Source organism: Mesorhizobium sp. M1A.F.Ca.IN.020.03.2.1 (assembly GCF_004023205.1).
GTDB lineage: Bacteria > Pseudomonadota > Alphaproteobacteria > Rhizobiales > Rhizobiaceae > Mesorhizobium.
On the sequence record NZ_RZSV01000015.1, the window covers coordinates 1 to 47650 of the forward strand.

The 47650-nt window shown below is 61.8% G+C and carries 49 protein-coding genes and 1 pseudogene; 19 read left to right on the top strand and 31 right to left on the bottom strand.

Features of this window, described 5'->3' with window-relative positions:
- Positions 1 to 1069: 1069 nt before the first annotated feature.
- On the bottom strand, positions 1070 to 1276 hold the full coding sequence (locus tag EOA79_RS04490; RefSeq protein WP_127335845.1) for a hypothetical protein: 207 nt from the start codon (positions 1274 to 1276) through the stop codon (positions 1070 to 1072).
- A gap of 1153 nt (positions 1277 to 2429) precedes the next feature.
- Between EOA79_RS04490 and EOA79_RS04500 the strand changes: the two genes are divergently transcribed.
- On the top strand, positions 2430 to 2660 hold the full coding sequence (locus tag EOA79_RS04500) for a hypothetical protein (RefSeq protein WP_128292882.1): 231 nt from the start codon (positions 2430 to 2432) through the stop codon (positions 2658 to 2660).
- An 80-nt stretch (positions 2661 to 2740) separates the two neighbouring features.
- Here the strand turns inward: EOA79_RS04500 and EOA79_RS04505 are convergent, their stop codons facing one another.
- A complete protein-coding gene (locus EOA79_RS04505; protein ID WP_128292884.1) occupies positions 2741 to 3643 on the bottom strand; it encodes an RNA ligase family protein in 903 nt (300 codons plus the stop codon).
- A gap of 445 nt (positions 3644 to 4088) precedes the next feature.
- On the opposite strand from EOA79_RS04505, the gene EOA79_RS04515 reads away from it, so the two are divergent.
- Together EOA79_RS04515 and EOA79_RS04520 are read left to right on the top strand one after the other, a co-directional pair.
- Positions 4089 to 4556 (top strand): hypothetical protein, encoded by a 468-nt coding sequence (locus EOA79_RS04515; protein WP_128292887.1) that lies wholly within the window; start codon positions 4089 to 4091, stop codon positions 4554 to 4556.
- Between the two features lie 21 nt (positions 4557 to 4577).
- Entirely contained in the window at positions 4578 to 4832 is a 255-nt protein-coding gene (locus EOA79_RS04520) for a hypothetical protein (RefSeq protein ID WP_128292889.1), read from the top strand.
- 90 nt (positions 4833 to 4922) lie between these two features.
- On the opposite strand, the gene EOA79_RS04525 is transcribed toward EOA79_RS04520, so the two are convergent.
- The 10 genes from EOA79_RS04525 to EOA79_RS04575 form a co-directional block, all read right to left on the bottom strand.
- The gene (locus EOA79_RS04525; protein ID WP_128292890.1) at positions 4923 to 5321 is read right to left on the bottom strand and encodes a hypothetical protein; all 399 of its coding nucleotides are present in this window, start codon (positions 5319 to 5321) and stop codon (positions 4923 to 4925) included.
- Entirely contained in the window at positions 5308 to 5913 is a 606-nt protein-coding gene (locus EOA79_RS04530; protein ID WP_164893819.1) for a Panacea domain-containing protein, read from the bottom strand. Before EOA79_RS04530 ends, EOA79_RS04525 begins: the two co-directional genes overlap by 14 nt.
- A gap of 462 nt (positions 5914 to 6375) precedes the next feature.
- Positions 6376 to 7038: a hypothetical protein gene (locus EOA79_RS04540; protein WP_128292895.1), complete on the bottom strand. Its 663-nt coding sequence runs from the start codon at positions 7036 to 7038 to the stop codon at positions 6376 to 6378.
- Positions 7038 to 7361 (bottom strand): hypothetical protein, encoded by a 324-nt coding sequence (locus tag EOA79_RS04545; RefSeq protein ID WP_128292896.1) that lies wholly within the window; start codon positions 7359 to 7361, stop codon positions 7038 to 7040. Before EOA79_RS04545 ends, EOA79_RS04540 begins: the two co-directional genes overlap by 1 nt.
- Positions 7362 to 7536: 175 nt before the next feature.
- Entirely contained in the window at positions 7537 to 9726 is a 2190-nt protein-coding gene (locus EOA79_RS04550) for a hypothetical protein (protein ID WP_128292898.1), read from the bottom strand.
- Positions 9726 to 11144, bottom strand: a complete 1419-nt coding sequence (locus EOA79_RS04555; RefSeq protein WP_128292900.1) for a hypothetical protein — start codon at positions 11142 to 11144, stop codon at positions 9726 to 9728. The genes EOA79_RS04550 and EOA79_RS04555 overlap by 1 nt, the downstream gene beginning before the upstream one ends.
- Positions 11145 to 11398: 254 nt before the next feature.
- Entirely contained in the window at positions 11399 to 11629 is a 231-nt protein-coding gene (locus EOA79_RS04560) for a helix-turn-helix domain-containing protein (protein WP_128292901.1), read from the bottom strand.
- A gap of 480 nt (positions 11630 to 12109) precedes the next feature.
- Positions 12110 to 12790, bottom strand: a complete 681-nt coding sequence (locus EOA79_RS04565) for a hypothetical protein (RefSeq protein ID WP_128292903.1) — start codon at positions 12788 to 12790, stop codon at positions 12110 to 12112.
- Positions 12791 to 12802: 12 nt separating this feature from the next.
- A complete protein-coding gene (locus tag EOA79_RS04570) occupies positions 12803 to 13591 on the bottom strand; it encodes a hypothetical protein (RefSeq protein WP_128292904.1) in 789 nt (262 codons plus the stop codon).
- A gap of 10 nt (positions 13592 to 13601) precedes the next feature.
- Positions 13602 to 13754, bottom strand: a complete 153-nt coding sequence (locus EOA79_RS04575; RefSeq protein WP_164893820.1) for a DUF1778 domain-containing protein — start codon at positions 13752 to 13754, stop codon at positions 13602 to 13604.
- 528 nt (positions 13755 to 14282) lie between these two features.
- Between EOA79_RS04575 and EOA79_RS04580 the strand changes: the two genes are divergently transcribed.
- The gene (locus EOA79_RS04580; protein WP_206639229.1) at positions 14283 to 14564 is read left to right on the top strand and encodes a hypothetical protein; all 282 of its coding nucleotides are present in this window, start codon (positions 14283 to 14285) and stop codon (positions 14562 to 14564) included.
- Between the two features lie 104 nt (positions 14565 to 14668).
- On the opposite strand, the gene EOA79_RS04585 is transcribed toward EOA79_RS04580, so the two are convergent.
- From EOA79_RS04585 to EOA79_RS04610, 6 genes are all read right to left on the bottom strand, one after another.
- Positions 14669 to 15118 (bottom strand): hypothetical protein, encoded by a 450-nt coding sequence (locus tag EOA79_RS04585; protein WP_128292907.1) that lies wholly within the window; start codon positions 15116 to 15118, stop codon positions 14669 to 14671.
- Positions 15115 to 15663 carry an HNH endonuclease signature motif containing protein gene (locus EOA79_RS04590; RefSeq protein ID WP_128292909.1) on the bottom strand — a complete coding sequence of 183 codons (549 nt, stop codon included), beginning with the start codon at positions 15661 to 15663 and terminating at the stop codon, positions 15115 to 15117. Before EOA79_RS04590 ends, EOA79_RS04585 begins: the two co-directional genes overlap by 4 nt.
- Complete coding sequence (locus tag EOA79_RS04595; RefSeq protein WP_128292910.1) at positions 15663 to 15878, bottom strand: hypothetical protein; 216 nt, start codon at positions 15876 to 15878, stop codon at positions 15663 to 15665. Before EOA79_RS04595 ends, EOA79_RS04590 begins: the two co-directional genes overlap by 1 nt.
- A gap of 15 nt (positions 15879 to 15893) precedes the next feature.
- Entirely contained in the window at positions 15894 to 16106 is a 213-nt protein-coding gene (locus EOA79_RS04600; protein WP_128292912.1) for a helix-turn-helix domain-containing protein, read from the bottom strand.
- Between the two features lie 168 nt (positions 16107 to 16274).
- Entirely contained in the window at positions 16275 to 16919 is a 645-nt protein-coding gene (locus EOA79_RS04605; protein ID WP_128292914.1) for a hypothetical protein, read from the bottom strand.
- A gap of 91 nt (positions 16920 to 17010) precedes the next feature.
- On the bottom strand, positions 17011 to 18519 hold the full coding sequence (locus EOA79_RS04610; RefSeq protein WP_245489838.1) for a site-specific integrase: 1509 nt from the start codon (positions 18517 to 18519) through the stop codon (positions 17011 to 17013).
- A gap of 163 nt (positions 18520 to 18682) precedes the next feature.
- Between EOA79_RS04610 and EOA79_RS04615 the strand changes: the two genes are divergently transcribed.
- The 12 genes and pseudogenes from EOA79_RS04615 (at position 18683) to EOA79_RS04675 (ending at position 29403) form a co-directional block, all read left to right on the top strand.
- Positions 18683 to 19033 (top strand): hypothetical protein, encoded by a 351-nt coding sequence (locus EOA79_RS04615; protein ID WP_245322336.1) that lies wholly within the window; start codon positions 18683 to 18685, stop codon positions 19031 to 19033.
- A gap of 62 nt (positions 19034 to 19095) precedes the next feature.
- Complete coding sequence (locus tag EOA79_RS04620) at positions 19096 to 19812, top strand: DUF2161 family putative PD-(D/E)XK-type phosphodiesterase (RefSeq protein WP_067324197.1); 717 nt, start codon at positions 19096 to 19098, stop codon at positions 19810 to 19812.
- 130 nt (positions 19813 to 19942) lie between these two features.
- Positions 19943 to 20674 carry a FadR/GntR family transcriptional regulator gene (locus EOA79_RS04625; RefSeq protein ID WP_095824419.1) on the top strand — a complete coding sequence of 244 codons (732 nt, stop codon included), beginning with the start codon at positions 19943 to 19945 and terminating at the stop codon, positions 20672 to 20674.
- Positions 20671 to 21873, top strand: a complete 1203-nt coding sequence (locus EOA79_RS04630) for a PLP-dependent transferase (RefSeq protein ID WP_095824343.1) — start codon at positions 20671 to 20673, stop codon at positions 21871 to 21873. The genes EOA79_RS04625 and EOA79_RS04630 overlap by 4 nt, the downstream gene beginning before the upstream one ends.
- 25 nt (positions 21874 to 21898) lie before the next feature.
- Positions 21899 to 23176, top strand: a complete 1278-nt coding sequence (locus EOA79_RS04635) for a sugar ABC transporter substrate-binding protein (protein ID WP_095824418.1) — start codon at positions 21899 to 21901, stop codon at positions 23174 to 23176.
- A gap of 275 nt (positions 23177 to 23451) precedes the next feature.
- Positions 23452 to 24375, top strand: coding sequence for a sugar ABC transporter permease (locus tag EOA79_RS04640; protein WP_095777012.1), 924 nt, complete (start codon positions 23452 to 23454; stop codon positions 24373 to 24375).
- A complete protein-coding gene (locus EOA79_RS04645; protein WP_067324203.1) occupies positions 24375 to 25223 on the top strand; it encodes a carbohydrate ABC transporter permease in 849 nt (282 codons plus the stop codon). The genes EOA79_RS04640 and EOA79_RS04645 overlap by 1 nt, the downstream gene beginning before the upstream one ends.
- A gap of 3 nt (positions 25224 to 25226) precedes the next feature.
- A complete protein-coding gene (gene ugpC, locus EOA79_RS04650; RefSeq protein WP_067324205.1) occupies positions 25227 to 26294 on the top strand; it encodes a sn-glycerol-3-phosphate ABC transporter ATP-binding protein UgpC in 1068 nt (355 codons plus the stop codon).
- Between the two features lie 131 nt (positions 26295 to 26425).
- A pseudogene (locus EOA79_RS04660) lies at positions 26426 to 26598 on the top strand (sugar phosphate isomerase/epimerase); the annotation flags it as partial.
- Positions 26599 to 26684: 86 nt separating this feature from the next.
- On the top strand, positions 26685 to 27170 hold the full coding sequence (locus EOA79_RS04665; protein ID WP_095824342.1) for a hypothetical protein: 486 nt from the start codon (positions 26685 to 26687) through the stop codon (positions 27168 to 27170).
- A 199-nt stretch (positions 27171 to 27369) separates the two neighbouring features.
- Complete coding sequence (locus EOA79_RS04670; RefSeq protein ID WP_127335304.1) at positions 27370 to 28809, top strand: aldehyde dehydrogenase family protein; 1440 nt, start codon at positions 27370 to 27372, stop codon at positions 28807 to 28809.
- Positions 28810 to 28821: 12 nt separating this feature from the next.
- Positions 28822 to 29403, top strand: coding sequence for a DUF1349 domain-containing protein (locus tag EOA79_RS04675; protein WP_095824341.1), 582 nt, complete (start codon positions 28822 to 28824; stop codon positions 29401 to 29403).
- Between the two features lie 86 nt (positions 29404 to 29489).
- Here EOA79_RS04675 and EOA79_RS04680 read toward each other — a convergent pair whose 3' ends face one another.
- The 4 genes from EOA79_RS04680 to EOA79_RS04695 form a co-directional block, all read right to left on the bottom strand.
- A complete protein-coding gene (locus tag EOA79_RS04680) occupies positions 29490 to 31055 on the bottom strand; it encodes a glycosyltransferase (RefSeq protein ID WP_128292915.1) in 1566 nt (521 codons plus the stop codon).
- The gene (locus EOA79_RS04685; RefSeq protein ID WP_095824339.1) at positions 31052 to 33223 is read right to left on the bottom strand and encodes a glycosyltransferase; all 2172 of its coding nucleotides are present in this window, start codon (positions 33221 to 33223) and stop codon (positions 31052 to 31054) included. Before EOA79_RS04685 ends, EOA79_RS04680 begins: the two co-directional genes overlap by 4 nt.
- Positions 33220 to 33870: a bifunctional DNA primase/polymerase gene (locus EOA79_RS04690; protein WP_095824338.1), complete on the bottom strand. Its 651-nt coding sequence runs from the start codon at positions 33868 to 33870 to the stop codon at positions 33220 to 33222. The genes EOA79_RS04685 and EOA79_RS04690 overlap by 4 nt, the downstream gene beginning before the upstream one ends.
- A gap of 102 nt (positions 33871 to 33972) precedes the next feature.
- A complete protein-coding gene (locus EOA79_RS04695; protein ID WP_095824337.1) occupies positions 33973 to 34902 on the bottom strand; it encodes a TIR domain-containing protein in 930 nt (309 codons plus the stop codon).
- A gap of 483 nt (positions 34903 to 35385) precedes the next feature.
- Between EOA79_RS04695 and EOA79_RS04700 the strand changes: the two genes are divergently transcribed.
- Positions 35386 to 36669 (top strand): O-antigen ligase, encoded by a 1284-nt coding sequence (locus EOA79_RS04700; RefSeq protein ID WP_095777019.1) that lies wholly within the window; start codon positions 35386 to 35388, stop codon positions 36667 to 36669.
- A gap of 112 nt (positions 36670 to 36781) precedes the next feature.
- Here the strand turns inward: EOA79_RS04700 and EOA79_RS04705 are convergent, their stop codons facing one another.
- The 3 genes from EOA79_RS04705 to EOA79_RS04715 all read right to left on the bottom strand — a co-directional run bounded on the left by EOA79_RS04705 (position 36782) and on the right by EOA79_RS04715 (position 40023).
- Positions 36782 to 37876, bottom strand: a complete 1095-nt coding sequence (locus tag EOA79_RS04705) for an acyltransferase (RefSeq protein WP_128292917.1) — start codon at positions 37874 to 37876, stop codon at positions 36782 to 36784.
- 106 nt (positions 37877 to 37982) lie between these two features.
- Positions 37983 to 39170 (bottom strand): polysaccharide biosynthesis/export family protein, encoded by a 1188-nt coding sequence (locus tag EOA79_RS04710; RefSeq protein ID WP_095777021.1) that lies wholly within the window; start codon positions 39168 to 39170, stop codon positions 37983 to 37985.
- Between the two features lie 175 nt (positions 39171 to 39345).
- A complete protein-coding gene (locus EOA79_RS04715; RefSeq protein WP_067003431.1) occupies positions 39346 to 40023 on the bottom strand; it encodes a sugar transferase in 678 nt (225 codons plus the stop codon).
- A gap of 606 nt (positions 40024 to 40629) precedes the next feature.
- Between EOA79_RS04715 and EOA79_RS04720 the strand changes: the two genes are divergently transcribed.
- Positions 40630 to 40896 carry an exopolysaccharide production repressor exox gene (locus tag EOA79_RS04720; RefSeq protein ID WP_095824417.1) on the top strand — a complete coding sequence of 89 codons (267 nt, stop codon included), beginning with the start codon at positions 40630 to 40632 and terminating at the stop codon, positions 40894 to 40896.
- Here EOA79_RS04720 and EOA79_RS04725 read toward each other — a convergent pair.
- From EOA79_RS04725 to EOA79_RS04750, 6 genes are all read right to left on the bottom strand, one after another.
- Positions 40867 to 42765 (bottom strand): ABC transporter ATP-binding protein, encoded by a 1899-nt coding sequence (locus EOA79_RS04725; protein WP_095824335.1) that lies wholly within the window; start codon positions 42763 to 42765, stop codon positions 40867 to 40869. The genes EOA79_RS04720 and EOA79_RS04725 overlap by 30 nt on opposite strands.
- A gap of 8 nt (positions 42766 to 42773) precedes the next feature.
- Complete coding sequence (locus EOA79_RS04730; protein ID WP_095824334.1) at positions 42774 to 43763, bottom strand: serine kinase; 990 nt, start codon at positions 43761 to 43763, stop codon at positions 42774 to 42776.
- Positions 43760 to 45679 carry a lasso peptide isopeptide bond-forming cyclase gene (locus EOA79_RS04735; RefSeq protein WP_128292919.1) on the bottom strand — a complete coding sequence of 640 codons (1920 nt, stop codon included), beginning with the start codon at positions 45677 to 45679 and terminating at the stop codon, positions 43760 to 43762. Before EOA79_RS04735 ends, EOA79_RS04730 begins: the two co-directional genes overlap by 4 nt.
- 3 nt (positions 45680 to 45682) lie before the next feature.
- Positions 45683 to 46099: a lasso peptide biosynthesis B2 protein gene (locus EOA79_RS04740; RefSeq protein WP_095824332.1), complete on the bottom strand. Its 417-nt coding sequence runs from the start codon at positions 46097 to 46099 to the stop codon at positions 45683 to 45685.
- Positions 46083 to 46382 (bottom strand): PqqD family protein, encoded by a 300-nt coding sequence (locus EOA79_RS04745; protein WP_095824331.1) that lies wholly within the window; start codon positions 46380 to 46382, stop codon positions 46083 to 46085. Before EOA79_RS04745 ends, EOA79_RS04740 begins: the two co-directional genes overlap by 17 nt.
- Positions 46383 to 46835: 453 nt before the next feature.
- Complete coding sequence (locus tag EOA79_RS04750; protein ID WP_127215155.1) at positions 46836 to 47048, bottom strand: hypothetical protein; 213 nt, start codon at positions 47046 to 47048, stop codon at positions 46836 to 46838.
- Here EOA79_RS04750 and EOA79_RS04755 point away from each other — a divergent pair.
- On the top strand, positions 47047 to 47650 hold a 604-nt coding region (locus tag EOA79_RS04755; protein WP_164893821.1), incomplete at its 3' end, for a nucleotidyltransferase family protein. The two genes, EOA79_RS04750 and EOA79_RS04755, sit on opposite strands and share 2 nt — an antisense overlap.

Here is a 47650-nt window from a genome sequence, read left to right on the forward strand (position 1 = left end):
CCGATGACGGGCGCCGATATTGGAGCAGGGCCGGGGGCCGGCCGCACCAAGAATGGTGACATGGGCGGCGCCGCCAACATCCAGGAGGCGCCGGCGCGGGCAGCGGCCGCAGCTCGCAAAACCAGGTAGCCTTTGCATTGGAGCCCTCAAGAACGTCGTTTCGCGTGTGCAAGAGAAACCGCCTGTCGCGACCGAACAGGCGGTTCCCTGGTTCGCGATTTCGACTACCCGGTCGGGTTTAGGACCGAGACGAGCCAAAGGCGTGCGATGCTTTCCGTCAAAGGACCTTGCCGACTAGCCGGGCAGTGATCGGTGCGAGCGTGAGCCCGAGGTGACCGTGGCCGAAAGCATTAGTGCACGAAGCTCTTGCGCCGCGACCACATGTCGGACCTTCTCTGAGGCGCGTAGCCGTTCCAATTGGGGCCGACCTGAGGCTTAGCCGATAAAGCCGCCGAGCTAGACAAGCGTTCAGCCATAGCCAGCGTTGACTTTTTCTCACGCGAATGATCCGAGGCCGCAGGCGCGCTACGCTCTCCGTCGCTTAGAAAGCGCTCGTAGCAGGTCAGCTTCGTCGGTGATGCCATCATCAAAAGCTTGGAGGATTTCCCTAGCCAAATATTCCCGCTGTTCGCGATCCTTCTTGGCCAGTCGTCGCGCGTCGCACGACCGGTTAAACACCCGCTGGAGCATGTCCAGATCAGCGGGCCCGTAGACGCCACTGCAACGCGACAATGACATGACCGCCGCCCTCGGCGAGGCATCTGCCATTATCTCACAAAACGGTCCCGTTGTGGAACGGATTCAGGCCTCAGCGATTAACCAAATGAGCGGTCGGTTCCTTCAGGAATGTAGCCGTCTCAGTGGCAACCTAAAAAGCCCGTCGCTTACGCTAATTAGCCGCGGCGGGCTTTTCATTAGCTACTACTAAAAAGGCGGATGCCTACCACCGAACGGTGGCGCATAATGCATCTCTGCCCCGCCGTGGGTTAGCACGGGGTAAGAGCCCGGCCTGTGCGCCAAAGGTCTCCTCGACCCCCCGGCAGGCCGGGCGCGCCATGTCTAGGCCGGCTCATCCGGCAGCCTTTGCCAGCAGCCGGGATAGATGCAGTTCGTGAAGCTCCTGCATGCTTTCGAGCAATTCGAGGAATTCGATCGCCTTGGCGGTGGGCAGTTCGAGCCGCTCCAGTTCGGCTATGCGCCCCCGCTGCTGGGCGATGTGTCGTCTGCCCAGTCTGACATGCCCGCGCACCATTTCAATGTCATCGGCAAGTGCCATTTGTCGCTCGGAAGAATCGGAGGACGAACCGCGCCGTCGAATCTACCGCTTTGGTGTCGCCAGTCCCGCCCCTTCAGACGCTGCTAAACAAACCCGACTTGTGCCCGGGAAAATCGGACTTCAGTCGCAAATTTCATTAGTTGCGAGTCCGCTCATATGGATGCAGGATCAATGTTCCCCACCTTCAAGCGGTGGGGTGGCCCGACCCGCGATATCCTGTGTCACCTAGGTTAAGCGGGCCGGGCCGCAGAGGTTCCTGCTGGGGTGCCCGATGCGTTCTCAGCCAAACAGTATCTCGAACCCGACGACATGGCGATGCTTGAAAGAGTGCTCCAGAAGCTATTACCCGCAAGTGCCGACGCCGCCGAAAGGGAATGGCTGGGTAGCCTGTTGATCGCAGCCTTCCAGAACGGGGTGACAGGACGAGGCGGCGCTGTTTGCCACGATGGATAGGAAAGCCTAACCGTAAGCTTGCGTCTTCCTGCGGGGGCGCGTCTCAATGGCGGCGCTTGAGGAATTTCGCTTCCCGGACCAGCGAATTCCAATCTGTGCCGATCAACTTGATCAGACCCCGCGCCTCATCTTCGGATAGGCTCGTCTCTTTTGCCAACCGCGCTGCCAAAAAGATGGATGTTTTTGTCCTTCTGCGACCCATCCGGCTTGCCGTCGCCGTCCTTCATTGCCCCTCTCCGTCTCATCCCGGCAACAAGAGCCCGCCCGCCTTGAGGGATGGCGAGCGGGCTCCGGGGTGGACCCTACGGCGTTGCCTCTTCGGTCAAAAAGCGCGCCGTGAGACCTAACTTGCCGACGGGTGGAATGTTCCTTTCCGCAGTCACTCGCGCGTAAAAGGCGGGGAAAGACCCCACACATTTGTTATTTTTACCGGGCCAAATCAATGACATGTTGAGCCAGGGCCGATCGCAACGCAGTTTGCTGACTCTATGGCCCCTTGTCCTCCGACGACCGTCGACGCACCCCCGGTCCCCGCCCCGCTCGGCGGTCGTCGTCTTCTTCTTCCAGAGTGGTACAACAAATGAGAGTGACCACGTCATGCTGCGGGTGTAAGGTACAGTCGTCGCCCGCACCTCTGACGGCAAACGGGCGCTTGGAAGTCAAATCAGGTGCTTTCGCCCAATTCCGCAGGGAGGAAGCCATGAGCAAGCGCTCTGCAAATTTCATTTCCGCTTTTGAATTTGACGTCATCCGAAACGCGTTCTGGCGTTCGATCGTAGAAGATTGTCTTCCGCCACAAGAATGGGAAAGGCGCGCAGGTGACCTTGTCCGCAGCTTCATTGGCATCGAAGCTCCGGCCGAAGTCCTCGCCGCATTGCTCGATGTGACAGAAAAAGAAAAAAGCCCGCCGACCAGCGCCGACGGGCTTTGATCTAAGGCGAGCGAGCTTAGCGCGGCTCGATGGGCGGCCCAGAAATCGGGGCAATCTGGGCCGCGACCGTACCGGCGCCATTAGCTTCGGTTGCGGCTTCCTTCCTCGAAGTCCTGCAGTGTTGCATGGCGAAGCGTGTGCTCGCCGCGAAGGAACTTCACACGGCCGGTGATGCCCGGCTTAACCCATTCGACATCGTCGGCGAAGGCGCTGGGTACCCGCTGCGCTGGCTTGGACGCCCTGGCCTCTTTGACACGCTTCCACAGCCTTTCCCTGAGGCCGCTAGGCAGCGATATGAACGCCGTGCCGGCATACCGGCCACCGCGCGCCATGATCGCCGCAGCGGGTTTTCCTGGCTCGCGTCTGATGCCCAGAAGCTCGAAGTCGCCGACATCCCAACATTTCGTTTTCACCCAGGCATCGACCTTCCCGCTTCGATAGGGGCTCTCGCGTCGTTTCGAGACCATGCCTTCAAGGCCCATCCTCTCCACGGCTGCAAAGAACTCGGCGCCGTTGCCCTCAATATGATCGGAATACTGGATGATACCGTCGGCCGGCTCGATCAGGGTCCAGAGCTTGGCCTTGCGCTCGATCAGCGGCAGGGAACGGAGATCCTGGCCGTCGAGGTGCAGGATGTCGAAAGCGACGAATGCGAGCTGTTCGGCATTCCACACCATGCGGGAGTGCATCCGGTGGAAGTTTGGCCGGCCATCCGGCTCTGGCGCGATCATTTCGCCATCTAGAATGAAAGCCTTGGCGGGAAGCTTCTCGGCCGCCGCGACGATCGGCCAATATCGTTTGCTCCAGTCATGGCCGTTTCGAGAGAAAGCGCGGGCGCCGGCCCAATCGAGGATGATCTGGGTTCGGTAGCCATCATACTTGATTTCGTGCAGCCAGTCGCCGCTGATCGGAGGTGTTTCGACCTGGAAAGGCTCCAAAGGCCTGATGAAGGACAACCGGGCCCCGCCGGCAGGCTTACGCATACGATCCCCAACGCACACTTCGAATTTGAATCAAATAACGCGGAGGCGTAAGCGTTCCGTTAGTAATGCTTAAAGCGCGCTGTCCCGTGGAACCTTACCAGGCCTGCCGAGGTTTGGGTGCGAATGACGAAACTTTCGGATTTAGGCCCGCCGATCGTCGGCCGCCGGTTTCCTAAAGAGCCATCCGACGAGCGCGACCATTTCCATAAATGCGGCGCTTGCGGGCAGACAATCGACTTGCGTGACCTGCGCCAAGTCATCTGGCACGAAAGACCGGGCCACGAGCAGCTAGAGATGGACAGTTAGCGGCGGCCAGCGCTGCGCCTGATTGGGGAGCCTCGGCCAGATTAAAATCAGTTAAGAACTGCGCGCGGACTTGCAACCAACTTCATTTTCTCCCACGACAAGCGTATTGGGTGAGTGGGCAAAAGAAGGGGGACAATCCGTGAAGACCGCGCTTGCGCTTTGTACTACGCTCATCGTTTCCGGTTGCGCCGGGACGAGCGTTGTTCAGACATCAGGTAACACCGCTATCGTAACGGCCCGTGCCGCGCCTGTTTGCGGCGGGGTTGGGGCTGAGAGGGTGGCAGTTAGAGAAGCCGCCATCGAGACCATCAAGGCAGGATTCGACAAATACATCATCTACGATGCTGCGGCACAGAACACCGTCACCGCCACGCAGATGCCTGGAACCTACACGACCATGGGCACCGTCAATGGAGGGATGTTGAACGCCACAACCACCTACCAGCCTGGGCCAACGATCTATTCGGGCAACCACTCTCAGGCGTTCGCGATAAAGATGTTTAAGGCCAGCGATCCGGCCGGCGCCAATGCGGTCGATGCGAGGACGACGCTCGGTCCGGAGTGGCCGAAATTGATCAAGCAAGGTTCGTTGACGACGTGCACATAGAGCCAACGATGGAGTTCGACCGTGTCGGCAAGCAATGAATGGACCGAATATCACCTAACGCCAAAGGGTTGGGTGACGGGGACCGAAAAAACGGATTTCAATGTTAGAGAACGCGAGCGGCCCGCTGATGCGGTGCAGACAGTGAAAGTCCGCGACTATCAATCGTCCGTCTTTTCCCAGGTCGATCACACGCGAGAAATTGTCTGGGAAGCGAAGGATTCACAGAAAATAGCCAAACTGAAAAGCAAATTCGGCGAAGCACCCGACCTTGCGTAGCGACGCTTGAGGGAATCGCGAATCACGAAGACGGAGCCGAACCAACATGGGTGACCGTCCGTCCTGAGGCAAGGCGAGCGGCCAGCACCCTTAAGATAGCGCTTCGCCGGCTAAGACCAGATCTTCAAGCCCTACTGGAAGAGCGCCATGGTCGGCTACTGCCGCAATTATGCGCTTTTTCAAAGAAGGCGAAATCTGACCAAGTCGGCGGCCCGGGTCTTTGAGGGCTTCGATAACACGTGCATCAGTGTTGATCGGCTCAAGTCGCGTCGTGTCGATGTATGAAGTCTTGTGCAGAAAGTTGGCCTCGAAGTTCCTCACTTCTAGGGCTACATCGCGGGCCTTCCTACCCGCCGGAAGTCCGCTATTCACATAAAGAAAAAGCCCGGTTTTCGGGCAAATGCAGATGCAAAATTTGTCATGCGGTGGGAGGAGGTCTTTGCAGAAAACCCGCACTACCTCCCATTTGGCAATGTCATATGGGAGCAAGTCTAGTCACCTCAGAAACAGCTTGCCTGAAGCGCTTCTTATCGAGTCCCATCTCGTCGCCCCAACTCGATATGTCCATTTCCGGCGCGTTACCCGGCTTCTCGCGGGCCTCAATCCAACTTTTCTCTTTGTGCGAAAGTTCTTCGATGTCTTTGAACCGTTTCCAGCTAGGCAGGTTTTGGAAGTGCTTTATCCACTTGTCCAGGACCTGGCGGTCGGTGCGCGAGAGGCGCTTCAATTCCGATGTGTTCTTGCTGGTTATCCGAGTCAGCTTGCCCTGCTGCTCTGTCGCCAAGTGTTTGTCAAATTCGATCAACCAATCATCTTCCTCACCTGAATCGGGCTTCAAAAGCTCGTAGACGCGCGATGGGACCGGACCGTGAGGCATGGCGACGAAAAAGTCCCCGGAGATTGGTCGTCCCCAATCTTGGAAATGCTCCTTGTCAGCAAAATAGAAGGCCTTGCAGACGAAGTATGTGGTGATGCCGGGCCATAGCCTGGCGCAATAGTCTATCGCCTCAATGGTTTTGAATTTGTCGAGGCGAAAACGCGGCGGCGCCTGCGGCATCACGAGCCACGAAAGGTCTACCATCGCCCTTCGCGCCCAATCTTGTATGTAGACATTTTTGCTCCTTCTTCGGGCTGCCCCGAAGAAGCCTCCCGGCGAGCTTCGAATCAGGACAATATGCCGAAAGTGCGTTAAGCACACAATATGGGCTATTTGTGCACCGCACAAAGTACCCTTGCTGTCAGTCTGCCGCACCATTTTTAAAGAACCGTTCGTTCCTAAAGATCGGCTAGGGTCGATTTCGACAAGGCCATAAGCAAGCTTAGAGCCTGGCGCCTCTGAATGGCTTCGCACGTGAAGCGCCCGTGCCTGTACATGCCATGGGCTTCACCCTTGGGCGCGCCACCCCGCGCACCATGGAAGCGGCAGACACGCTTCCCGCGCTCCGCTGGCGCTTTGCAGCCTACGCCCGTCCTCTTGCTCGTAGCCGCGCACCTTGGGGCCGCATGCGCCTTCGCAATCCGAGCGGTGAGTTTGTCCATGGGGTTATCGGCCACTTTCGTCTTGTCCCCCGCCCCGGTGCCCCACGTTTCCTACTATGGCCTGCCCGCCCTTCTCGACGTTGACGCGCTCGACGTAAACTCGCTGTTCGCCCTTCGACCGATAGCGCTTCAGGGCTTCTATCTGAGCTGCGAAGGTTCGGGAGAGCCGATTGAACATGCGCTCGTGTGCTTCCATGGCCTGGGTGGTCTTGGCTGCTCCCAAGCATGCTGCTGCTTTCATGGCGGCGATATGGACAGCCGCCATCTGGACGCCCAGCGTTGCCTCCAGCTGATCCTTAGGATGCATCCCGTACACCATCGACAGGGCATAGTTCATCGAGACCTCATGTACGGTGTCACCCTTCTGCGCAGCCATGCTCAAGGTCTCAAGCGTGCCTCGGGTAAAGTCTCCGCACTCACTTGCGATGGCGGCCGACATCAGTTCGTAGCCTAAGCCAGGGTCGGGGTGGTCCACCGAGATTGAAACATCCAACACCTCTCCTTTTCGGGTGCTTACGACCTTCATGCCAGGTGCTGGCGTGCGAGCTTCCCGCCGCTTGATGTATGCGGCCTTCGCTGTCACCTCCTGAGCGGTCGGCTCGTAAGGCTTGGCGACTTCGGTGCTCTCTGCCGTCCGCCCCTTCTTGCGCATCGGAACGACTGCCATCAGTGCCTCACTATCCCCGCGAAATCGAGCCCCGCCGCGAGCTGGAGCCCGAATGTCAGCATCGCCTTGGTGAGCAGATCCTGGCCCATGGCGTGATACAGGCCGGCTAGATCGGCCTGACCCTGCAAGCGATATTCCTCGGCCGCCGCATGGCACCCAACGGCGAAGGCCATGAAGTTGAACAGATCGGCATCAGTGGCTGGGTCGCTTGTGAAAACCTCAGAGAGATTGGCGACGATTTCGGGATCAACTGCGAACGATGCATTCGCCACCAGTCGGTTTTGCACCTCGGCCATGTAATCAGACAGTGATGGGATGCTCATTCACCTCTGCTCCAGTTAGCAGTGTTTCGATGCCGCTGTGGACAGGACTCGCCGGCAGGATTACATCTTGGCCGATGGTCCAGATCGATCATGATCCGAAAGAGAAGCGCCCGCCTCGCAGCGGCGGAAGATGGGGCGATTATCTCGCCTATGCGCTTCTGACCGGGCTTGGGCTCTATCTCACTCGAAACCACGTTCTGGACCCGTATTTCTGCTCATGGTTTTGGGATGGTGTTCTTGAGCCGGCCAGAGCCGCGCCCTGAGCCGTTGAGGCCAGGAACCTCTGCATAGCGGAGACCGTCTCAAGGCCCTTGGGGCTGCGGCTCGCAACAGCAATCGCCATCTTGATCCTCTGAGGGTCGTTCGACAGCAGCAAGCTGGCGATGCCCTTTGCCATGCTCTCATCGACCTTGGCGCCGTAGGCTCGCGCACCGCGCACCAGCAAGCCGGTTGTCAGGCCGGTTTTCCAATCGCCTGTGACATAGCCGGCGCCGGTTCCGGCCGCCGTAGCCATGCCAAGCTCTTTCAACTGGCGAGCGGTGGTTGAATTGCCCATCGAGCCGCGAAGCTTGTCCATGATGTTTTCGACGCGAGTGAAGGCTTCGAACTGGCGGGCCTTGTTCGGGCCTAGGGCGAGTTCGATCTTCTGTCGCGATTCTGGCGAGCCATAGATGCGATCGATCACGTTGGAGCGGTCTGGCATGGAGTTGATGGCGTTCTTCAACTCTGAAGCAAAGCCAGTGGCGAATGCGTCGCGTTCGGCCGGCGTCATCTTGGAAAGCGCCTGCTGGGTCTCGGGGAGGGTTCGGTTCTGCGAAACGAACTTTCGGCCCGCATCCAGCGCGTCTTCTGCACCGAAGAAAGCAGCGGCGCCTTGTCGCGCCTGAGCATAGGAGGGAACAGCCCTATCGAGTTCACCGCGGAGCGTTGACGCTAGGTTTTCCAGCGTGCCTGCCTCGCCATTCCTTCCCGCTCTACGGGCCGCGCTCGCCATGTCGTCCAGCTCGCGCTTGGTGTAGTCCCAAAGCTGGAGATCCGGGTAAGCGGCCACGCCACCATTGTTGCGGAACGTCACGCGACCGTCAGGGGTGAACGTCACCTTTGGGTTGAACGCGCCGAACCCTTCGCTAATAGACCTGTTCTGGCCGCTCTTGGCGGCGGCCCTCATGGCATCTGCAACGGCAGGGCTTCCGGCCAGGCGCTCAAGCTCTGGCGTAATTATGCCGGCGGCGCCGTCCTGATAGGCTTTCCGATAGGCTGGGTTGTTGGCCTTCCTGGCTGCAGTCTTGAGCGTGTTTTGCAAGGCCAGATCATCAGCGCTGCCGCCCATGAGCCGATCGACAAAGCCGACTGCACGAGGTCCTTGGCCCGCAAAGCGGTCTGCAACAGTTCTGTCGATGACCGCCCGGGCTTCGGGGTCATTGTTGGCTGCCGAACGCATCAGGGCGCGCGCACTCTCGCCTCCACGATCGACGTTCAGGATCGGCTGACTGTTGAGCGCGGCGGAAAGCTCGTCCTGAGGTCCCATAATGGGTGCCCCGAGATTGTTGCGATCGGCAGCCATGGCGCGGCCAACGCGCTTTATCGCAGCGCTTCCGGGATTGAGCAGGGATGGGATGTTCATGCGCTCGGCAATCTGACCGACGCCGTTGAACAAGCTGCCGATGCCAGGGATGGCCAGAGCGAGCCCCCCGTTTATCGCAGCGGATTTACCGATGTCAGCAGGCGAACCGCCACGGGCCGCAGTGTCAGCTCCGCCGATTGCTGCATTGGTGAGGCCACCAGCCGCCATCCGGCCAAGGATCGAATCCCCGGTGAGGCCAAGCGCCTTAGCGCCTACCTGGGTTGCCCCGAGCCCGAGCATGGGGCCGATAGTGCCTGTAGCCGCGCCAAGAGTCGAAGCGACATCGTTCTGCTGCTGGACCTGGGCGCTCTTGTCCGCCATTTCTTGTCGAACGCTATTGAACGGCTGGCCAGACAGCAGGCTCCCGAGTCCGCCCGCCATGTCGAGCGTCACATTCTCGAATGAAGGACCGACGATCGGAATCCCGTTAAGCGCACCCATGGAGAATGCTATGGCATTATCCGCGCCGGGCGTTTGCGAGGGCACGCGCGCCGGATCAAACTCGGAGTGGACAGGAGCGCCAGGCGCCAGCGAGTTCGGCGGCTGAATAGGGGCGCCACCTTCAACACGGGCCTTCGCGCGAGCAATGTAATCCTGCACGCGAGGCTCAAGGCCGCCCGCGTTTGCCTGGGCTGCCGGCTTACTGCCTACGGCTTTGAACGCATTGAATGCCGCATTCTCGTCGGGCGCGTCGATTTCATAGGTTGCGCCGTCAGGTCCCTGGAGTTCGAAGATGGGCACTATTGCTTCCTCCGAATTTTCACGCCGTTGCCCATATCGGTCCAACCTTCTCCGGATGATGGCGCTTTCGGCGGGCCATTCAGGCTCGGAACCGGGTCTGCCGATTCCCGCAAGCTTTGGACGGCAAGCTGCCTGTTCCTCGCCTTCTGCTGGATTACGTCAGGACCATCGCCCGGCTGCGGGAAATACTGCTGGCGCGCATTCTGGAATTCGGATTCGCTGATGGCGGCGCCCGATTCACGACGGAGGACAGCGTTGATGAAATCGCGCTGAGCCTGATCGAATTTCTGATAGTCGTCGCTCACCAGATAGTTGCCAAGGCCGAACGGCGCCGCAGCCCGTGCATGCTGCCCCATTGATGCACCGGCAGCGGTGATATTGGGCTGAGAGACAGTCCTGTCCGCCTCGTCCGCGCGCATGGCAAAACCCCCGGCCTTGCGCATGTCCTCGCTGTATTTCGGGCCGGTGATCGGGATATTGCCGCCCTGCTGTGCGGGCTGCGGCCCACCGACTGGCTGTGCAGCTCCCCCGCCTGCCGGCTGCTGGAAGATGCCCTGCGGCGTCATGAAGATGATTTCGCCGTTCGGTCCGGTGACCGTCTTGCCAGCTGCGACGTTGGCGGCCTGATCCTTGGTCAGAACGCCCCTCTCGATGAGATAGTTAAGGCCCTGCGCTTCAACGCTGCGGCCTGAGAAGAACTGCGTTCCGGCACTTGCGCTCTGGTCGCTCGGATAGACTGCCGCGCCGTTGTCCACATAGCGGGGCACGCCGTTGGCATCGTTTCGAATCTCGCGCTGCTTTTCGTCGGGTAGTTTGCCGGTCAGGATGAAATTGCGACCATCCTTCGAAGTCAGGTCGAGGCCAAACTGTTGCGCCGCTACGGCACGCTGATCGAACTCCGTCAGACCGCCACCCTTGGACCGCTGTAGCAGGTAGCTCCGCAGAGCCGGCTTGTCGGAAGCAAGGACCGTCGCCGTGCCCTGATCAAGGCCTTGAGCCTGGAGCCATTGCATAGTGATGTTTTTCTGCCGGCGCTGTGGGGCGATAAGGTCGGTCAGAAAGTCGCCGATGCCAGATCCAGAGGTGGGCCCTGTGGATTGCCATGGTGAGCCTGTCACCACCGGCTCGGAGGAGGTCAGGGCAGATCGGGCTTGCGGGGGCGGCGCGAAGCGCGGAGCCGACGCCGGAATGGCGGCCGAAGACTGCAAAGCCATGTTCTGGGCATGCAACAGGGGTGCCGGCTGCTGCGGCGCCGCCTGCGGCCCAGAGAGCCGCGCTATCGATTGCTGAAGCGATGCCGGATCAGCGTGGTCGCCAACTCGCGGGGCCGCGATCGGAAGTCCAGCTGTTGCGAGCTGGTTCTGTTGCGACAGCCCGCCGGGGTTCAAGATGGCTGCGAGGATTTGCTGAAGGTCCATAGATGATGCAAGCCCAATCAAAATTCGCCAGCATCATTCTATTTCCAGCCGCTTCAGCTCACAACGCGACGGGCACCATAAAACAAAACAATATCAGACATTTGCCTACAAGACACCAGCCCTTTGATGCCGCCTCTCGTGCGCGCGTATTGGTCGCGAAATGCACTGGCCGAGATCAAGTGTCAGAAGGGGCAATTGATCTTCGGCCCGTCCCAAGGCCGCTATTGCCCGCTAAAAAGCGGGCGCTGTGAGACTCAATCCTGCGCGGGCACGCTGTCCATTTGCTGCTGCCACTTCAGGCGCTGCTCTTCGGACATCAATTCCCATGCGACAATCACTGCAATGACGTGCTTGGGAATGCCGCTTTGCCAGTGGCCTCGGAGTTGGCGGGAAATGGTCATTTCCGGACGGCCGAGCAGCTTCGCTAAGGCCCTCTGTGTCAGGCCGGCGGCCTTTGCCCGCTGCTGCCATGGGTAATTCTCCATGCCTTTGGTCGGTAACAAAGGATTCGACGTAGCGTCTACTCTCCCTTGTAACGATTAGTCGTCACGTATATTTATACGCTACAACTATTTTGGGAGAGGCCCCGCAATGGGGTTCGGCAACAAAGCATGTATTCTGGTATCGCTGGTGGGGGCTGTTTCGCTGCTCCTCCTAGCGCCGGCACACGGTGGGAAGGATGATGCCGAGTGGAACCCACCCGCGCGATTTGATCACCCGTACAAGGGAGAGCTGCTTGTCAGGCGTATCCCGCAAGAAAGTGTCGTGGAAGCCTGCCGGGTTCTGTTTTCGATCTACAGAGTGCCAGCCATGTCCCACCCGGAGCAACGCGGGTGTTCGATCCTGACCTCAAAGCATTCCTGCCTCGTCGTCACCATCGATGAGCCATATATGCGAGCTACGCCGGAATCCGTTCTTCGGCACGAAATCGGCCACTGCAACGGATGGCCGGCTGACCATCCCGATTAGGACTGAGCGAACGAGCGGCCCTGAAACCCGCGCGCTGCGTTCGTCGTCCACGAGGCAGAGATGGCGCGTCCTGTCTCAGCAGACATCCCTCTATCAAACCCCACCTTGAATTCCGCCGTTCCGACAGTGAGCGTCGCTCTTTGCGTGACGCCCACCAATGCAGCCGTATTGGTGTTGCTGTGCCCTTCGTTCACGATCAGTATCCCGTGAGCCGGGATATCAATGGTGTTGCTGGCAGATGTGCCGCCGCTGCCACCGAAAACCTGGGACGCTTGATCAAATGCCGAGGTTGAAATCCCTGGCACGCTAAGAAGGATAACGCCGGAAGCGTTGGCGTTTTGCCCGCTCCATGTCACGACGACATCGCCGGATGGACCATTCGGCACCGCCGCAGCGAATATGCCGGTTCCGATGCACGGGCCACCGGCCAGGAACTCGCCATTGTCGTTCCCAGCTGCTGATACACCGCCTATAGAAACAGTCGAGACGTTCATGCCCGATGCGCCGCTGCCCCTCAAGCAAGTGCACGCAATGAGCACGCGACCAGTGAACTCTGGGCCAAAACTCAATCCCGAAAAAGTATGTGGACTGCTCCCGCCGGCATCCGCAATTGAAGCCACAACTTCGATATCGACGGGGGGCAGTCCCGCCATAATTCCAGCCAAACCTGGCAGCATCAGATCGCTCTCCTAGCCCTGTGAATATGAACGCGCCTGAAACCCACGCGCGGCGCTCCCGCTCCATGAGGCGGAAATTGCGCGGGCCGTCTCGCTGCTCATCCGATTATCAAAACCGACCTCGAATCGAGCCGTCCCGACAGTGAGCGCGGTGCGCTCCGTCACTCCGGTTAGTGTCGTGTCGTTCCCATTGCTGTGGCCGGAATTCACGATCAGCAGTCCATTGGAGGGGACGTTAATCGTGTTGTTCGCCGACGTGCCGCCGCTGCCGCCGAACACCTGTGAGGCTTGAGCAAAAGCGGTGGTCGATATACCGGACACACTAAGAAGGATCAGACCGGAAGCGTTAGCCGACTGGCCTCCCCAAGTCACAACGACATCGCCAGACGTGCCCGAGGGAACGGCTGCGGCGAAAATGCCGGTGCCAATGCAGGGACCTCCAGCAAGGAACTCGCCGTTGTCATTGCCGACCGCCGCAACACCGCCGATTGTGACGGCAGAAATGTTCATCCCCGAACTGCCGTTGCCCCTCAAGCAAGTGCAGGCAATGAGCACGCGATCTGAGAAGGCGATGCCGAAATTGGCTGCAGAAAACGTATGAGGGGATGATCCGCCGGCATCGGCCACTGACGCGACAACCTTGACAGACTGCTTGTTCGCGAAGCTCGTCGGGAAGGTAATTGGATCGCTCGCCCCAACTTCCGCCAGCCAGCGTGTGCGCGCGTCTGGGAAGGTGTACGGGAACGTCTGGCTAATCTCGGCCAGAATTTCTGGAATCGTTGGTGTGCTGCCGAGCGTCATTCCACTCTCCTCACGCACAGGCCTTCGTTGCTTCGCTGGCGATCTGCCTGATGAAATCAGACAGGTTCAGGCCACGCTTGGCCGCCGCTTCAAGCATCGCGGCCTTCTCGTCGGCGTATACGCGGACGCGAATGCGGTCAGGCATTCCGGTGGTGGAGCGCATGGGTTTCCCCTTGATGGACATGAGGGAATTTTAGTTTTCACGCGCCCCGGTCACAACTCGACGGGCACCAGAATATAAAACAACATCAGACATTTACCGACATTTAGCACTCATGCCCGCCTTCGAAGTTCGAGCATCCTCGCCGTCTCGGCGTATTGCTGAATGTGTCGGTGCGATAGGTCACCGCTTTGGAAGATAGCGAGGGCCACTCCGTCTCCCGCCATGACGATAGCCAAGCCCACGGGATCAACACGCCATGGGGCCTTTGGGCGCAACTGCTTTCCGATGCCGTCGCGCTTGCACCATCGAACGATCGTCTCCGGAACGGTACCGGCTCTGGACGCGGCAGCGCTGACCTTGATTGGCTTGGGCCAAGTCCTATGGATATCGTGCATCCTAAATCCTCTCGCCCACTGTTCCGCCACTGTTTTCAGTGGGGCCGACGCGGCATGTGACGGCGCCGGGAACTATCCCAGCGCGCACCGGTTTTCTCTTTGAAGGGACTGCGAACCCACGGAATGCGGGATAATGGTTGAACTTGTAGTTTTGGAGATGGCGACGGCGCGGCAACACGCGAAACGCGCGGAACTCTCTCTGAAGGAAGCAGAGGCAATGCTTGATGAGAATTGCGGGATCGCTGTTGCCATCGCACTTTGCGACCGCATACGACACAGCCAGGCGCGAGCGAAAGCAGCCAAGCGCAGGCTGATGAAGATCAGCGAAGCAGGAAGCTGGAGCGCCGACTTCGGCTCTGGAATTCTCTTCCCTCCTAAGCCATCCCCCGAAAGGGGGCTCTGGTTTTGGTTCTGAATCTTCTTTTGGTTCTGTTTCTGGAATCTGCTTTTGCTTCTGTATCTGTATCTGCTTCTTCTTATATCGAGACCCTATCGATAGCCTATCCATAGCCTGTCACCTCAAAACGGGCTGGAGGAGTTGGCGATTGAGGGCGCCGTGATGTAGGCGCCCCCATATTCGGTCTCCGCAAACTCCCGCTCTACCCGGTCCTGAACGGCAGGGCTCTCAAGCTTGCAGATGTGGTTGTAGATTCCGGCGGCGTGCTTGCCGTTTGTCGGCGGCGAGGTCTTGAACCACCGGCAAACGTAGATCTCATCCGTCTCGGGGTCGTGGACGACCAGGTCACCGCCCACCAGCGCCGCGAGGTTTTCGAGGTACTGATCCATGAGCCAGCCGAGATCCGCCACAGCGTAGGCGGCAGGCAGCTTGCAGCAGCCCGCGCTAGTCTGGTGCGGCCCAGTGCTGAAATAGAACCACAGCAGCCGCTCTTCGGCGGTGAGGGCTAGGAACCTCCTAGAGCGCCATACGTCCGGGCTGACCTTGTGAAACTGGCGGGCGGCTTTCCTCATTCGACCGTCCCCCCACAAGAACTTGCGGCGGCGAACTCTCCGAAGTGGTGAAGCTCGGCTTGGCGCCGGGCTGAGATTGCCTCCTCTTTATCGGCAAATCGACCAAGGGTGATGCAACGGCTATCCAGGCCGATATACGCTTCCCAGCGTTGAACGCTGGTGACGAAGGAAACCCCTACAGTGCCGCTGGAATTTGCCTTGCCCGGGCGTCGATTCCTTGAGTTCTGGAGGTGGGTCGCCTCGCGAAGGTTTTTCCACCGATTATCGGCCCGCATTCCGTTGCGATGGTCGAGCAGATGCTTCGGCCACTTCCCGGTTTGCATAAGCCAGATGACGCGGTGAGCCCGATATAGGCGATAGTCGATTTCAACCTGGGTGTATCCATCGGCAGTGCGGGTGCCGGCGAGGGCGCCGCGTTGGCAGCCCCTCGCAACCCGCCACGTAAGAGCGCCTGTCTCGGGATCGTAGAGGAGCAGTTCCCGTGCCCGTTCGGCGGTTAGAGCAGGGGCCTTTGCGCGACGCTGAGCAATAGTTGCTTTCGCCATCAGCGCACCCCCAGCCCTGCCAATCGGCAGATCTCGAATGCGGTTGCCGGAGCCAACTGAAAGCGCGCCGAAATAACGGCGATTGCGTATGTGCCGTCATCGATAGCAATTGCAGTTTCAGCCTGGGTGGGGTAGAAATGAGCCGCTACAGCTTTCGTTTCTACAGAGCCGCCGTTCCCCTGCCAGGGTGCGGCGGTTTCGCTATGGAGATGCATGTGCTCGCACCTCCGTCAGGCCGCTACCGAAGTGGACTTGCGGCGGTTGCCGTCAATCCAGGCATCGAGGTCTTCGGGCTTGTAGACGACCGTGCGGCCGAGCTTGATGTACTCGGGGCCGGCGCCGGTCAGGCGGAGTTTTTCAAGAGTGGAAACAGAGAGCCCGACGTAACGTGCCGCACCGTCGGTACGGAGGGTCTTGGGGGCTTCAACGCCTGTGATTGACATAGTGTTTGCCTCATTCAACCGCCCGGAAAATCCGTAGGCGTAGAGGCAACATGCAACGGCACTGTGCGGACAGTCATTTTGCAACTAAGGCAAACGTCTTACGCGCCTTACTTGCCTTAACTGCCAAATCGCTACTGTCTTCGAGAGAACTGTATTGGCGGAAGGGTGCTATTTCCTACGGCCGGCCGCTCTCAGTATGGTTTCTGCGCTGGGGGTTCGGCGGTTCACTCCGGGCACAGGCTTTTTTTCTTTCCAAGCTATATCCATTGCGTTGGCAACAGCCTGCACCAACTCCGCATCCTTTAACTCCGTCCGGGGAGGGATGCCGACGGGCCAAAGTGCGGTCAAGAACGGCTGCACCAGAGCTTGACCCTCGGGCTGTCTGTTTCGTCTAGCCGCCGCTGTTCCACCGCTGTTTTCAGCGGCGGGACCGACGACGCCGAGCTTGGGTTCGCTTTGGATGGATGGCAGTTCATTTATTGCATGGTCGGGTCTTGCGGCTGCGAACGATGGATACCGGTCACTTTCCATCGAGACAATCCAGGCCTGAAGGCTCGTCAGATCGATCTCTGCAGGGTAAATTTCTCTGACATAGTAATGGCTGCCTACCTTCAAAAAAGTTGGATCTTGAGACAAGTCGGCGGTGCCGCTGAAGACAATTTGCCCACGCTCTTCGTACCGCCCACGAGCTGCAATGCGGCTCGTATCGCAGGCAGCGCGTAGAAGTGGCTTCGCTTTGAAATCAGTCAGAAACAATCGCCGACAAGCGCGCTCGACCGCTTCCAAAAACGGAACCCAAACTTGTTGTTCCATCGCTGCACCTCGCGAGCACCTCGAAAGGGTCGCAGGGAAGCCGGGAGGTGCACCCCGGTTTGTCGGCTGGCCGGCCTATCCCTGCGAACTGTTAGCCGGTCTTGTCCTTCTTCAAGGGGATGACTTCGGCGGACTTCTTTTCTTCGCCCATCGCCGCAGCGATGGTGTTTCCTATGGCGTCGGACGCCTTGCGCAACGGATCGGCGTGCAGGTGTGCATACCGTTCGGTTGTGCGGGCCTGCGTATGCCCCAACAGCTTGCCGACGATTGGCAGCCCGATATTGGCGCCTACGCCGATGGAGGCATGGGTATGCCGCAAGTCATGAATGCGCACACGGAAATTCGGGTTGTCAGCATCACCAACCAGGCCAGCACGCTTCCGCACCATCTGCCACGGTCGCTTGAGGTCTGAGCGCGGCCGGCTTTCAATCTTCCCGCCTTTGAGCGTCTTGGGCTTGCCGGGGATCACGTATCGATCGACGCGCGGGAGATCAGCCAGCACCATCTGAGCCGGGGCATTCAAGATGATAGTCTTCTGGCCGGTCTTGCTGTCAGGGAGCAGCAGCAGCCCGCGCTCAAGATCCACCATGATCCATTCAAGGTGCAGGATTTCTCGCAGGCGCGCGCCGGTAAGGATGAACAGCCGCAGAGCGGCGGCCGATGCCGGATCGATCTTGACCCGCCGATTTTCAGCTTTTGGCGCATGCTTCGCCTTCTTATCGGGATCTGGTTCCCAGGCAATGCCGACCGTCTCAGCTTCGCGGATGGCATCGCCGAGCCGCAAGAGTTCATCCGAGGTCAGGAAGCGCTCACGCTTGGCCTCGCGGTATTTGGCAATGCCAGCCGCAGGGTTTTCCATTTTGGGGAGAATCTTGCCCTTCACTGCCCATCCATACATCGAGCTAACCACGTCGCGAACGCGGTTCGCCGTCGTCGGCTTGGCCTTGAGGCTGAGCACCAGTGCGGCAATGTCGCTCGGCGTCACGGCGACGGCCTTGCGGGTTCCGAGGCGCGGCACCGCGTAGGCGTTCAGCATGTGCGCGTATTGAGCATGCGTGTTCGGTTTCTTGATCGCCTCGATGTGATCAAGGAAGGCTTCAGCAAGCTTGGCAAAGGTGATAGCGCCACGTTCCTCTGCTCTATCCCGTGATGGGTCTTGGCCTTTGACAACTGAAGCCAGAAGGTCTTTCGCCACGTCGCGGGCCTGGTCTGGCGTCACCTTACCCACCTTGGCAATCGTCACGCGCTTGACCGGCGCCGATCGACCTGAGCCAGCGCGATAACGCACGATATAAGACATGCCGCCAGTTGCCCGGACGCGAAGACCAAACCCGATCAGCTCGCTATCGAAGATGTAGAAATCAGTGCCGTTCGGCCTTGTGGCGTCAACCAGACGCTTGGTAATCTTGACCGTCTTGCCGAGTTCGGACATTGCAGCACCATTTTCGAGCTGGGCACCACCGGGGCACCCCAAAAACGGAAGCGCCGCGATACAGCAAGAAATACTGTAACCGATTTGCATTGAAAACAATAGCTTTCCGGATACTGGCTGCAACGAACGGAAACAGAACGAAAGAAAGGCCGTATGAATGGCATTCAAGAGGTCGTCGGTTCGATTCCGATTGGCTCCACCAAACAGTCTTTCTGTGATGCTCGGTTTCGCGGCATTGGCGCTTGTCGCTTGTGAATCGGTATCCGAGGCCCCGCCTCCTCCTCAACCTGCCCCGGCTGCTGTCGCGGCTTCCGCTGTCCCGGACACTGCGGTGCTCGACCAAACCGTGGCGGTCACGCCTCCGGGCAAGAGTGTCCCCGCCCGATATGCGGCGTTTTCAGGCATTTGGGCGGGACGGCTGGATGGCACCTTTGAAGGCAAGCTGGCCGTGCTGACCGTTTCACCGGCCGGGCAGGTGACGGTCAGCTACGCGTGGGGCGATATGGCCGACAACAAGCCGGGGATCGCCGACGGCGCCGGCAGGATCGCCGGGAACACATTAAAGCTTGGACGCCTGCCGAACGGCGCAGACATCACGTTTACGATGCAGCCTGACGGAACGCTGGCCGGCACCTACACGCTTGCCGGCCAGACCTATAGGGGCCAGTTCGCCAAGCAATAGCGGCGGGCGGTCGCGTCGCCTTCTGCCGTGTCGGCCGGGCTCGAATCGGCTATGCCTCTCCCATGCAGGAAACGTCCCTCTATGCACCGGTGAAGCGGTTCCTCGAGAGCCTCGACTTCACCGTCAAAGGCGAGGTCGGCGGCTGCGACATCGTCGGGTTGCGCGAAGGCGAGCCGCCCGTGGTCGTCATCTGCGAGCTGAAGCTGCAGTTCAATCTCGAGCTCGTTCTGCAAGGCGTCGATCGGGCGGCGGCCTGCGACGAGGTCTGGCTCGCCGCGCGGATGTCGGCGCGCGGCAAGGGCCGCGAGCACGATCGGCGTTTTCGCGCGCTCTGCCGCCGGCTCGGCTTCGGCCTGCTCGCGGTCGACGGGAAAGGCAAGGTCGAGTTGCTGCTCAGCCCGGCCGCCGTGCCGCCGCGGCGCGACCCGAGGCGGCGCTCGCGGCTGGTCGAGGAGCATCACCGCCGCAAGGGCGATCCGTCCATCGGCGGCAGCACGCGGCAAAAGCCGATCATGACCGCATACCGCCAGGAAGCAATTGCCTGCGCCGCCGCCATGGCCGACGGCCCGAAGCGGCCGCGCGATTTGAAACTCGTTGCCCCCCGCGCGGCCAGCATCCTGCTGCACAACTATTATGGCTGGTTCGCCAGGGCCGAGCGCGGCATCTACGCTCTGACCGAACTCGGGCAGGCTGCCTTGCAGTCGCAAGGGGTCCTCGACGGTCCGCCGCAGGTCGCTCCGTTTCAAGTCGAGCAGCTTGGAGCGAAGCTCGGCGCGTGAGCGGCTGACGCCGCTCGCGCAGTGTCGGCTGCCGATCGAAATCGTCGAATCGCACCATGCGTGGTTGACTCACCTCTTCGTTCATGCAGGAATTGGTTGGACCATTGAACCACTTTCGGAATTCACCAGCGTGACCGACCCTCTCCCGCCGATCCAGACGACGGCCCGCGATGATGCGGTCCTGAAGGCGTTGGCCGGCTTCGTGCGGCAGGAGGCGTTGGGTCCCGGTGAAAAACTGCCGACCGAGCGCATCCTGGCCGAGCGCCTTAAGGTCAGCCGCAACACGGTTCGCGAGGCACTCACCCGCTGGGAGGGGCTGGGCCTCGTCGAGCGGCGCCAGGGCAGCGGCACTTACCTCAAGGCGGCGGTCTCGCCCGACATGCTGCACATGCCGCTGACCCTTGCCGGCGGCAACGACTTCGGCGGCCTGATGCGCACCCTGGAGATCCGCCGCGCGCTGGAGGCCGAGGCCGCCGCTCTTTGCGCCGTCCGCGCCGGCAAGGCTGAGGTCGCCGAGATCGAGCGCAAGCTCGACATCATGGAAGAAGCCTTCCACAGCCGCGCCGGCATGTCGTCGGAGGAAGACTGGGAGTTCCACCAGTCGGTCTACCGCGCCTCCGGCAATCCGCTGTTCGAGCAGATCATCAGCGCCATGCACGAGCTGTTCCACCGCTTCTGGGAGCATCCGCTCGGCGTGCGCGATTTCGGCCATGCCAGCTTTCCCTATCACCGCACCATCTTCGACTGCATCGCCGCGCACGACCCGGAGGGAGCCCGGGCCGAAGCGCTGAAGCTCATCGCTACTGTCGAAAACGACCTCAAGCGCGGCGCCGCCAACCTCAAGCTTTTGGACCGCAAATGAACGAGCATCCCACAGGGTTCGACCCGGCTTCTTTGGCCAGCGACTATCTCGGCGAGGCGGCGACTCTTCTCGCGCATGACGATCCGTTCCCCGGCGGCGCTGTGGTGCCGCCGATCTACCAGACATCGCTCTTCACCTTCGACAATTACGCCGACATGGCCGACACCTTTGCCGGCAGGAGAAGGCAGCCGATCTATTCGCGCGGCGACAACCCAACGGTGATGGAATTCGAGGCGCGTGTTGCGGCCTTGGAAGGCGCGGAAGCCGCGCGGGGCTTCTCCAGCGGCATGGCGGCTATCAGCGCCACCGTGCTTGCCTTCGTCGGCGCCGGCGAGCGGATCGTTGCCGTACGCAACTGCTATGGCGACGCTTACCGCCTGTTCGAGCGCCTGTTCCCGCGCTTGCAAATCAAGGTCGACTATGTCGACGGCTCGGACCCCGATGCGGTGGCGGCGGCGCTTCCGGGCGCCAAGCTGCTCTACCTCGAAAGCCCCACCTCGATGATGTTCGAGCTGCAGGACATTGAGCACCTGACCCGGCTGGCCAAGGAGCGGGGCATCGTCACCACCATCGACAATTCCTGGGCGACGCCCGTCTTCCAGAAGCCGATTTCGCATGGTGTCGATCTGGTGCTGCACTCGGCTTCGAAATATCTCGGCGGCCACAGCGACACCGTCGCTGGCGTGGTGGCGGGCTCGGCCGCGCATATCAAGCACATCAACGAGCAGACCTATTCGTCGCTTGGCGGCAAGCTGTCGCCTTTCGAGGGCTGGCTTCTGCTGCGCGGCCTGCGCACGCTGCCGCTGCGGTTGCCGCATCATATGAAGAGCGGTCTCACGCTCGCCGAGCGGCTGAAGGCGCATGGCAAGGTCGAGCGGGTCAACCATCCCGCCTACTCCAATCATCCCGGCAAGAAGACGCTTGCCGGCTATGCCGGGCTGTTCTCTTTCGAGGTCGCGGAAGATGTCGACATTCCGGCTTTCGTCGATGCGCTGAAGCTGTTCCGCATCGGCGTCAGCTGGGGCGGCCATGAAAGCCTGGTCGTGCCCGCCAAGGCCTCGCTCGAGCAGACGCCGGGTCTCAATTCGATGGCGCGCTTCGGCGTCAGCCCCCGAACCATCCGCTTCAATGTCGGATTGGAGAACGTCGAGGACCTCTGGGCCGACATCGCCCAGGCCTTCGACAAGGCAAAAAAATAAGGTGTTCAAAATGGGAGTTCCGAACATGAAAAGACTGACAATCCTGCTTGCCGCCGCTGCCGGCCTCGCGATTTCCGCCGGGGCCGCGCTGGCCGACACCACCATCAAGATGGTCGAGGTCATCACCAGCCCGCCGCGCACCGAATTCCTGAAGAAGCAGATCGCCGAATTCGAGCAGGCCAATCCCGGGATCAAGGTCGAGCTCGTCTCGCTGCCCTGGGGCCAGGCGTTCGAGAAGTTTCTCACCATGGTTCAGGCCGGCGACACGCCCGACGTGGTCGAGATGCCGGAGCGCTGGATGGGCCTCTATGCCAACAACGGCCAGCTCGAGGATCTCGGCCCCTACATGGCCAAATGGGACGACGCCAAGACGCTCGGCGACCGGGCCAAGCAGTTCGGCTCGACAGTCAACAACACCCAGTTCATGATCCCTTACGGCTACTATGTGAACGCGCTGTTCTGGAACAAGAAGCTGTTCAAGGAAGCGGGTCTTGACCGTCCGCCGGAAAACCTCGACGAGTTCGTCGAGTTCTCCAAAAAGATCTCCGCCATCCCCGGCAAATACGGCTATTGCCTGCGCGGCGGGCCCGGCGCCTTCAACGGCATGCACATGTTCATGAACATCGCCAACGGCAAGGGGGGCTACTTCACCGAGGACGGCACTTCGACCATCAACGAGGAGGGCTCGGTCAAGGGGCTGCAGATGCTGGCCGACATGTACAAGAACGGCCTGGCGCCGAAGGATTCCGTGAGCTGGGGCTTCAACGAGACGGTGACCGGCTTCTATTCCGGCACCTGCGCCATGCTCAACCAGGATCCGGACGCGCTGCTCGGCATCGCCGACAAGATGAGCGCCGACGACTTTGCGGTCGCGCCGCTGCCGGTCGGCCCGAGCGGCAAATCCTATCCGACGCTGGGCTATGCCGGCTGGGCGATGTTCGCCAATTCGCAGCACAAGGACGAAGCCTGGAAGCTGATGGCGACGCTGCTGTCGCCCAAGGACAATCTGGAATGGGCCAAGGAAGTCGGCGTCGTCCCGATCCACAACGGCGCCGATCAGGACGCCCACTTCAAGACCGAGCAGTTCAAGGGCTGGTTCACCGAGCTCAACGACAGCTCGAAATATGAAATGGTGACGCCGCCGACCCATCTGGAAAACCTCGGCAACTTCGTCGACCAGGTGGCGATCAAGAACTTCCAGGAAGTGCTGCTTGGCCAGAAGCCGGCCAAGCAGGTGGCCGACGAGTGGGCGGCGTTCCTGACCAAGGAGCAGCAGGCCTGGCTAGCCAAGAACAAGAAGTGACCTTTCTTCCTTCTCCCCGCTTGCGGGGAGAAGGTGTCACCCGATGAATGTCGCCCAAAAGTGCGAAGCGGTTTTGGGAGAACGACATTCACGGACTAGTGACGGATGAGGGCAGCGCCGAATCCTGAAAGTCGCCTCCGCTCCTCATCTGCCTGCCCTCCTCCGCAGCAGCTGCGCTGCAGCTACGGAGGGTGAACCGGCGTCTTCTCCCCGTGAACGGGGAGAAGGACGCTGTCGCCACGCTGGCCTCACCATCACCCGTAGAGCCAAATCGAATGACCTACGCAGTGTCCGAAATCCGATCGACCGGCCGGCCGCGCAAGAAGCGGCTGAGCAAGGCCGCGATCGAGCCCTGGCTCTATCTTTCGCCGGCTATCGTCCTGCTGGTCGTCGTGCTCCTGGTGCCGCTGATCATCGGCATCAGCTATTCCTTCCGCAAATTCTCCGCCTTCAAATCGGAATATGTCGGGCTCGGCCAGTACCAGGCGATGCTCTCCGACGCGGTGCTCGGCCAGGCGCTGGTCAACACGCTTTGGTGGACGGCCGCCAGCCTGTTCTTCCAGTTCTTCCTCGGGCTTGGTCTGGCGCTGCTGCTCGACAAGCCCTTTTATGGCCGCAAGGTCGTGCAGGCCGTGGTGTTCCTGCCCTGGGCGGTGCCGTCCTTTCTTTCCGGCCTTACCTGGGCCTGGCTGTTCAACCCGATCATCGGCCCGCTGCCGCACTGGCTTTTCGCGCTCGGCCTGAAGGCCGAGCCGACCAACGTGCTTTCCGATCCGGCCACAGCTATGTGGGGGCCGATCGTCGCCAACATCTGGTTCGGCATTCCCTTCTTCGCCATCACTCTGCTTGCGGCGTTGAAGTCGATCCCGTCGGAACTGCATGAGGCGGCAGCCATCGACGGCGCCTCGCCCTGGCAGCGCTTCACCAAGGTGACGCTGCCGTTCCTGGCGCCGACCATCGTCATCACCGTCATGCTGCGCACCATCTGGATCGCGACCTTCGCCGACCTGATCTTCGTCATGACCGAGGGCGGACCGGCAGGCTCGACCAGCACGGTGCCGGTCTACATCTATGTCAGCGCCTTCAAGTCGCTGGACAAAGGCTATGCGTCCGCAGTCGCGGTGCTGCTGCTGGTGCTGCTCATTGCCTATGCGGTTGGCCTGATCGCCATCCGCCGCACGCTTGTGAGGCATGTCTGATGATTGCCGGCCGCTCCACCTCCTCGCGCATCGCTGGCGGCATCGGCCTCTACGCCGCGATCGCCGCCTATGTCGTCTTCGCGCTGTTCCCGATCTTCTGGACGCTGAAGATCTCTGTGACGCCGGAGCGGCTGCTCTATTCCGAAGGCATAACCTTCTGGCCATCGGAAATGACGCTCAAGAACTTCGACACCGTGCTGGAGGCTTCCGACTTCCCGCGCTACTTCTTGAACAGCGTCATCGTCTCGGTGTCGACGGCGGCACTGGTCACGGTCATCGCCACGCTTGCCGGCTATGCGATGTCGCGCTTTACCTTCCGCGGCAAGGCCACTTTAGCGATCCTGCTCTTGCTGACCCAGACTTTCCCGTTGGTCATGGTCATCCCGCCGATCTACCGCATCATGGGCGATCTCGGCCTGACCAACAGCCTGACCGGGCTGATCATCATCTACACCGCCTTCAACACCGCCTTCGCCACCTTCCTCATGCAGTCCTTCTTCGACAGCATTCCGAAGGATCTGGAGGAGGCGGCGATGATCGACGGCTGCACGCGCGCCCAGGCCATGCGCCGGGTGATCGTGCCGCTCACCTTGCCCGGCATGGGGGCGACGCTCGGCTTCGTCTTCACCGCCGCTTGGAGCGAATTGCTGTTCGCGCTGATGCTGATCTCCAGCGACGAGCAGAAGACCTTTGCCGTCGGCCTGCTCACCTTCATCGGCAAGTTCGCCGTCGACTGGGGGCAGATGATGGCGGCCTCCATCCTGGCGCTGATCCCGGTCTGCATCTTCTTCGCCTTCCTGCAACGCTATCTCGTCACCGGCCTTACCGCCGGCGCTGTCAAAGGATAATCGATGGCTTCCGTCACGCTGCAACATGTCGAGAAGGACTATGGAGCGCTGCGCATCCTGCACGGCGTCGATCTCGAGATCGCCGACGGCGAGTTCGTCGTGCTGGTCGGCCCGTCCGGCTGTGGCAAGTCAACGCTGCTGCGCATGATCGCCGGCCTGGAGGAGGTCACCGGCGGCGAGATCCGAATCGGCGAGCGGCTGGTCAACGATGTGGCGCCGAAGGACCGCGACATCGCTATGGTGTTTCAGTCCTATGCGCTCTACCCGCATATGGACGTCTCCTCGAACATGGGCTTCAGCCTGATGCTGAAGAAGGCCGAGAAGACGACGATCGACGGCAGGGTGGGCGCCGCCGCCAAGCGCCTCGGTCTGGAGACGTTTCTCGGCCGCCTGCCGCGCCAGCTTTCCGGCGGTCAGCGCCAGCGCGTCGCCATGGGCCGCGCCATCGTGCGCGATCCCAAAGTCTTCCTGTTCGACGAGCCGCTGTCGAACCTCGACGCCAAGCTGCGCGTCCACATGCGCGCCGAGATCAAGGCGCTGCACCAGCAGCTGAAGACGACCTCGGTCTATGTCACGCACGACCAGGTCGAGGCGATGACCATGGCCGACCGCATCGTCGTCATGCATGACGGCTATGTGCAGCAGGTCGGTCATCCGCTGGAGCTCTACGATCGTCCCGCCAACACTTTCGTCGCCGGGTTCATCGGCTCGCCCGGCATGAATTTTTTGCCGGCAAAGGTCGCCAAGGGCGGCAAGGTCGATGCCGTGCTGGCCGACGGCCAGAAGCTGAGGCTGCCGGACGGATTGCCGCTGAAGGATGGCGATGCGCTGACCGTCGGGCTGCGGCCGGAACACATCCGGCTGGCCGACGACGGCCCGCTGAAAGGTCAGGTCGAGGTCGTCGAGCCGCTCGGCCTGTCGACGCAATTCTATGTCAGGCTGGCCAACCAGCAGATCTGCGTCTTCGTCATGGGCCGCAGCAATGTCAAACCGGGCGACGCGGTCCGCCTCGCCGCCGACCCAGCGGCGCTGCATCTGTTCGATCCGGCAAGCGGCGCTCGCATCGGATAGGTCAGCGCCGGCGGAAGGCGTCCAATGTGTAATCGGACCGGTCAGGTCGCCTAGATCGGCCAATATCCCGGACAAGACCAGCGTCGTCGCCACGCCTGCACCGGCCCCGCCTGCGCTGTCGTGCTCGACGCGAATCCTTCTCCTCCGAGATCGTCGGCGAGAACCTCTTGAGGAAGACGGCGATCTGGCGCAATTGTGGACCGACAACATGGAATTGGCCCGCCATGCGCGCCGCTTCATCGACGTCGGCCTGGAGACCGCCCGGCGCAAGGCCGAACTCCACTCGGCCTCGCAAGAGCCCTGACGCTTCGATACTGCCGCGAGGTGAATTGCGGTTTTCGGCAGCCGCGCTCTGCTAGACTCCCGTGATTCGTCTCGACAGGGAACGGCATGAGCAAGGCTCTCGGCACATTCGCATTGGTCACGGTTCTGAGCGCCTTGCTGATGGCGCTGTCGCTGGCGGTCGCCAAGCACGGCTACCCTCAAGGCGCCTTCGGCGTTAAGCGCCTCGACGGCATTGCCGACGCGGGTTCGTTCCTGGCCATCGCCGCCATTTATTTCTTCAGCGCGCTGTTGATGTTGATCCTGCCCATCCGCGCCGCCGGGGTTGTGCTTACGCATGCCGCCGACGCGATCTTCTGGGCAACGATCGTGCTGTTCGCCGCCATTGTCGGTTCGCTTCTCGCTCGATGGGCGCTCGGCCAGCGTGAGGTGCCTTGGACCCTTCTCAACTGGCGCTTCCTGTTCGTCCCGGCGATCGTCGGCGCGCATCTCGCCATGAATGAGCTTCGCCGCAACATCTTGCTCAGAAGCCTGTTCTTCGTCATCTTCGCCGCGGCAACGCTCGCCTGCCTGTTCTGGTCGTTTTCCGTCTGAAGGAGGCCGTCAGGGCTTTGTCGTGACAGGGGGCGCGGACGAAGCCGGTGGACTTCCACCGCCGCGCGCCTACCTTTATCGAAAGCTTCTCGGGTAGACGTTTCCGCAGACCATGGCTATATCATTTGTCTGACAAATGACCGGCGCTTTGCCACGCCAGCCAATCTCGAAGAAGCAAGCCAATCTCGAAGGAATGAAGATGACCGTGCTCCGCAAGAACCTGATCGACGGCGAGTGGCTGGGCGAGGCCGGCTCGCGCAACATCAACCCGTCGAACACCAACGATGTGGTCGGCGAATACGCCTCGGCCGGGCCGGAGGAGGCCAAGCAGGCCATCGCGGCCGCCAAGGCGGCCCTCCCGGCCTGGTCGCGCTCCGGCCCGCTGGCGCGCCATGCCGTGCTGAAGAAGACTTCCGACGAGATCATGGCGCGCAAGGACGAGATCGGCCGGTCTCTCGCTCGCGAAGAAGGCAAGACCCTGGCCGAAGGCGTCGGCGAAACCATCCGCGCCGCGCAGATCTTCGACTTCTTCGCCGGCGAGACGCTGCGGCTGTCTGGTGAGCTTGTGCCGAGCGTGCGCCCCGGCGTCGGTGTCGAGATGACCCGCGAAGGCGTCGGCGTGGTTGGCATCATCACGCCGTGGAACTTCCCGATCGCCATTCCCGCCTGGAAGATTGCGCCTGCGCTGGCCTACGGCAACACCATCGTCTTCAAGCCGGCGGAACTGGTCCCCGAAAGTGCCTGGACCATCGTCGACATCCTGCATCGTGCCGGGCTGCCGAAGGGCGTTCTCAACCTCGTCATGGGCAAGGGCTCTGTCGTCGGCCAGGCCATGCTCGACAGCCCGGACGTCAACGCCATCTCCTTCACCGGCTCTGTCGGCACAGGCAAGCGTGTCGCCGCGGCGAGTGTCGAGCATATGCGCAAGTTCCAGCTCGAGATGGGCGGCAAGAACCCGCTGGTCGTGCTCGACGATGCGGACCTTGCGGTGGCCGTCGATTGTGCCGTCAACGGCGCCTATTTCTCGACCGGCCAGCGTTGCACCGCGTCCTCGCGCCTCATCGTCACCGAAGGGATCCACGACCGCTTCGTCGACGCCATGAAGGAACGCCTGGACAAGCTGGTCATCGGCGACGCGCTGGACGCCAAGACCCAGATCGGCCCGGTCGTCGACCAGACCCAGCTCAAACAGGATGAGGACTATATCGCCATCGGCCGCCAGGAAGGCGCTGAACTCGCCTTCGGCGGCGAGCGGCTGGAGCGCGAAACTCCCGGCTTCTATCTCAGGCCGGCGCTGTTTACCGGCGCCACCAACGCCATGCGCATCTCGCGCGAAGAAATCTTCGGCCCGGTCGCCAATGTCATCCGCGTCAAGGATTATGACGAGGCGCTGACTGTGGCCAACGACACGCCGTTCGGCCTGACCTCCGGCATCTGCACGACCAGCCTGAAGCACGCGACGCATTTCAAGCGCAATTCCGAAGCCGGCATGGTGATGGTCAACCTGCCGACGGCGGGCGTCGACTTCCATGTGCCGTTCGGCGGCCGCAAGGGCTCGAGCTACGGCCCGCGCGAGCAGGGCCGCTACGCCATGGAGTTCTACACCACCGTCAAGACGGCCTACACGTTCGCCGGCTGACGGGCAGGCGTCATGACCTCTGACTTTGCCGGAATGGCCTGGCTCAACCCGCCGCCGCACCATGTGTTCGGCGACGGGACGCTGCATGTCCGCACCGGCAAGGAGACCGATTTTTGGCGCGAGACCTTCTACGGCTTCCGCCGCGACAATGGCCATTTCCTCTATCGTCCCGTCGCGGGCGACTTCAGCGCCGGGGTCACCGTCAAGGGCGAATACAAGGCGCTCTACGATCAGGGCGGGCTGATGCTGCGGCTCAGCGAAACGCACTGGATCAAGGCCGGCATCGAATACACGGACGGCCTCGCCTATTTTTCCGTTGTCGTCACCAACGACACCTCCGACTGGTCGCTGGTCAGCATTCCGACAGACCCCGACGGCGTGAGGATTCGTCTGACCCGCCACGCCGAAGCCATTCGCGTTCAGTACCTCGATGCCGCGGACGGCCGCTGGAAACCGGTGCGGCTGGCCCATTTCCCGGTCTCGCGGAGCGTCGACGTCGGCATGATGTGCTGCTCGCCGCAGCGCGAAGGCTTCGAGGTGATGTTCTCGGGCTTCAGCGTTGGCCCGCCAATCGCGAGAGAGTTGCACGATTGATGGTGGCGCGGCGCTACCCGCGCGCACCTGCGACGCTGCCCTTCGCGGCCGGCTGTTTCTGGAGGGAAACTGGGAAAGGCGGGGCCTCACCAGGGGACGTGCTGTATCTCCAGCCGCGGCAGTCCGATCGGCCTGATGCCGAGATCGTTCGCCAGGGCACCGAAACTCTCGGTCTCGATCAGGTCGCGATAGGGGATCTCCGGAAAGCGAAGGCCGCCGCGATGCAAGGCGGCATCGACCAAGAGCATGGTGCCGCCGACACCGTCCAGGCCGATGCTGTCGAGGTGGCGGACATCGCTCATATGCAGCCTTGCATGTGTGTGCCGCGGAGGCTGATAGAGACCGTCGTGAACATGGCGGAAGTAGTTATGATCTCTGTTGTGCCGCACAGTGACGAAACTGTTGAGGTCGAAGCTGTCGCCGCCTGGGACTTTCACGCAGTGCGGCGCGACGATGCGGTGCCCCCTTGCAATCAGCCGGGTCACGACGTCCGCTGGAAAACGCCAGACATCGATGTCGATCCACAGCGCCCAGTCGTCCTCGTCTCTCAGCCCGTGATCGATCAGATGGTTACGCACCTTGGCGATGCCGCTGCGCCTGAAGCGTTGCAGCTGCCGGTTCGCTCGCTTGTCGCGGTCAAGCTCGGTGCCGAGTTTTTTCCGCAGCAGCACGACATCGCGATAGTCCTTGCCCAGGGCTGCAGTGGCGCCTTGCAACCGCTCCCAGCTGCCATCTGAACTGTCGCCTTCGCAAAAGACGAGCTTCATCTTGTCTCTTGGGAAGTCGAGCTGCCGCAACGCGGCGAGGAATGGCTCTATGTGTTGGGCCGCATCGCGCAGCGGCACCAGCACGGCGAGGTTGGATCCCAATGGCGGCGGCGCCGCGATGGCCGCTTGGCTGACGCTTTGCCGGGCGGCTTGCTCATCGGAAACAGTCCCGCGCGTCAGGCGGTGTCGGGCCTGGTAGATCAACTTGCGCAGCCTATGCCGCAACCGGGTGGGCCTCTCCGGCGTCCACCATGTGCCCGCCCAGTGGTGGATCGACAATGTCATGCCGCCGCTGCCCGCCCGCTTTCCCGACGAATCGAGAGGCGAGTACAATTCGGCCGGATGGATCGCAAACGCCGTCTGGTCAGGATAGCCGAGTTGCGCGGAGGTAAGCACGCACGGCCCGGTGGCGTCGATCGCCTGTTTTGCGCGGACGAGCCCGGGCAGGAACGACAGCAAATGAAGCCAGAACGGGTGCCCCGGCGGGCTGGCCATGGTCCCGTTGAACAGAAGGTAAGGCAATCCGCGAAAGTCCGCCTGCACGCGTGCGTGGGCGTCCGGCTCCGTGCAGAACACGATCCGATCCTCGCCCAGGAGCGGATCGAACGGCGCCACGCATTCGCAATCGATATCGGCATAGACCCCGCCGAAATGGTGGAGAAGCAGATAGCGGCCCGCGTCGGCGCGCAGAATGCCATATTCGTAGCTGCAAAAGGTCGGCAGGAAGCCGGGATAGTGTGCGGCCACGAACTCGAGCAAAGTCCGATCGTTCCAGAACATCATCGTCCAGTCCGGATGATGCCGCTTCCAGCTCTCGACATAGCCTTGGAAACGGGCCGGGACGATGTCGGTCTTCCACGTCTGGTGCAGGATTTTCGGGATCATCCGCGGCTCACGGCTTGAACTTGGTGACAGTCGGCGTCGACGCGGGTGGCATCCAGGCCCAGGCCCTGACCGACGGCATCGCGGATCGCCTGCGGCCCGAACCGCGACCACGCGGCCTCGTGGGCCCGGGCGCGAACGCTGGCCATGCGCGCATGGTCGGAACAAAGTCTGACCGCTATGTCGGCCAATCCCTCGTCGGTGTCCGACAGAAGCACCTCGTCGCCCTCGATCAGGTTGAGACCCTCGGCTGCCAGCGGCGTTGCAATGACCGGGACCCCCCAGGCCATTGCTTCGAGGATCTTGATGCGCGTGCCGCCGCCCATGGCAAGCGGGACGATGCCGAGATGGGCAACGGACAACAGAGGTCTGATATCGTCCGGATCCTCGACCAGACTGACCCCATCCAGTCTTGCCAGGGCGCGAACGCGCGACTCGGGCGAACGCCCGGCAAGAACGAGCTTCGCGGTCGGCAGCGTCTGGCGAATGCGGGGCAAGATGGTGTGCCCCAGCCGCTCGGCGGCGTCGACGTTCGGCTGATAGCTCAGATGGCCAACATAAAGGATGAGCGGAAACGCGTCCGAGACGGCTCGTTGCAGCGGCAGTAGCCGCGGCAGATCGTCCGCTCGCGGGATGCCGTTTGGCACGATGTGGACGGGGACTTGCGGCCGGACAAACGCCTCCAGCCGCTTACGGTCCCGTTGCGAGCACACCCAGATACGGTCGACGATGGCTGCCGCCTTTCTCTCGAGCGCCCTGAGGTCTGAGGAAAACGGCCGCCAACGCTTCTTGCGCGGCAACTGACCGGCGAGATCCGATTCGACATTGTGCATGTCCAGAACGAGTTGCCGGACCATCGGCCGCAACGGAGCGAGAAATCTGAACAGACCAACGCCTTCGACGACAATAGTATCCGGGCGAAAATCCGCCACGAGCGCCTTGAGCCGCGCCAGCGCCGGGAGCGGTATCCGGCTCTCGCCCTTGGCCCTCCAGCGGGCGAGCGAAGGCGCTCGCGGTTCGGACTTGTTGATGAGCTCAGTCACGCGAATGTCCGGCCCGGGAGGTTGGACGTCGCTGCTTCGCGGCAGGAGCGAGGCCAGGCAGACCGGGCCGAACGCGGCTGCCGCCATGGCGTTGCCGAAATTCCTGAGATCGGCGCCGGACCTCGGCGGAAACGGCGGGTCGTGGCATATGATCAGCGTGCGGCGCGAGGTCGCTGAATTGGGCATTGGCGACATCCTAGCCTCAGTCTCGGTCAGTCGCCCGATTCGGATCCTGGCCAGATATCGCATCGCCTTCCAACTGCGGCCCAGCTCCTTATGCACTCGGACCGCGCGCATCATGCCGCCAGCATCGGCGAACTTGCGGTGCCTGATCAACTGTCGGGCGATCCGCTGAGCTATCCAGGCCTTCCGCCACTGCAACGCCTCCCGTTCGACCCCGACGGCAGCCAGCCCGTTCAGTTCCAGCGCTATGGCAAGGAAGGTCCTGCGCGGTGCCGTGATGAAGCGGCGCGCCATACGTTCCTCGTCATGGTGGTAGAGCAGCACCGGGGTCTCGACGGTAACCACGTCGGCACGGGCCAGCACGGCGGTCCAGTAGCAGGTGTCCTCATCGAGGCCGATCGTTTCCGGAAAGCGGAGGTTTGCGGTCGCCCAGTCGGCGACCAGCGCGCTTCCCATCGCGATTGGCCACACTTCGTTGCGAAGGTAGCGCCGCACATTCTCTCGCCGGTCCGGGACGTAGCCCTGCGGTGCCTTGAGCTTGTCCGGCCGGCCTTTTGTGCGCCGTATGCTGGCCCCGACGGCAAGGCCGGCGAGAGGCCGGCCTGCCAGCGCCGCGCTCAGCCGCGACAGGCTGCCGGGCATCACCTCGTCGTCGGCATCGAGAAAGAATATGGATGTGCCGCTTGCCCGCTCGAGTCCGACATTGCGTGCGGCGCCCGCTTTGCGCAGTCGAACGCTCACCACCTCCAGAGGCAAGCCGTGACGTTGCGCGCTTTGCCTCGCCATCGCAGCTGTCTGGTCGTTCGACCCGTCGTCGATCACGAGAATCTCGCGGATGACCGCTCTGTCGGAAGCCAGACTGCCGAGTGCCGCTTCGATGGTTGCAGCCGCATTTCTTGCCGGGATAACGACGGTAATGTCAGCCGCCACAGGTGAGCCGCTCATTGCTGTTCGAAGAAGCCACGCTTGAGCAGGCGGTCATAGCAATGCTTGAGCACCGACACGGGGCGCAGCGAAAGACTGTCAAGATTGCCCACCACCTGAGGTTCGATGTCGAATGGCGACTGGCCTTCGATCCATTTGTAGGAGGAGCCGTCCTTCAGCACCGACGGGCAGCCCACGACATAACCGCCCAGCGCCTTCGCGTGACCCACCCGGCGCCAGCCGAAATGGAGGCTGGAAGAGATCACCGGTTCCCGCGTTCTTAGATAGACATGAAATCCGCTCGGCGATTTTGCTATTGGCGTGCCGTTCGCAATCGCCTTGTGACCGGACCGCCAGGCACGGTAGCCGGCGTCGTCATCGAAATCGAGAATCATCAGGTTCCCAAATCCGCCCAATATGCCGACATTGCCGGCAAAGTCGCCAAACCAGCGCGCGACGTCGCTGCGGCCCGGCGGCTTCTGCGCCAGTTGGAAGGTGATGGAGGTGAACGCCAGTTCCTTCAGGTCCTTGCGCAGCGTCCGCAGGTGCAACGGATCATACTCCATGGCCGCGAGGTCGAGATGCTTGCCGCCGGCACGAAGCGGCAGGCAGATATAGCCGCGCTCGAACAGCCTTACGGTATAGTCGGTCAGTGCCCCAGCCTGCATCCGCCCAAATGTTCCGGGATCGAGACGTTCCCGACAATCTGTTGGGCCGAACGGTCCGTTCGTCAAGCGCCGGCGCCTTCGCCGCGACTGCCAGCACTGTCGTCAGACATTCTTGATCGACTTCCAGTGACTTAGCCGTTCTGCGATCAACTCCACGCGCCGCTGATTGTCGTTCCCGTCCAGGATGGTTAAGTCCTGCGGATCGGCGCGCAGATAGACGCCGGACGTTCGCGCATTCACCTCCGGATTCGTGTCCGAACGTGTCGTGAAATATCCGGACGCGCGCTCGGCGGATTCCAGCCGGATCTCGCCTGTCCCGTGCAGCTGCGGCGCGTTCGCGTCCAACGGCCGTTCCCCGTTCCAATAGTAGAAGATGCCCGAAGACTCTCCTTTCTCCTTCGACGCCTCGCTCCAGTATCTGGCCGACAGGCTGCCATTCTCTTGCCATGAGCGGCCGTTCAGCTCCAGCGCGCCGTTGCGGTCCCGCGAGATCCTCAGCAGACTGACCGCGGAAGGCTCCCTTGCTGTGCGCTCTGACAGGGAGAACTGCCACCAAAACCCCTCTATGCGGGCGACTCGCCCCTCATTTTCGATGGCATTTCGCAGTTTTTGATTGATTGCTCTGGTCTCCGCGGCGGTCGCTGCCTCGCCGTAGCGTACCGACGTCAGGCCGAGCAGATCGCTGGGAAGCTTGGCACCATTCGCGTGCAGGATGAAGGTCCGGCGCATGCCGAGAACCCCGCCGAACAGGCCGGCCTCGAAAACCACATTGTCTCGCGGAGAAGCCTGGGCGGGAATAGTGGTGGTCGATTCCGGCTGGCTCGCGCTCGTCCAGTCGTCCTGGGCGAACACGAAAGCGGCGAAGTCGACCTCGCGCGTCAGCTCCAGGAGACGCCCCAGCGTTGTCGTCCCGGGATTGAAGGATGTCGTCCAGGGTTCGACATTGGCAATATCTTCAAGGCCACGCTGCAGCGCCTGCAACAGCTTCTTCTGTTTTCCTGACGAGCCCAGGAAGATTCGCGGTTTGGCCATTCGTCTCTCTCCGGCGCAATAGACTCCTCACAGCGTAGGCGGTTGTCCTATCTCATTGCAACGACCGCATTACCATGGCACGCCTCCAGCTACACCTCCGCGCGGTGCTGGAAGAACTGCAGGAAGAGCTCGCGCTCGGTGGTGATGCTCGGGGACCTGTTCTCGCATGAGCCATAATCGAAATCGATTTTCGGGAAGGATCATCCGCCAACGAGCAACAGGCCGCCCCATTCCGGCCTTTTCGCTGTGCAATATGCCTGTGATAACGCCTCTTTGCCCGTGGCAACATTTCCGGTTGAGCCACCGGCGATAGGGCGATAGATTATGCTGCAGTGCACAATGAACCCGGTAGGGCCGAACGTCGGCTCATGCCGGCTATCAGACACTGAACCGCGCTAACTGTTGTTTACGCAATTCCCGACGAAAGACAGTCACACACTTTTCCTGGAATTGCTCCAAGGCTGAACGGACGAAAAATCCGGCATGAAGATTCCAAAATCCATTCTGCTCGATCCGGAGGCAAACAAGGCCTATGGCGCCTTTGCCGTCGCGGTTTCCGTTCTTGCCTTTGCCTATTCCAGCAATTTCGGTCAGGTCCTGATCCTCGCCTATTACGCGGTCTGGCTGCCGCTGTTCTTCGTCGACTACCGACGTTTCACCTGGAAGCTCTCAAACGCTTGGCTGCCGATACTCTTCGCGACCTATGTCTGCCTGTCGGTCTTCTGGTCGCAGGCCGCCGGCATCAGCGCGCGTGCGGCGGTGCAATATTCCTCGCATATCGTCTGTGCCTATATCGCGGCCCGCACCATCAGCGTGCGGACGCTGGTCCTGGGATCGCTGATCGGGATATTCGTCGTCCTGCTCTACTCGCTGAAAGTCAACGCTTACGCGCTGGACATAATGGACGGCACTTTCAATTTCGTCGGCGCCTTCGCCTCCAAGAACCAGGTCGGGTTCTTCTCGTCGTTCGGCATCTTTTTGTCTTTCGTCTTCCTGATGTTTTACCGGCGCAACTGGCTGAGCTTCTTCTGGACCGCGCCGATCATCCTGATGTCGGCATACATGCTGGCAATCTCCCACTCGGCGACATCCGTCGCCTCGCTGCCGGCGGTGCTCGGCATCGTCATCTTGCTCACCATGAGCAGGGTCCTGTCGCGGCGCTACCGCCGCGTGCTGTTCGTGGTCGGCGGCGGCGCGTTGGTAGCCGGCGTGGTGGCCGCGCTGAACCTTGGCCTGCTGGACGTCGTGCTCGGCATCTTCGGCAAGGATTCGACGCTGACCGGCCGCACCTATCTCTGGCAGCAGGGTTGGGAGGCGGCGCAGCTGCACCCGCTGCTCGGCTACGGCTATGCCGCCTACTGGGTGCAAGGGTTCGCCGATCCGGAACGGTTGTGGGCCGAGTTCTACATCACGACCCGCACCGGCTTCCATTTCCACAACACCTATATCGAGACCCTGGTCGAGATCGGCTTCGTCGGCGTCACCATGCTGGCGCTGATCATCCTGCGCGCCTTCTACGGCCATATCTCGAAGGTGGTGTTCGGGGTCTGGAGCGCCGATTCGGTGGTGCTCGCCGGCGCCGTCGGGCTGATGCTGATCCGCTCCTTCTTCGAGGTCGAGATCCTCGGCCCTTACTTCATGGCCTCCTTCATCGTCTATTATGGCCTGTTCAAGCTGAACCCGCTGCCGGTTGCCCGGCGACGGCGGGTTGCCATTCCTGTCCAGGATGAAAAGCCGGCCAACGGCCACATGCCGGCGCCGGTCTGATCGCGGTTTTCGCCTAGTCCCCCGAAAGCGAGAACCGGTTTCGGGTCAAGGACATGCGTAAGACCAAAAACCTAAAAGAGCGCGGAGCAAATCTGAAAGATTGCGACGCGCTTTAGGCCACGGCTCGCGAGCGCTGCATTTGCCGCTGCAGGAAGCGGCGCACCGGCTCGTCATAGATGCGGGTGGCAATGTCGGCGATGACGATAACCGCAGCGGCCATGACGATGCCGAACCAGGGATGATGCGCGAACGGGTCGACCGACGCGGCCTTGCCGGCCCCCGCGATGATCATCAGCATCGGCGTATGGATGATGTAGATCGGGTAGGAGACCCGCCCCAGCCAGCCATAGAAGCTAGCCAGTCGCGGCGCCGTCGGTGCCACCGCGCCGGTCACCACCATCAGCGGGAACACGACGGCGATAGAGGCGAGGTCGTAGGCGACACGCCCGGCAGCACCCGCAGGCGCGATGGCGAAGACGATCAGCGTAAGCAGGATCGCGGCCTCGACCCACCAGCCCCGCCGCAGAAAGCCGAGGCCATCCTGGTAGTGCGCCATCGACCGGCAGAGCAGCACGCCGAGGAAGAAGGAGAACGACACGCGCGGGAGCCCGCTGATGATGGTCTTGCCGGTCAAGCCGAAATCGAGCGTGCCGGCAAGTGCCGAGGCGACGATCAGCAGCACCAGGCTGACGGCTACCAGCACCGTCAGCACACGTTTCGACAGCAGTAAGAAGACGGCGGCATAGGCGATGTTGACGATCAGCTCGAAGAACAGCGACCACGAAGCGGGATTGAGCGGAAAGATCGTATGGTAGGCATCGCCGACCAGCGGAATGAAGAGCATGCCTGTCGTGAGCTGCGTGCCGATCTCCGACAACGGCATGTATTCTGTCGCAATCAGCCTGTTCTTGACCAGCAGATAGAAGCAGCCGAGCAACGTGCCGGCGAGGTAGAGCGGGTAGAGGCGTATCAAGCGGATGGCCAGGAAGGTGCCGAAGCCCATGCCGTTCTCGATCTTGCGGTCGTAAGCGTGGGCGATGACGAAGCCGCTGAGCAGGAAGAACAGGTCTACCGCAAGATAGCTCGACGGCAGCACTTTGCCGTCGGCCAGAAAGGGCGAGAAGTGATAGAGCATCACGCTGATCGCCGCCACGCCGCGGATGGCGTCGAGGTTCAGGTAGACGTGACGCGGAGCGGCAGGCTGCATTCTATGCCTTCAAGCGGTCCAAACAGATTGCTCGCCCGCACCTTGGCGCGAACGAGCCTGACTTGTTCCTCCCGCGGACCGCGCTGAGCGAGGCCCGGGCGCCCGGCTACTGGCTGGCCATGGGTGGGCCGCCGGCACTCGGCGCCAGCTTCACCTTGATGACGTCGCCCGGCAGCACCGGCGTGTCTTCCTTGGCGTCGATCTCGCTGGTCTTGCCGTCGGCAACACGCACCAGCGAATACAGCAGGGCCGGTTCCTGGCCGCCTGTTATGGCAGCCGCCATTGCGGGATCCGAGGCCGCGGCGATCAGGCCCTTCTGCATGGCAGTCCTCAGCGTCGCCTCGTTCAGGTCGGCCTCGGCCTGCTGCCGGCTCGCGGCCAGGTTGGAATTGAGCGTGTTGCGGGCATCGATGGCGTCCTGATCAGCTTTGCTGATCGATTGCTTGGCGGTGAGGATGGCCGTCTCATAATCCAAGATCTTGCCCTGCAGGTCCGCCACCGACTGTTTCGAATCGAGCAGTCGCGCATTGGCGACAAGGCCCTTCTGGGCCAGCGGACCGATGCTGGTGAGCTGCTGCTGCGCCAGATCCACTTGCTGCTGCTGGTTGGCGATTTTCTTCTGCAGCGATTCGATCTCGCCTTCGAGCACGCCTTTCAGGTCATCAAGCGCGTCCAGCTTCAGCTTCAGCGCCTTCTGGTCGGCCGTGAGGATCTGCATTTCGTCGGCAACGATGGCCTGCGTTCTCGGGTCGTCCGCAGCCTCCTTCGGAATCTCGAAGCTCGTCTTGCCGGCAAGGTCTGCGTCGATGCGGGCACGCTTTATGATCAACCGCAGCCGCTGGTCGTCATAGATATCGAAACTGCCCTTGGCGGTGACCAGGTCCTTGCCGAGCTGAGGGCCGTAATCGGCGTTGCGCCGGATGCCGCCGGCGATGCTCACCGCCTTCAGTACCGTAAGGTCCGGCACGTAGGGGAACTGGCCAGGGTTCTGCACTTCGCCCGAAATGTAGAATGGCCGGAACTGCGCCATCTCGACCGAGGCTTCAGGCTTGTCGGGCAGTGCCAGCTTGCGCTGCAGCGCGAGACCGATCGCCGCAGCGATCTCCGAGGTCGTCTTGCCGGCCGCCTGCATCTCGCCGACGAACGGTACCGAGAGCGTGCCGGCGGGGCCGACCGAATAGTCGCCGTTGATGGAGGACCAGTCGCGGAACGTGCCGTCGACCGTCTGCCACTCGGCGATGCGGATGTTGAGCTTGTCCTGCGGCCCGAGACGATAGTCTCCAGCCACCGCCATGGTGGGAATCGCAAGAGACAGGGCAAGCGCCACGGCCGCAAACCGGCTGGGCGCCTTGGAAAGGAGTCCGAGGGGGTGGTTTTTCAATGAACGTTTCCGATCCGCGTTAGCCCCATCCGCCCGATGAGATTACTGCCGGACGCCTGTCCCGAGATTGGCGGGACAGGCCTGGCGGTCAATAGCTGCCGCGCGCCATCCACACGGCAGGCACGGTTTTGACGATGATGCGAATGTCCTCGACCATCGACCAGTTCTCGACATAGTGGCGATCGAAGGCGACGCGCGTGTCGTAGGACACGTCGTTGCGCCCGCTCACCTGCCACAGCCCGGTGAGGCCCGGGCGCGACTTCAGATAATAGACTGCGGCGCTGCCGTAGATCTCGAGCTCGTCGCGTACGACAGGGCGGGGCCCGACCAGGCTCATGTCGCCCTGCAGGATGTTGATGATTTGCGGCAGCTCGTCGAGGCTGAGCTTCCGCAGCACCGCGCCGACACGCGTCACTCGCGGATCGTCCTTCAGCTTGCGCGTCGCCGCCCATTCGGCGGCGGCATCCGGATTGGCCGCCAGATGCGCGGCGAGCACCTTCTCGCCATCCTGCACCATGGTGCGGAATTTGAGGCAGGCGAAAATCCTTCCGCCGCGACCGATCCGCTTGTGGCCGTAGAAGATCGGGCCGCGGTCGGAAAGCTTGACCAGCAGGGCGACCATCAGAAAGAGCGGGCTGAGCAGGACCAGACCCGCCAGGGAACCGACGATATCGAAACTGCGTTTGAGCAGACCGCCGATGGGGGGTGGAAAATCAATGCCAGCCTGCGAAAAACCCGCATTAGCCGGCTTGGCGACGTCCCTCATGCAAAAGCTCCATACGTTGAACGGATGGTTTACGGCACGATACCAAAAAAATGCTGCAGCGCAACACACAATTTCCCATTCGCGTGAAATGTTCGCGTCATGAATTGACCAAATAATAAACCTGCCGTGCCCAAATTTTGGCCTTTGTGGCATGTTTATGACAACGTGAGAGGTTTTTTGGGAAATGTAGTACAGCTTTCGGGCTGATTTTGGGCGATGCATTCTTTGCTGCAGACGAACGGCGGTTGCAGGTCGTAAGAATCACTCGCTCAGGTAAGTTCATCGCATCAAATACTGCTTAATGTTTCGGATTCTACTGTCGAGGATTTCGCTATAGTGAATAGGTGGCGATGCAGGGGTGTGCGCCGCAGCATGGCAGAGTCAATGCCGCGAAACCCTTGGCTTCATGTGCATTTGGCCTTGCCGCAAAGGTCTCGCCTTAATAGAGTGGCAAACTGTTGCTGTCATAGTCTGGATGGGTCGGAAAGGCCGGAAGCAACCGGTCGGATTGGGCAGCCAGAAATAGCTCTCTGGCGAAACGGGGAGTTACGCGGGTGGGTAAGCCACAGCCTCTGCATGCGCGTGTCGGTTGACGGGCCGACGAGCATGTCTTTGCCAAAGTTCATCGTCGGGATGATATTCACGCTCGCTGTTGTAGTCGGCTGGTCCTGGCTCGACGGCGAATCGCTTGGCACCATCATCATGCGCGCCGTGATTTGCGCTGTCGTCATTCAGGTGGGGTACTTCGTTCTGGTGTTCGCCATGATCGCAAGGAGCGGGCCGATACCCACCGACAAGGCGCGGCAGGCCGACCGCGGCATCAAGGTGCCCGATGACGAAAAGCTAACCGCCCGGCACGGCAGCCTCCGCTGATCTTTCAGCCGGCGCCGGGGGCGGCGTATTGTCGGCCAATGTTGCGGTTTCCCGTTCGGCCCGTTCGCCGGAGAGCATCCTGGCCAGCCGGCTGCCCGACTTTGCTTTCAGCCGCTGATATTGCCCGACCTCGACGATGCGGCCGCCCTCGATGGCCACGACCCAGCCGGCAAAGGCGATCATCGACGGCCGATGCGCGATGGTGAGGATAGTCATCTTGCCGCGCAGTTCCTCGATCGATTGAGCGATCAGCGACTGATTCTGCCAGTCGAGCGCGCTCGTCGCCTCGTCGAGGATGAGCAGCGAGGGTTCGCGCAGCAGCGCCCGTGCCAGCGCGATGCGCTGACGTTCGCCGCCGGAAAGCCTGACGCCGCGATCGCCCACCACCGTTTCGAGCCTCCCGTCGAGCCGCTCGACGAAGTCGGCCGCATGAGCCTTGCGCAGCGCAGCCCAAAGCTCCTCGTCGCCGGCCTGCGGCGCCGCCAGGCGCAGATTGGCGCCAATGGTGTCGTGCAACAGAAACACGTCCTGCGGCACATAGGCCACCTGGCCGCGCCAGGCCCTGCGGTTTTGCGCGGTGATCTCGACACCGTCCGCCAGGATCTTGCCCTGGCTCGGCTCGAGCAGCCCAAGCAGCATGTCGGCGATCGTGCTCTTGCCCGAACCGGACGGGCCGATCAGCGCCGTCACCTCGCCGGCGGGAAGGCCGAAGCTAATGCCGCTCACCACCGGCCTTCCATCGCCGTCGCCATAGGCGAACGAGACGTCGCGGATATCGAGGCCCCTGTCGAGCGACAGCCTTGCGTTCGGCGCGGCATCGCCGGGCTCCATCTCGCGCTCGGCATCGAAGCGCGCCTGCAGGGCCTGCATGGCGGTGTAGGCCGGCAGGTTGATCAGCATCTGCTGCGCCTGCACCTGCATGTCCATGAAGCGGGGCGCGACCCGCATGAAGACCAGGAGCAGCACGACGATTTCCGCAAGGGAGAGATGGAAGCGGACCAGCGCGATGTAGATGAACAGGCTGAGCCCGATCACGCTCGCGACCTGGAACAGCGCGGTGCCGATGGTGCTGTTGCGGACATAGGCGACATTGTCCGCCTTCATCTTGTCCAGCGTCGCGCGGAGCTGCGCGAAATAGCTCGTCTCGACATTCAGGCTCTTGGCCACCTTGATGCCGCCGAGGAACTCCGACACCGTGCGGTATTGGTCCTGGCGGCTGCCGGTCAGCACGCGACCGTAGGCGGTGGCGCGCGCGCGAAAGGGCTGCAGCGCGATGAACAAGAGCACGCCGATCAGGATCGCGAAGCACGTCATCACCGGCGAGATGAACACCGACACCACGAGATAGCCGGCAAGCAGCAGCGCCGTCTGGGCAAGCATCAGCAGCGAGAAGGCTGCGGCCTGAACGCGGTCGATGTCGCCGGTCAGCGCGTGGTCGAGATCGGAGCTGCGCATGCGGGTGAAGACACCCCAGCGCGCCTTGCCGATGCTCTCGAACAGGTTCATGCGCACCCGGTTGACGAAGTCGTAGAGCAGCCGCGCCATGTAGAGCGACTTGAAGCGGTTGAACATAGCCTGCAGCGCCACCAGAGCGACGAGCAGGCAGAGCACCGTCGCCAGCGAGAGCGTCCCGCCCGGCACCAGCCAGCGCAAGGCGCCCGGTACGCGCACGGCGAAATCCTGGTCGGCACTGCCGATCAGATGCAAGAGCGGGATCAAAAGCAGGATCGAAAGGCCCTCGGTCAGACTCCCGAGCACCAGGAAAGCAAGCGCCGTCAGCGTGCGCTGCCCGCCGATATGCGCCATGACACCACCGAAGCCGGCCACGTCCCGCAAAAGTGTCAGGCGAAGTTTCGAGGACCACGCCATGCTGCTGCTCACTTTGCCCGCGCGCCGACGGCTAGATCGCGCTCGATCACGGCGACGGCCTCGTCGATCCGCTCCAGGCCTGCCGGCACTTCGAGCCGGCTGACGCCGATCCGGCCGGCCAGCTGCGCGCTTTGTTCGAGAAGCGTGGACGCGAAATCGCCGACCAGCGCCTGCCGGCCGAACCGAGTGACATAGGAGAACTTGATGATCGCCGGCAGGGCGGCGGTGCCCTTTAGCGGCGTGATCGCCGCCTGCCCGTCGCGCTCCAGCACATAGATCCGGGCCGCCGGCACGGCTTCGCCGGAGAATCCATCTCGCAGCCGATGCTGCGCCTTCTCGATCTGCGGATGCACCTGCGGCCGCACCTCCGCTCGGCCGATCCTGATGGCGTTCGCGGCATCCGCTGCAAGCTTGAGCTGCGGAAAGCCGGGCAGGATCATCGGCCGTGAAGGATCGGACAGGTCCAGCGCCACGACATCGTCGGTAAGCAGCAGATGACCGGCGCGGATCATCGCGCCCGCCGTAGTCGACTTGCCGGCACCCTTGTCGCCCATGAAGATCACGCTTTGCCCGCCAACGGCGATCGCGCTGGCGTGGAGGACGAGCAGGCCACGCTGATGCAGCGTGAGCGCCAGCACCGGACCCAAAAGTGGGAAGGCAAGCAGCGGATCATCGACGCCCGGCGCCGGATCGACATCGATCCGGGAGGCATCGCTGATCAGGAAAGTGCCGACGGCTTGCCAGGACAGGTACTGGCGTGTCGGCTCGAAGCGAAAGACCGCGGCGTTCGCCAATGCAGCCTCCGGAAAATCGATCGGCCCAACAGCTATCTCGATGTCCGGTGTTGCCGGCGCGGTCGGTTCCAGTTCCGGCAAAGCCACCTCCGACCCGATCGTCAGGCCGTACGCCTTGTAGAACCGACGGGCACGCCCGTTTCGAGGGGCCGCTTCGATGGTGGAGCCGGGCCTCGCGGCAAGAGAAGCGGCTGGAGAGTTCATGCAGGGCTTCCATGCTGTTGGACCTGCCGCAGCCATAGCGACAGTGAGGCCGAACGCCAGATATGCTGGACGTCGGGCAGCGTCGCCTGCTCGGGCCGCTGCAGCATGCGCGCATAGACCGCGTTCACCTCGGACAGATTGACATAGGCGGCGATCAAGTCGTTGTCCGACACCAGCAGCCGGTCCAGCAGATCGCGATGGTTGACGATCATGCCTTTGACCAGGCTGGCGGTGAAATCGATCTTGTCGCGCCGCCACTGCACCGCGGGCGGCAGCACGCCTTCCATAGCCCGGCGCAGCACATGGCGGCCGAAGCCGTTGCGCAGCTTTTCCTCGCCCGGCAGTGCCAGGCAGAATTCGACCAGCGGCTTGTCCCAGAACGGATAGCGCGGCTCGATGCCGAAATTGGCGGCGGCCTTGTCGAGAACCTCGAAAGCATGGGGCACCAGCCCGGTGGACAAAAGCCAGCGATGGGTGAGCGCTTCGCTGGTGCTGACATTGGCGGGCATAAAGGCCGCGCGATGGAAACGTTCGGTGAGATCGGTACGCCTGGCAAGCTCCGGATTGACCAGTCCTGCCCACGCCGCGCGCGGTGCATCGAAGGGTCTGCGCCGCAGTTTTCCGAGAAGACGCCTGGCCTTCGCCCTCATCCTGGCAATCCGCCAGGCCGCCCCGTAGGCGGCGAGGAACTTGAAGTAAAGAGGCAGCATCCCGTCGCCATAGGTGTTGGCGGCACTGTGCAGCTCGCGCCACAGCTCCAGCCACCTGCCGCGATGGGCGAGCTCATGCAGATGCCCATGACCTTGCGATACGACCTCGTCACCGCCGTGGCCGTCGAGAAGCACTGTGACGCCCTTAGCGCTCGCGGTGCGATAGACGCTGCGGGTCAAGGACAGACCGGGCGCCAGGAAGGTCCCTTCCTGTTCCTCCAGAATGCGATCAAACTCGGCGAAGGGCGCATAGTCGCCGACCGCGATCAGCGTGCCGTCGAGCCCATATTGCTCCAGCACTGCATCGATGAAGGGCCGCTCGTCCATCGAAGACCCCCTCTCGAAGACCAGCGAGAAAGTTTTGAGCTTCGGCTTCTGCGTCGCCGCAGCTTGAAGTCCGGCCATGCAGGCGATCGAGGACGAATCGAGCCCACCACTCAGCATGGCACCGACGGACGGAGTGCCCCGCATCCGGTTTTCAACCGATCGCGCGAAAAGATGCAGGAACTCGTCCGCCGCATCCGAACGCTGCGGCCTTTGTGAGGGCTCAATCTCCCAGTAGCGGCTCAGCACGACCTGATTGTTGGTCACCGTCATGCTGTGCCGAGCGGGCAAGCGAAATATCTCCGCATAGAGCGTGGATTGCGGATCGTCCGGCAGGCCGGCGAGGAAGCCGGAAATCTGATGCTCGCTGAGAGCCCTGCCGACACCATCCAGCGCCAGAAGTGGGCCGATCTCCGAGGCGAAGGCAAAGCGCCTGTCGGCGCAGTGGTAGTAGAAAGGTTTGACGCCGAAATGGTCGCGCGCGCAAAACAGCGCCCGGCGCTCGGCGTCCCAGACCGCGAAGGCGAAATCGCCTTGCAGGTAGGTCGGACAGGCCTCGCCCCATTTGAGATAGGCGTGCATCAGCAGCATGGCGTCGGCGGCCGATCGGTCGCGCACACCGAGCCGCGCCAGAAGCTCCTCGCGGTTGTCCAGCCGGCAATCGGCCGTAATGGCGAGCTTGCCGCCGGCCATTGTCAGCGGCCCAGGGCCCTGCTCGCCGGTCGTGTTGAGCCAGGCATGGCCTAGTGCTGCGTGTCTGTCCGTCCACCATGAGCTGCCGTCGCGCGCCCGGTGGCGCATGCGCGCCAGCATCTGCTGGATGTCGGCCGCCGCCGCTGGGCTGCCATCCTGTCTGAGCAGAATTCCGGCGACGCCGCTCATCGCCTAGTGTCCGTGATCGACAAGATGGGCAAAGCCGTTGATCGAGCCGCCAAGCACGATGTGGTCGCCGCTGATCAGCCAGGCATGCGCCTTGAGATCGGCGCCGGGGTCGCGCGCGATGCCGATGCTGATCGTGGAGGCCTTGCCCTGGCGGGCAAGCAGATACTGTCCGGCGAGCGCCTGGGTAAGGCAGCTGGCGCCCGGCACGTATCGCGCAGCAGCGGCAACGCCCCATGCGACGCGCCGCAGATCGGCGATGCCAGCGTCATTCCTCGCTTCCAGTCGAGTCACCAGCGCGCGCATGCGATTATAGGACGAAAGCATAAGCCCCAGCCGTACCAGGCTGACCACTGCCAGGCAGCGCGCCAGAAACAGCGCCTCCGGGCCGCTAAGCGAGAGGACCCTAGGCCAGTTCCTCATGGTGGAAACTCGCAAGCCCGGCTTCGATCAGTCCCTTGAGCAAGCCCTCGACATCGGCCTTGCAGCGTTCTGTACCGACATCATAGCGGGCGAGCACCGCGCTTGTTATGTCGGGGATCGGTCGTGGCTCCTGGATCAGCTCCCAAATGTAGGCGCCGACGCCGTTCAGGCTGTAGTAGATGTTGGATTTAAGATGGAGCAGCGCCAGTCCGTTGCCGAATTCACAAGCCACGGCATCGCCGCTCGCGACCACGCGGTCATGGTTCGATGGGTTCCAGTGCATCCTAAAACCTCATTGTTGAACGCTTGCGTGACCTCGACCGGGATCGGTTGCCTGCGATCCTCAGGGAGCCCAGGACAGGGCCCCGGTTCACCGTTTGAAGAAAGAGAACGCCCGGAGCCCCAACTGCGACAACTCCGGGCGCTGCAAGCTCAGGAGAAGGTGAGATTCTCCAATTAAGACTGGAAGCGGCGTCGGAATGCCGCCAGCATATTGCTATGCTGCATTGCAATTGCTGCACGGCAACATTTATGAGTCAAGCCTGATTTACCAGGCAGTAATCAATTCTTGGTTGCGCATGCCTGCGTCGGTGATGACACCGTCGGCTTTTTGCATCTCGGGCGAACACCACTCGAACGTTCAACATCGCCTTTTTGCCGTCTAAGTAAGCATATGATTTGATTGAGGTAAGTTCGTGAGCTTAAGTGGCTATGTGGGAATTGCGATGAAAACACTTCAGAAAATAGCAGATTGCCGGCTCACTTCGCCGCCGCCGGATTTGTCTTCAAAAGTGATCGGCGATGAGCGGATATGAACGCTCAGGTTGCAGGCGCGAGGCGGCTTGGGAAGGCGCTGGATGGCGCTCCTGATTTTTTGGCGATGCTTTTCTTCGCAGTTGCGGTATAAACGCCGCCGCGGGCGGTTTTGCGGAGAGACGACAACGGGCATGGCCGTGCAGGACGCTTCTTACGACAGGCTGCGTGCGGCCGGCAGTGCCGACGAAGTCGCCTATGTGCAGGCCTGTCTGCGGCTGTTCTTCAATCCAACAGTGCGAGCAGTCGACCATGGCGGTATGCCGGCTCCGGCAATCTGCGTGGCCGACGTTACCGACATTGCGAGGTTGAACAAGGTCGCGGTCTTTTTGCTCAAGGCTCTCTCGCATGGGGCCACCGGCCCGACGCCTCCCGAATTGCTCGCATGGCTCGATGGGTATCGCCGGCGTACCATGTCGATGAATGCCGCCTCCATCGGCGATTCGATCGCCATCCATCAGGTGTTGCAGGACAGGCAGATCGACTTCGTCTTCCTGAAGGGACCGCTCCAGCAGCAACTGCTCTACGGCGACCATTTCATGAAGCCGTCCGGCGACGTCGATATTCTGGTTTGCCCGTCCGGCTTCGCTGCCGCCCGCGAAGCCCTTCGCTCGGCCGGCTACGAGGTCGCCGGCAAGTCCCGGTCGGTCTGGTGGGTGCGTTTCCTCGGCGAGCAGCACATGGTCCGCGACGATGGCGTGCGGGCCGCAACGGTCGATCTCCATTATCGGCTGCAGC

Bases quoted from the DNA above. Each gene is read 5' to 3' on its own strand.
- EOA79_RS04490 (WP_127335845.1), bottom strand. From the start codon at position 1,276: ATGGCACTTGCCGATGACATTGAAATGGTGCGCGGGCATGTCAGACTG.
- EOA79_RS04720 (WP_095824417.1), top strand. From the start codon at position 40,630: ATGTCTTTGCCAAAGTTCATCGTCGGGATGATATTCACGCTCGCTGTT.
- EOA79_RS04575 (WP_164893820.1), bottom strand. From the start codon at position 13,754: ATGCGCTCCACCACCGGAATGCCTGACCGCATTCGCGTCCGCGTATAC.
- EOA79_RS04605 (WP_128292914.1), bottom strand. From the start codon at position 16,919: ATGGAACAACAAGTTTGGGTTCCGTTTTTGGAAGCGGTCGAGCGCGCT.
- EOA79_RS04750 (WP_127215155.1), bottom strand. From the start codon at position 47,048: ATGCCCGTTGTCGTCTCTCCGCAAAACCGCCCGCGGCGGCGTTTATAC.
- EOA79_RS04645 (WP_067324203.1), top strand. From the start codon at position 24,375: ATGATTGCCGGCCGCTCCACCTCCTCGCGCATCGCTGGCGGCATCGGC.
- EOA79_RS04640 (WP_095777012.1), top strand. From the start codon at position 23,452: ATGACCTACGCAGTGTCCGAAATCCGATCGACCGGCCGGCCGCGCAAG.
- EOA79_RS04500 (WP_128292882.1), top strand. From the start codon at position 2,430: ATGAGCAAGCGCTCTGCAAATTTCATTTCCGCTTTTGAATTTGACGTC.
- EOA79_RS04715 (WP_067003431.1), bottom strand. From the start codon at position 40,023: ATGAGGGACGTCGCCAAGCCGGCTAATGCGGGTTTTTCGCAGGCTGGC.
- EOA79_RS04680 (WP_128292915.1), bottom strand. From the start codon at position 31,055: ATGATCCCGAAAATCCTGCACCAGACGTGGAAGACCGACATCGTCCCG.
- EOA79_RS04560 (WP_128292901.1), bottom strand. From the start codon at position 11,629: ATGGAGAATTACCCATGGCAGCAGCGGGCAAAGGCCGCCGGCCTGACA.
- EOA79_RS04620 (WP_067324197.1), top strand. From the start codon at position 19,096: ATGCAGGAAACGTCCCTCTATGCACCGGTGAAGCGGTTCCTCGAGAGC.
- EOA79_RS04580 (WP_206639229.1), top strand. From the start codon at position 14,283: ATGGTTGAACTTGTAGTTTTGGAGATGGCGACGGCGCGGCAACACGCG.
- EOA79_RS04700 (WP_095777019.1), top strand. From the start codon at position 35,386: ATGAAGATTCCAAAATCCATTCTGCTCGATCCGGAGGCAAACAAGGCC.
- EOA79_RS04675 (WP_095824341.1), top strand. From the start codon at position 28,822: ATGACCTCTGACTTTGCCGGAATGGCCTGGCTCAACCCGCCGCCGCAC.
- EOA79_RS04600 (WP_128292912.1), bottom strand. From the start codon at position 16,106: ATGTCAATCACAGGCGTTGAAGCCCCCAAGACCCTCCGTACCGACGGT.
- EOA79_RS04670 (WP_127335304.1), top strand. From the start codon at position 27,370: ATGACCGTGCTCCGCAAGAACCTGATCGACGGCGAGTGGCTGGGCGAG.
- EOA79_RS04665 (WP_095824342.1), top strand. From the start codon at position 26,685: ATGAGCAAGGCTCTCGGCACATTCGCATTGGTCACGGTTCTGAGCGCC.
- EOA79_RS04730 (WP_095824334.1), bottom strand. From the start codon at position 43,763: ATGAACTCTCCAGCCGCTTCTCTTGCCGCGAGGCCCGGCTCCACCATC.
- EOA79_RS04530 (WP_164893819.1), bottom strand. From the start codon at position 5,913: ATGGTAGACCTTTCGTGGCTCGTGATGCCGCAGGCGCCGCCGCGTTTT.
- EOA79_RS04735 (WP_128292919.1), bottom strand. From the start codon at position 45,679: ATGAGCGGCGTCGCCGGAATTCTGCTCAGACAGGATGGCAGCCCAGCG.
- EOA79_RS04565 (WP_128292903.1), bottom strand. From the start codon at position 12,790: ATGCTGCCAGGTTTGGCTGGAATTATGGCGGGACTGCCCCCCGTCGAT.
- EOA79_RS04590 (WP_128292909.1), bottom strand. From the start codon at position 15,663: ATGGCGAAAGCAACTATTGCTCAGCGTCGCGCAAAGGCCCCTGCTCTA.
- EOA79_RS04710 (WP_095777021.1), bottom strand. From the start codon at position 39,170: ATGGCGGTGGCTGGAGACTATCGTCTCGGGCCGCAGGACAAGCTCAAC.
- EOA79_RS04570 (WP_128292904.1), bottom strand. From the start codon at position 13,591: ATGACGCTCGGCAGCACACCAACGATTCCAGAAATTCTGGCCGAGATT.
- EOA79_RS04505 (WP_128292884.1), bottom strand. From the start codon at position 3,643: ATGCGTAAGCCTGCCGGCGGGGCCCGGTTGTCCTTCATCAGGCCTTTG.
- EOA79_RS04725 (WP_095824335.1), bottom strand. From the start codon at position 42,765: ATGGCGTGGTCCTCGAAACTTCGCCTGACACTTTTGCGGGACGTGGCC.
- EOA79_RS04585 (WP_128292907.1), bottom strand. From the start codon at position 15,118: ATGAGGAAAGCCGCCCGCCAGTTTCACAAGGTCAGCCCGGACGTATGG.
- EOA79_RS04705 (WP_128292917.1), bottom strand. From the start codon at position 37,876: ATGCAGCCTGCCGCTCCGCGTCACGTCTACCTGAACCTCGACGCCATC.
- EOA79_RS04690 (WP_095824338.1), bottom strand. From the start codon at position 33,870: ATGCAGGCTGGGGCACTGACCGACTATACCGTAAGGCTGTTCGAGCGC.
- EOA79_RS04685 (WP_095824339.1), bottom strand. From the start codon at position 33,223: ATGAGCGGCTCACCTGTGGCGGCTGACATTACCGTCGTTATCCCGGCA.
- EOA79_RS04545 (WP_128292896.1), bottom strand. From the start codon at position 7,361: ATGAGCATCCCATCACTGTCTGATTACATGGCCGAGGTGCAAAACCGA.
- EOA79_RS04630 (WP_095824343.1), top strand. From the start codon at position 20,671: ATGAACGAGCATCCCACAGGGTTCGACCCGGCTTCTTTGGCCAGCGAC.
- EOA79_RS04595 (WP_128292910.1), bottom strand. From the start codon at position 15,878: ATGCATCTCCATAGCGAAACCGCCGCACCCTGGCAGGGGAACGGCGGC.
- EOA79_RS04635 (WP_095824418.1), top strand. From the start codon at position 21,899: ATGAAAAGACTGACAATCCTGCTTGCCGCCGCTGCCGGCCTCGCGATT.
- EOA79_RS04540 (WP_128292895.1), bottom strand. From the start codon at position 7,038: ATGGCAGTCGTTCCGATGCGCAAGAAGGGGCGGACGGCAGAGAGCACC.
- EOA79_RS04745 (WP_095824331.1), bottom strand. From the start codon at position 46,382: ATGCACTGGAACCCATCGAACCATGACCGCGTGGTCGCGAGCGGCGAT.
- ugpC (WP_067324205.1), top strand. From the start codon at position 25,227: ATGGCTTCCGTCACGCTGCAACATGTCGAGAAGGACTATGGAGCGCTG.
- EOA79_RS04740 (WP_095824332.1), bottom strand. From the start codon at position 46,099: ATGAGGAACTGGCCTAGGGTCCTCTCGCTTAGCGGCCCGGAGGCGCTG.
- EOA79_RS04695 (WP_095824337.1), bottom strand. From the start codon at position 34,902: ATGGCCAAACCGCGAATCTTCCTGGGCTCGTCAGGAAAACAGAAGAAG.
- EOA79_RS04555 (WP_128292900.1), bottom strand. From the start codon at position 11,144: ATGGACCTTCAGCAAATCCTCGCAGCCATCTTGAACCCCGGCGGGCTG.